Origin of the sequence: Chryseobacterium sp. G0201, from assembly GCF_003815655.1 — a bacterium.
In the GTDB taxonomy this organism is placed as follows: domain Bacteria; phylum Bacteroidota; class Bacteroidia; order Flavobacteriales; family Weeksellaceae; genus Chryseobacterium.
Map to the genome: position 1 here is coordinate 2,479,870 of NZ_CP033917.1, position 57,671 is coordinate 2,537,540.

The following is a 57,671-nucleotide window of genomic DNA, read 5'->3' on the forward strand; positions in this document are numbered from 1 at the left end:
TTGATATTGTTGCTAAATCTACAACAGGCGCTACGCCGGAAGGATTACTCGTACCAAGAGTAAGCAGACAAAAAGCACAGACTATGACCGGAGTAGAGACCTCAACATTAATTTATGTTAATGATATAGCAGGAACAGCGGCAGGAAGTGGTGTAAATATTAACGCTGTTGGTTATTACTATTTTAATGGAACTTTGTGGGTTAAAACTGATAACGACAACAATATTTATAACACAAACGGAAATCTTACAGGAAATCGTACTGTAAATCAAGTTGGTAATACATTAGCATTTACAAGTACAGCAACTACAGGAACGAGTCATTTCTCTGTAGACGGAACTACTTTGAATGTTGATGCGAGAAATAATAGAATAGGTATGGGTACAGCAGCTCCTGAAACAATTTTAGATATCAACGGAGCAGGAGCAGGATTTCAGCATACTAACGGAACTGTAAAGCTAAGATCTTTTCTAGGTACTGATTATGCTTCTTTTGGGACGGTTACCAATCAGCGTTTGTCATTTGTAGCAAACAATGCTTTCCGCATGACCATTGCTGCTGACGGAAAGGTCGGAATTGGTACGCAGACGCCAAACAACCTTTTAGATCTCGGTAGTAGTAACGGAAAAAAACTGGCAATTTGGAACAGTGCAGCTGGAGATGATTTCTACGGATTTGGAAATGCTGCTAATGTTTTACAACTTTTTGCAGGAGCTTCGGCTACCGGGAATGCATTGATGACATTGAATAAGAATGGAAACGTGGGTGTAGGAACTATAAGCCCTCAAACTAATTTCCATACAATTGGAACAAGAAGATTTGAAAATACCACTGCCGGTACAGTAGCGGTAGGATCTGTATTGACGGCAACTGATGCAAACGGTACCGCAGAATGGAAAACACCGGTGGCGGAAGCTGTAGTAGGAGCTTTAACCGGTGACGGAATAGATATTCCTTTTGCTGGCAACGGAGATTATAGATATACGGGGAGATACATAACGCTACCTCCAGGAAGATGGGCAGTTACAGTTACCCAGCTAGCTCAGACATTAGGAGCTTTGGATACAGATGATTGGATGTTTGTGAGAAGTACCTTTACAGATCAGAATGTGGCTGTAGGAGCAGTAGCAACAAGATCAGGAGATGTTAACGGAGGTCCGAGTTTGATGAGTTTCAGGGTTCAAGGACCTGCATCAGCTGCTGCTCTTCAGCAATTCGATGTATATCAGGGTGCTGTTTTTATTAATAATACTTCCGGTGCAAATAAAATATACAGATATATTGTAGGATCTACGGTAGTAGGAGGAGGGCCAAATTCAGCTACAGTTATTAAAAACTTTGGAGGTTCTTGGTCAGAAAGTAGTATCTATGCCACCGCAATTAAATAATAATCATAAAAACACTAGCTGAAAAAATAATTTTATTGTGTTTGTGTATAAAGATAGTAGAACGATACAATTTCTTCTGTTATCTTTTACCCATAAAAAACTAACTCCCTCAGGTAAATTTTATTTAGATGAAAAAAAAATAGATGAAGACGGTAAATGTAAAAAACACTAATGTTATGAAGTTGGTAAATGTAGAAAAAGCACAAGAATTCTTGTTAGATGAAAAAAATAAATGAAGACGGTGAATGCGGAAAAAAAATAGAGTCACTTTACATATTGTAGAGTGACTCATTTATATTGATGTGTTTTATGAAAATGAAGTTATTCCTGTAATACAAATTTTGCCAAAGGAGCCATTCTCGCTTTATTAAGACTCAATGTATTACCGCTTACAGAATAATTATCGGCAGCTAGTAAAGCTTTTGTGAATAATTGTTCCGTTTCCAGATCTTCGCAGGCTATCATGGTAGACATTCCTTGGTTGAATTTGATGCGCATCATTTCACGTTTGATCTCAAAAGTTCCTCCAACGCCGTTGCATCCGCCGTTTCCTTCGTATCTCATCTCTTTCATATTTAAAGAAAAATAAGGATTGCTTTTAGGATTTTTAAGAGCAATGGGTTTACCGTTTATTTCTGCAAGCCTCCATGTTTTTCCTGTAATATCATTTGAAGCTGATGGTGGAGTAGGAGGTACAGGTTTGCTCATACACGATGCCATAAGTATGATAAAAAATAGACTGGCTAGGGGATTATATAAAAATTTCATAGTTTTAATTTTAATAAGTGATAATTTTTTTAATAGGATGCCATTTTGGTGGAAGCAGGTTCTTTTTTATCCTTTGTATGATGGAAAAGTACCATGTCAACATTTTTTTTCAGAAAAGTAACATTCCCTCTGATATTAGAATATAAATATTCTGTATTTGATGCCGTGTATTCCGGAAGATCTTCGCTTTTTTTCAATTCATAAGTTTTACCATCCAGATGTACAGTTATTGTGTTTTTAGAATTGTTGATTGTAACTTCCATTTGATCTCCGTAATTATCTGTAAAAACATCTTTGGTAATGTCATCAGTATTGTCGTCAGAATCTACGGTTACGTTGTTGGTGAGGGTTTCGGATTCCTTGGCAGAGTGCCTACACGCTGTTACTGAGAAGGCAATGATGCCGAAAATGATGATATGTAATAATTTTTTCATAGTGATAAGTGATTAGGTGCGTCATGAATTCGGTGCTAATATTCTATAAATTTACAAATATTTTTGATATAATTATGTTAATTTTACATAAATTAATTAATTGTTTTTATTTTAAGGTGTTTTAAGGTCTTATAAATTATCAATATCATTTTCTGCATAAACCTAAAAAAGGGAGTTTTTTAATGACTCTCTTTTTTATTCTATGGTGCGGTGATCTGGTCGATTGTGAAGAATGCTTTTGTTGTATTACAGGTTCCTCCGGGGCAATTGGTAGCATTACCTACATTGGCAGGAGTAGAAGATCCCATCATAAAATACATTTTATAAAAAGACTTATCAGCTCCATTATTGGTTGTCCATGCATAGATTCTTTGCTCCGGCATACCACCTGCATATACTCCAGGATCTCCCCAGAATGGGTTGGTAGCAGCTGTCTGAATCCTTGGGGAAACTGTGGCATCAATAAGGCTAGAACTTGATGTGTTATTGTCTCCGGCCCAAGCTCCTATGGGCAATCTCAACTGATTTTGTTGAGATCCTCCTGCTCCCCCCCAAAGATAGTGACCGTTTGATATAACTTCTACTACTGATGTACTGTTGTTTCTGATTTGTAAATTAACATCTGCAAATGCAGTACTTGTTGGAATGAAACATCTTATTGAAAATTTTCCATCCGGTGTATTGATAGAAATGGCATATCCTGTTCTCCCATTGTCTGAGGTTGCAACCAAAGGTCCCATTACGGCAATACTTTCAATATTGGCAAGTGCGGTGATTCCGCCACCACTACCACCTGATGAGGTATTAAAAACTCGCCATTCGGTACCGTTCCAGAAATAATATCCCTGGTTCAGAATTGGGCCGGTGTTGTAAATAAGCAGACCTGTGGCATTTGGGTTAGCACTCAATTGCATTGTTGAGCTGGTTAAGCTGATTCTTGGTCCTAAAATCCCTCTATCCGCTGAATTTATATCCAAAATAGCAGAAGCATTCGGAGTTGTAGTTCCTATTCCTGTACTTCCTGTAGAGGTTACTATAAAGTCATTGGCCTGTTGGGTGCCTGATGGAGCGCCTGTTGCCGGATTGTCTTTTGCTCCATCCACATGTAGCGAATTTTGAGGATTCGAGGTGTTAATACCTATTTGTGCAAATGAGAGAACTGAAGTAAATAGCAATGCTGCTAAAGATAAATTGTTTTTCATAAATAAAGTATTTCATGGTTGTTATTGTTTTTTTTGAGATTTGATTCTATTTGATTCACGTAATTTTTTCAAATGTTAAAAAGAATTATTGTTTCCTTAAATCCTTAAAATTGGCCAAGAAAAAATCACGAAGTAGTTATTTATTTAAGTATTAAAGTTAAATAAAATATTGATATGGTATTAAATTATGATGAAAATATTAATGATAATTAATATTGTGTATTGAAAAATTAATTTAATTGGGTGAAGTTTGTTGATATTGATATTTCAGAAAGTCACAATTTTTAAATAATTAAAGGGCTACTTCAGTTCCAAATTTTCCATAAAAAACAGTGTTGATGGGTTTTCAGCTTATTTAAAGGAGAGTTAAATATTGTTAATATGTGTAATTATCATGGAATTAGTTAGAAATGTATTCAAACTAAGAATTACATTTGTGCCTTGAAAATGAGAAACTATATCGTATACTTTTTGACCAGCCTTTTTCTGCTATTCGTAGTGGAAAGCAAGATCAATGTCAAAACGTTGAAAAACGATTACAACACTCATACTTCTCATAATTTACCCAAAAGAGCAAACCGCTTAAATCAAACTTACGAAAAGCTTTCTGTACAACAGGCGCCGGACGATGCGAGTAATGCTTATTCCTTAGAACTTGCAGAAGATGACTTTCAGTTGTCGGATACGGTACAGTCTATTGTATTTTTTGCGAGTGTTTTCACACTGGTATATATTTTTGGGTTAAAAAGCTTCAAAAAATTAAAGCCTGCAATTCACGGCTATTTATCTGAATTTTCTTCAGTTAAAACATTCATTCTGATTCGTTCTATCAGAATCTAAAATTTTATTTTTCGATTTATTTTCTGCTTTTTTATTTTGAGCAGGAGATGTTCTGCGTTGTGCTGTAGGTAAGCTCACATCGCCAAAATACTCATTACCAAATTTTTATTTCTATTTAAAACATTAACGATTTATATAAACTCTAGTATTATGATGAAAAGAGTTGTCTCAAGCTTCGCGCTTGGCAGTCTTTTGTTGTTCGCAAGCTGCAATAGCAAAAAAGAAGAAAAAGAAGAAGCTACAATCTATCCGGTTACCAGCCCAATGAAAATGGATACGGTGATTAATAAAGAATTTGTAGCGCAGATCCAATCTGTAAAAAATATTGAAATTCGTGCACAGGAAAAAGGTTTTCTTGAGAAGATCTTTGTAGACGAAGGTCAGTTTGTACATCAGGGTCAGACGTTGTTCCGAATTATGCCTAAATTGTATCAGGCTGAGTTACTAAAGTCACAGGCTGAGGTAGCACAAGCTAGCATCGAATTGAAAAATGCAAGTACATTAGCCAACAACAACATTGTTTCTAAAAACGAAAAAGCAATGGCAAAAGCAAAACTCGATGCTGCCAACGCTGAAATGAAACTGGCTCAGATCCACTTGTCATTTACAGACATTAAAGCGCCATTCTCAGGGATTATCAACAGAATTCCTTTAAAGTTAGGAAGTTTGATAGATGAAGGTGATCTATTGACCTCACTTTCTGATAACAATGACATTTATACCTACTTTAATGTATCAGAACCTGAATATCTGAATTATCAGACTAATGTTAACGACAGAGGAAGTAATCAGGTAACATTAATTATGGCAAATGGAGAAGCTTTTCCTCAAAAAGGGGAGATCCAAACCATTGAAGGTGAATTTGATAATGAAACAGGGAATATCGCTTTCAGAGCAAAGTTTCCAAACACGAATAAACTGTTGAGAAACGGACAAACCGGAAAAATCCGAATGACTTTACCGCTTCAAAATGCTTTAATTATTCCACAAAAAGCAACCTACGAGATTCAGGATCAGAAATATGTTTTCGTGGTTGATAAAAATGGAGTTGTGAAGTCCAGAAATATCAAAGTAGCTTATGAACTTCCTGATTTATATGTTATTGCTTCCGGAATTTCTAGTGAAGATAAAATTCTTTTGGAAGGAGTTCAGAAAGTAAAAGATGATCAAAAAGTTCAGGTGAAGTTCCAGGATCCGAAAAAAGTTCTTCAATCATTGAAATTAAAAGCAGAGTAGGACTCTATAAATGAAATTATATGTTTAAGAAATTCATTCGCAGACCTGTTCTGTCTATCGTAATCTCATTGATTATCGTATTTATGGGAGTCCTGTCGCTGGTAAAACTTCCGGTGACACAGTTCCCTTCAATTTCTCCGCCTAAAGTAAATATTACCGCAGAATATCCGGGAGCCAACAACGAATTGTTGATCAAATCCGTAGTTATTCCTTTGGAAAGAGGTCTAAACGGTGTTCCGGGTATGAAGTATATGACTTCTGATGCGGGAAATGACGGAGAAGCTTCTATTCAGATCGTATTTGATTTGGGTACAGATCCAAACGTTGCGGCCGTTAACGTTCAAAATCGTGTGTCTTCGGTAGTAAATAAACTTCCGCCGCTAGTAGTACGTGAAGGGGTGAAAATTACCCGTGAAGAACCTAACATGTTGATGTACATTAACTTGTATAGTGATGATCCTAAAGCTGATCAGAAATTCCTTTTCAACTATGCCGACATCAACGTAATGTCTGAATTGAGAAGGGTAAGTGGAGTAGGATTTGCCGACATTTTGGGAACAAGAGAATATGCAATGCGTATTTGGCTAAAACCTGATAGATTGACGTCTTACAATATTTCATCCGATGAAGTAATGGAAGCACTGAATCAGCAGAGTTTGGAAGCGTCTCCCGGTAAAACAGGAGAAAGTTCGGGAAAACGCTCACAGTCATTTGAATATATTTTAAAATATCCGGGTCGTTTTAATAATGAAAAAGATTACGGAAATATTATCCTTAAAGCAAAACCGGGAGGAGAATTTGTAAGATTGAAAGATGTTGCTGATATAGAATTTGGTTCTTCCATGTATGATATTTATTCTACATTAAATGGTAAACCTTCTGCAGCAATCACGGTTAAGCAGTCTTATGGTTCTAACGCAAGTGACGTTATCAAAAATGTAAAAGCTTTGATGGCTGATCTTCAGAAAAATAACTTCCCGAAAGGAATGCATTACGATATCAGTTATGACGTTTCCAGATTCCTGGATGCATCGATTGAAAAGGTAATTCACACGTTGTTTGAAGCCTTTATCTTGGTGGCGATCGTGGTATTCCTTTTCTTGGGAGACTGGCGTTCTACCCTGATTCCGGCTATTGCGGTTCCCGTTTCATTGATCGGTACGTTTGCCGTAATGTCCGCCTTTGGAATTACCCTGAATATGATCTCACTTTTTGCCCTCGTAATGGCCATTGGGGTCGTCGTCGATGATGCGATTGTGGTTATTGAAGCTGTCCACGCCAAGATGGAAGAGAAAGGTCTTTCTCCATTGAAAGCTACGGAGGAAGCAATGCATGAGATCAGTGGGGCAATTATTGCGATCACTTTGGTAATGGCATCTGTGTTTATTCCGATTGCATTTATGTCTGGTCCGGTTGGGGTATTTTACCGTCAGTTCTCCATTACAATGGCTTCTGCAATTATCCTTTCTGGTGTTGTAGCATTAACGTTGACACCGGCTTTATGTGCTTTAATTCTGAAAAATAACCACGGAAAAGCTAAAAAGAGAACTCCAATCACTATTTTCTTAGATAAATTCAACAATTTATTTACGAAAGGTGCAGGGAGATATGAAAAAATGCTGAACAAAACAGTAACGAAAAAAATGGTAACACTTCCGTTATTATTAGCGTTCTGTTTATGTACATTCTTCTTAAGTAATTCACTTCCATCAGGGTTTATTCCTAGTGAAGATCAGGGGATGATTTATGCGATTATTCAGACTCCTCCGGGTTCTACGCTGGAAAGAACAAACCAGATTGCCAAAGAATTACTGAAAGAATCTGAAGATATTGATGGTGTACAATCTGTTTCTTCATTGGCTGGTTACGAGATTTTGACGGAAGGTACAGGTTCCAACTCAGGGACTTGTTTGATCAATCTTAAAAGCTGGGAAGATCGTAAAGAATCTGCCGCCGAGATTATAGAAAAGCTTGAAGAAAAAGCTAAAAATATTCCGGGAGCCAATATTGAATTCTTCCAACCGCCATCTATTCCGGGTTATGGTGCTGCAGGTGGTTTTGAGCTCCGTCTTTTGGATAAAGCCGGAAGTGGAGATTATCAGAAAATGGAAAAAGTAAGTAATGACTTTGTAAAGGAACTGAAAAAACGTCCTGAACTGGGTTCTGCATTTACATTCTATTCTGCGAGTTTCCCTCAATATATGTTGAAAATTGATAATGATCTGGCCGAGCAGAAAGGCGTTACGATTGAAAATGCGATGGATAACCTTTCTAATTTGATAGGTTCCAACTATGAAACCAGTTTCATCCGTTTCGACAGACCTTATAAAGTGATTGTTCAGGCAGGTCCGCAATATCGAGCGTTGCCAAGTGATTTATTAAAATTGTATGTTAAAAATGATAAAGACCAAATGGTTCCATATTCAGATTTCATGCATTTGGAAAAGGTTTATGGTTTGTCTGAGATCACGAGACATAACATGTACAATTCTTCTGAGGTAAGTGGTACTCCTGCGCCGGGTTACAGTTCAGGACAGGCGATTGCGGCCATTCAGGAGGTTGCCGATAAAACACTTCCGAGAGGTTTCGGTATCGACTGGGCGGGTATCTCAAAAGATGAGGTTAGCCGTGGAAATGAAGCGATTTATATATTCTTAGTGTGTTTAGGATTTGTTTATTTGATCCTTGCAGCTCAATATGAAAGTTTTATCCTTCCGTTGCCTGTAATTCTTTCGTTACCGACAGGTATTTTCGGAGCATTTTTATGCTTGAAATTATTAGGATTAGAAAACAACATTTATGCTCAGGTGGCGATGGTCATGTTGATCGGACTTTTAGGTAAAAATGCCGTATTGATCGTAGAATTTGCCGTCCAGAAGAAGGCCGAAGAAGGAATTCCGGTAGCGAAGGCCGCTATAGAAGGAGCTGCGATCCGTTTCCGTCCGATTTTGATGACTTCATTTGCATTTATTGCAGGTTTGATTCCGTTGGTGATGGCAACAGGTCCGGGTGCAACTGGGAACAGAACGATCGGTACAGCAGCAGCAGGCGGTATGTTGATCGGAACTATTTTCGGGTTAATGATTATCCCTGGATTGTATTACATCTTCGGAACGATTGCCGAGAAATCTAAACTGGCAAAATATGAAGAAGAAAATCCTTTAACCGAACAAACCGAACCTTACAAACACGATGGAAAACATGAAGACTTATAATAAATATATAGCAGCCATCACTTTATCACTTGTTTTGGCAAGTTGTAAAGCACCAATGGCGACCGTAATAAAAGATGAGGTTAAAGAAAATATACCTCAAAACTTCCAGCAGGAAGAGCAACAAGATGCCAATAATAATAGTGGAACAACTCCTTGGAGACAGTTTTTTACTGATCCTCATCTGGTTAGTCTAATTGAAACAGCTTTAAAAAACAATCAGGAGCTGATGATCACTTTGCAGGAAATTGAGATTGCAAAAAGTGGAGTTTTAGCTAAAAAAGGAAGATTAACACCAACAGTCTCTGCTGGAATAGGAGCCGGGGTAAGTAAAGCCGGACGTTATACTAGCGAAGGAGCCGGTGATGCAACAACGGAGATTGAGCCCGGAAAGGAAATTCCTGATCCGCTTGGGAATTTTGAAGGAGGTTTAACAGCCAACTGGGAAATTGACATCTGGAAAAAACTTAGAACAGAAAAAGAATCAGCGGTAGCACATTATCTGTCTACGGTTGAAGGAAAAAACTTTGTTCTTTCAAATTTAATTGAAGAAGTTGCTGATAATTATTATGACTTATTGGCGCTTGATAATCAGTTGGATATTATTCAGCAATATATAAAACTTCAGCAAAAAGCGTTGGAGATTTCTAAAATTCAGAAAGAAGCTGCGGCGGCGACTGAATTGGCTGTGAAAAAATTCGAAGCCGAATTAGCAAAATCCAAAGCTTCAGAATATACGATCCGCCAGAGTATTACGGAAAAAGAAAATCAGATCAATGCTCTTTTAGGACGTTATCCTCAACCGATCGTAAGAACGAAGGAAAGCTTTATGTCGACTATTCCGCAGACTGTTTATACGGGAATTCCGTCACAATTATTGGCGAACCGTCCGGATATAAAACAAGCTGAATTAGAATTAAAATCATCGAAACTTGATGTAGAAGCAGCAAGAAAAGAGTTTTATCCTTCATTGGAAATCTCTGCGACATTAGGATTGGAAGCTTTTAAACCTTCTTATTTAGTCAAGTTGCCGGAATCAATTGCTTCAAGTTTAGCTGGAGAATTAGCGGGTCCACTTATTAATAAAAGTGCTATTAAAGCTAATTTTCAAACGGCCGACGCAAGACAAATTCAGGCTTTATATGAGTATGATAAAACGATTCTGAATGCGTATTTGGATGTGGCCAATTTGATGTCGAAAGTGAAGAATATAGATCAGTATTATCAGTTGAAGTCTCAGGAAACAAAGGCTTTGGATGAGTCTATCGATATTGCTAATCAATTATTCCGAAATTCAAGAGCAGATTATCTGGAAGTTCTTCTGAACCAGAGAGATGCTTTAGATGCCAAAATGGAATTGGTTGAAGCAAAACAAAAACAGCTGAGTACAGTTGTTGATATTTATAAGAGCTTAGGCGGAGGCTGGAAGTAATTATAAATCCTTAATGTTTTAAAAAGAAAAGAGGCTGCCTGCAATAGACAGTCTCTTTTCGATTATAGTAGACTTGATTTGGTTAATAGGAAGTAAAAAGAGCCCGGTATAACCGGACCCTTCAAAATTTACCTGCAGGAAATGACCACAACTAAATTGAATATTTCAATGGATATTAGTTTTCTATATAAATGGTTATTAGTTTTTAAAAATAAGTTTTAAAACCATCCTTCCTTAAAGTAATTTTCCCGATAAGGAAGGCGGTAATTTTTACTGTACAATCATGAAATTATATTTGTTTTCTTCAAAACTTATTATCGTGTTTTTTTGTGTTTTTACCCTTCTAATGTTTTTTGTTTCTACAACTTTAATTTATTTTGAAGTTGTTCCCATTTAAAATCTGAGGCCGAAATTATCATCTTGAATCGATTAAAAAAAATACTTGTTGTCTTAATTTATAAATTCATACGTCCTAATTTATGAATTAGTAACCTTTAAGATGTTGATTAATAGGGTGTTGTTTTGTAAAATGAAAATAATGCGCAAGTTGGCATTAATTCATTAATCAATGAGAAAAACTACTCAATTTTGTGTACTTTTGATCGAAATTAGGACACTGAATGTTCATCGAGGTGACAAAAAAAATATTTTTCATACTTTTTATCGTTTTTTTTAAACTTCTTCTGTCTCAGGAAGGCTATAGCGATTATCAAAAATTGCGACAAAAATTCGAAAATATTGAGGAGAATGATGCAAGAGCTTTTCCGTTTCTTCAACCTTATATTTCTAAAGCCAAAAAAGAAAAGAACTATGAAGAATTAGTTCAGGGTTATAAAGATGGTGTATTTTATTCTCCTGAAAATAAGGATAAATTAAAATATGCAGACAGCACAGTCGCAGCTGCAAAATTGTCCAAAAATAATGATCTGATGATTATCGCCTATATTGAAAAAGGTGTAGTGTATTATTATCATTTCAAAAAATATCAACTTGCTCTTAACGAATACCTTGCAGCTTACGAATACTCAAAAAATACAAAAAATGAGTTTCTGAAATATCAAAATTTGTATCATATTGGCGTTGTCAAAAGTTACTTGGGATATTATCAGGATGCCTCAGAATTATTCAAAAATAGTCTGAAGTATTATGGCAGGGAAAAATCCAGATCCGATCTTGGTCCGAATGCTATTTATAATAGTAAAAAAGGGTATTTGAATTGTCTTCATCAGTTAATTATTTGTTACAGACATTTACAGCAATATAAAGAAGCAGATTCAGCCATACAAACCGGACTTTCCGAAGTAGGAAATAATCCTGAATACGCCCAGGAAAAAGGATATTTTCTTTTATCTAAAGGTATTTCTGAATATAGGAATAATCAATTTAAGTCGGCGTTATCAAACTTAAATCAATCACTTTCTCCAATTAAAAAAAGCCGTGATTTTTCGAGACTTTCGCTTGATTATTTTTACATTGGAAAAACGTATTATAGTTTAAAAAATACTAAAGAATCGATGAAATACTTTAAAAAAGTAGATTCTATTTTTAAAGAAAATCAGTTTATTCTTCCTGAATTAAGAGAAAATTATGAGATCCTAATTAATCAGAGTAAAAAGGAGAAAAACCAAACACAGCAATTATATTATACAACACAGCTTTTGAAGGCAGACAGCATTATGTCTAAGGATTTTACTTATTTATCACCAAAAATCCACAAAGATTATGACACAAAAACGTTGTTGGAAGAAAAAGAAAAATTGCAGAAAATCAATTATTTAGGGACGATTGTTATTATTGTTCTCGTTATCTGGGCAATCGGGATGGTTGTTTTATTGACAAGAAGACATAAAAAAGCAAAGGAAGTAAAGAAAAAATATGTTTTATTAGAAGAAAAATTTTCGGTACATCATACTGTAAATGTTCCCGAAAAAATAGTTTTTCCTGTTGAAGAAAGAAAATCTACCCTGAATGAAAGTAAAGTTGAAGAACTGCTTCAAAAATTAAAATTATTTGAAGATAAAAAAGAATTTACACAAAAAGGCCTCACTTTGAGTAAATTAGCCACTCAGTTGAATACCAATTCTAATTATCTTTCCCAGGTTATCAATGACTGTAAAGGAATGAATTTTAATAAATATCTTAGCGAGCTAAGAATCAATTATATCACCAATTTGTTATTCGAAAACAAAGAATATCTTAAATACAGCATCGAAACTCTGGCCAAAGAGTGCGGTATTGCTTCAAGACAGAATTTCTCTGATCTTTTCTTTGAGATCAACGGAATTCGCCCGACGGATTTTATTAAAAAGAGAAGGCAGGAGCTTTCGCAATAAAAGTAATTTCACGGATTTTAATCCGGCTTAGATTTATTTTTTTTATAATTTTCATGTTCTTGAATTTGGTTTTAGATGGATTTGTTTCTTATATTAGTTATAACATCAACCGCAAAACCAATCGCCATGAAAAAAATCCTTTTAGTAATTCTGGGAGCAATTATTCTATTAATTATAATTCTGCTCATTAAGACATTTACTTATCCTTTTAAGAAAAATAATACAGCAGCTACAAAAGAATGGAAAGTTGTAAAAAACGATTCTGCTGTTCAGAGATTTTCAAACGGAATAAAGATTGCAACTATTTCTACAGGAGAATTGGGTGATTTTGATTATTCAACCTTTGATACATTTAAAGAATATCTAAAAAAATCGTATCCTGAAATTTATCAAAACACAGAAAACTATGAAGTTAATAAGTACGGCTTAGTTTTTAAACTAAAAGGAAGTCAGCCTAGCTTGGAGCCCATTTTATTTATTTCTCATATGGATGTTGTTCCTCCGGGAGATGCGGATATTAAAAATAAAGAGGAGAATATCTTCAGACGGGATGATAAAGTTTTACCGCGCGTTACAAAAGTCGCTGAATACTGGGATTATGCGCCATTTTCAGGATCCGTTGCCAATGGTAGAATCTACGGAAGAGGTACGATCGATATGAAAGGAATGCTCTTTTCTTTAATGGAGTCTATGTCGAATATAATTAAAAGCAGACATATCCCGAAACGTGATATTTATCTTGCCTTTGGGTTTGATGAAGAGGTGGGCGGACAAAAAGGTGCTGCACAGATTGCAAATCATTTCAAAAAACAAGGACTGAAATTCGATGCTGTATATGATGAAGGTGGATTGGTTTTAGAAAAAGGAAGTGTAAAAGGGATTGACTCTGATGTTGCCGTAATAGGATGCGCAGAAAAAGGTTTCTTATCAGCAAAAATTAAAGTAAAAGGGTTGGGCGGACATTCTTCTATGCCTCCCACAGAAAGCGCCATCGGAAAAGCGGCTGTCATTATGCAAAGGTTGGAAGATGATCAGATGAAACCGATTATTACACCTTTAATCAAAGAATTTTTTGATAATATTGGTGGTTCGATGCCTTTTGCCAATAGATTGGCTATTTCAAATCAGTGGTTGTTGCAGCCTGTACTTTTATCACAGCTGACTAAAAGCAATACAACCAATGCTTTAGTACGTACAACCACAGCTCTAACAATGATGAAAGGCAGTGACGGAACGAATGTTCTTTCCCCTGAAGTGGAATTTGTTGTTAATTTCAGACTGCTTCCGGGAAATACCGTTAAAGATGTAAAAGATCATATTGCAAAAGCAACAAAAGGTTTTGATGTTGAGGTGGAAGAAATTGATAATACACGGGAAGCATCAGCCGTTTCACCGACAAATACTAAAGCTTTTAAATTAATAGAAGCCGGAATTAAAGAAATTTATCCAACTGCAATCGCTACGCCTTATCTTACGGTTGGTGGTACAGATGCCTATAAATATCAAATTGTAAGTAAAAATATTTACAGATTTATGCCGATTAAAATAAATAATTCTGAACAGCAGTCGATCCACAGCACCAATGAATATATCAGTATTGAAAACTATCTTAAAATGATCCATTATTTTGAATTTGTCATGAAAAACTATGATAAGTAATGGCTATAAGCAGTAAGCTTTAAGCTAGAAGCATATCAACAATAAGAATCATAAAATATTTTAATTAAAAAAATAACACGTCAAGTTTTGTCGCATTACCGCTATAGCTTTGTCATATCAAAATACAGAGCTATGGAAATACCGTTTTATTTAAGTTTTAATGAATTCGAAAACCGTTATTACGATAACCTTGAAAAGTGGTTTGAAGAATCCCGCAATGCAAGCGAAATAGATTATCTGAAAAGTCTTGCAGAATTGTACAGTTCTTATCTGTACTATAATTTTGCGAGCGACAGATTACAGTCGGATGCTTCTATTCAGATCAAAGACTGTTTTTTTCCGTACTATGAAAAAATAGGACTTTCATTCTGCACAAGCTGTGAAAACGGAAAACAAATAAAAAACGGGATGAATCATGTGTTCGAGTGGAAAACGATTACCATGATGGAGTATGCTCAACATATTTTAGATAAAATCAACAGATATTTTTTAAGTAATAACATTTCTCCAAAAACAGAAAATGTGCTGGATTATATCAATGATCACGAGATTATTACTTCTAAAGACGGAGCAGGGTATTGTGTAAATTATAATCAACATCAATCAACAATTCCTTTCCTGAAAGCGTATTTACCATGTTACGGACAAACCGTTAATATCGTTGTGTACAGAGATTTCATGTTTTCCATTGTTCAGATTGCTGATTTTATTGATCAGAAACTAAAGTCAGTTCAGGCTTTTGAACATAGTATTTACAACAAAGCAAGATCAGAAGCCAAATTCAGAGTGCAGATGAGTCATCAGTTTTTAACGATCTGCAATTAATTTTCACACCAAAACATTCATATATAGCTAAATTGTAGTTTGAAAAAAGTTAGTAGATTTTTCAAACAGAAATCCCAATCGTTTTGATTGGGATTTTTTATTTTCAGTGATAGTTAAAACAGATAAACTATTTCTTTTTATAAGGCAGGTTCCAGATGAGGTCAGCCGCCAGATAATGAACGCCGCCTTTTGTAATACTCTGGCTGTTTCTGATCAAATCATCTACATAACCAATATCCATCGTAAAAGGGGAATTAGGAATTGCGAACATATAATAAACACCAAGACGCATTTCTCTATATCCGAATTTAGTCCACTGAGGTTCCGGTTCATTAAGATAACTGATGGAAAATAGTCCTTCTGCACTTAAGGCCAATTTTTGATTGTTTTTTGATGACAAATTATAAGTAAGCTGGCTTTTAACGCGCGTCCTTAGCTGAAAGTTCTCTTCTACAGCATGAAAATCGGGATCAAAGAACTTCCTGAATTCCTGGCGAATGGTATTTTTAAGTTTAAATCTTTTTCCTAGGTTAAAAGTATAAGAATATCTTCCGTATAATCTGAATTCCTGTTCCAGACCTTCTTTTTCATAAGGTGCCGAACTCTCATACTCAGGTTGACGACGGTAACTCACGGCATAGCTGTACTGTTGATTTTTAGCAAAAGAATGATACACTTCATGATTAATAACAAAAATTGCCTGTTTTGAAAATAAATTATAATTATCCGGACTACTTTTTCTTCCCAAAGCTACATAGCTCAAAGACTGTTTTTTACCCAAGGAATCCAGTTGTCGCCTTACCCCAAAAGCTGACCAGAAAGCAGTGTTGGCTTCTCCTAAGCCCGGCGGGCTGATTTGTGCTTTTACAGAGCTTCCCATATAGGCAAATAAGAATAATCCAATAAGTATTTTATCAACTCGAAATATCATATAAAAACTTTTTAATAGTCTGTTTAGTACTTGTGAAAGCGTAAAATCCGACTGAATATGTGATACACAAAAATTATAATTTGTCATAGCGAAATTTAGATTCTTTATTTGTTAAATAATGATGAAAATGTTTTCAATACTGTTTAAAAACATGACAAATTAAATGAGAGATTTAGGAAGCTTTTAGGAATAAAAAACCTGCTGAACATATTCTAATTTCAAAAAAATAATATATTTTCAACAAAAAATTCCAATCGATTTGATTGGGATTTTTATTTTATTCAAACTGTTCTATTTAATATTTCTTGGAAAAATTTAACTTTGAAATATTTAATTCTATATTATCTACTATATTTTAGTTTTTTATTTTATGTTAAATCATTTATTCGAGAATTGTTCTTATCTTTCAAATCGAATTTAAAACTATTACATGAAAAAATTAACGAGAGAAAAATTAAAATCAACTTTTGCAGCAGGAGGTGTAGGCGGTAGTACTGGCGTAGGGTTAGAGCCGACAGATCCAACAGGACCAGCTTGTGGAGGATCTCATTGTCCCAATAACGATTACATTTGCTGCTATCATCAAACAGGAAGCTATTGTACCAGCAGATATTGCGACATCAAAGTCAACTAACAAAGATCCCTCATTTAGAGGGATTTTTTATTCTATATCTTAATCCCAAACTCAATTTTCCTTTCACGTTTAAAATAGGCTCATCATAAAGCACTCTTTGTTCACTTAATGAAACTACTTGGACTTAAATTGACTGTGTTGAATCTGAGATTTCTAAACTGTAATTTTTTCTGATCTTTTTCATGCAATAGTATAAGAATGGTGTCCTAACAAAGTAACAATTCTAATGTACATATGTAGTATATGATGAAGGATAGAAACGAAAAAAGACTCATAAATCATTGATTTACAAGTCTATTGCAGAGAGGAAGGGATTCGAACCCTCGATACAGTTACCCGTATACTACCTTTCCAGGGTAGCTCCTTCAACCACTCGGACACCTCTCTATTTGAGATTGCAAAAATAGACTAATTTATTGAACTGACAAATTATTAATCCAATTACTCAGTGATTTCTCCACACAAACTTTTAGCAAAATTATCTGCAAAAGTTCCGGTATAATTGGGATTGTCGATCAAATGCATTGCTTTTGTGATCGCACTTTCGGCAGTAATATCATTTCCGCTGATGGCTCCGATTCTTGAAAAAATATTACTGTTTTCATATTTTCCAAATGAGATTCCACCTGAAATACACTGACTTACCACTACGATTTCAGTTCCGTTATTTCTGATTTCCTGAAGTGTTTCCTGAGTTTTTTCACTGCTGAAAATCGTTCCTGAACCGAAAACCTGTAAAATAAGAACTTTCATTTTAGGAATTTCTTTAAAATGATGTAATTTCATTCCCGGAAAAATTCTCCAGAATAAAATATCTTCGGAAATGTGTTCGTCAACATGGAACTCCACATCAGGATCACAACGGTAAAGATTTTCTTTCACAATATTTAAATGAACTCCGGATTGGCCCAAAATAGGATAATTCGGGCTGGAATAGGCATCAAAATACTCAGCAGAATATTTCAATGTTCGGTTTCCTCTTAATAATTTATATTCAAAATAAATGGCGACTTCCTGAATGACGGCTTGATCATTTTCATACAAACTTGCATAATACAAACTCGTCAGAAGATTTTCTTTAGCATCTGTTCTCAGATCTCCAATGGGAAGTTGAGAGCCTGTAAAGATCACCGGTTTTTTCAAACCTTTTAACATGAAACTTAGTGCAGAAGCGGAGTAGGACATCGTATCTGTTCCGTGGAGAATCAGAAATCCGTCATATTCGTTATAGCTTTTAAGAATGTAATTGGCGATGATTTTCCATTCCTGAGGTCCCATATCCGATGAATCGAGCGGTTTTGCAAAAGGATGAACGAAAACTTCACATTCCATCAACTTCATTTCGGGCATTTTTTCGAAGATATTTCCAAAATCAAACGCACGAAGGCTTCCGGTTTCGTAATCTTTCTCCATACCGATGGTTCCTCCGGTATAGATGAGCAGGACTTTTCGTTTCATGTAGTACTTTTATTAGAATTTCACCGCTGTTTCAGGTTGGTTCCTCAAAATTACGTTAATTTGCAAAGATTTGAAAATGAATGGAAGATTTAGCGAAAACTTTTGAGTATTTAAAACAATTTTTAACAGATGAAAGACTGAGAAAGATCGATCATTTTTCTCCTGAAAGTTCTGATTTTGTGCTTCCTGTGATGGATGATGTGTACCAGTTCAGAAATGCGGCGGCGATTATAAGATCTGTGGAAGCTTGTGGTTTTCACAAAGTTGTGGCGATGGAGGAAGAAAATGTATTTGATCCGAATCTCACCGTAACAAAAGGTGCCGAAACCTGGGTTGAAGTTGAAAAAATGCCAAAAAATATTGATTCTTTACAAAAAATTAAAGATCGTGGATATAAAATTCTGGCTGTATCATTAGAAAAGAATGCAGTAATGCTTCCTGATTATCAAATTACAGAACCTATTGCCTTGGTTTTCGGAACTGAAATGGCAGGAGTTTCAGAAGAAGTAATTGATTTTGCGGATGAAACGCTGGCCATTCCGATGTATGGCTTTACAAGAAGTTTTAATGTATCGGTAGCAGCAGGAATTTGTATGTATGAATTAAAACAAAAACTGATTAATTCTAACCTCGATTACAAATTAAGCGATGAGAAATTATTGAAAATGAAGATCCGTTGGGCAGTAAATTCAATGCAAAGCGGACAGCAGATTTTTCAGAAGTATTTGAGAGATAACAATATTGAAATATAAGTAAAAAAGCACAGATTCATTCTGTGCTTTATGTTTATTTGAAAAATGTATTATTCTATATTACCCCAAAAACTCCAGTTGGATCCATTATAGAAACAAACTAGTTTTGCTACAGGATCATAGCACATCATCCCTGCTGATGGTGACTTTACGTTGGTTGCAGGATCAATGATTTTAGGTAGAATTAAAGCTTTATCGTTTGATTCTAACACCAATACGCCTTTAGCCGTTGAAGTCGGAGCTCCAATAATAACTCCTGCTGATCTGTCTTGTTCGGTTCCTATAAGTAGTGTTTTTGAAGTGCCTGTCTGGCCTGTAAGCTCGATCCAATCGGCACCGTTGTAATATTTTACTTTTGAAGAAGCGCCGTCAAAAACCAAAGTCCCTGCCGAAGTATCTGTCATGTTGATATTATTCGCTACCTGAGGTAGTATTATTCCTTTTGTTGTTCCTTCGGGGAAGTCTACTAAACCGCTACCGTCTACAGATTCTTTCTCTATACCTATTTGAGCGTTCGCAAGAGCAGATACAAAAAAAGATATAATAAATAGATTTACTTTTAAATTCATAATTAATTACATGTTTGGTTAATACAGCTCCATTGAGTTCCATCATATATTTTTAGACATACGTCATCCGTGTCGAATACGATCATTCCGTTTACAGGTGTTGCGATTGATACTTCCGGATCAGGAATTCTTGTTATTACAAGTCCTTTGTCATTAGATTCAAGTGCTAAAAATGCGTTATTCATGTCTGCAGGCCAGTTTGCCGTACTTTTAGAAGCTCTAGTTGAGACACCTATTTTAGTAATTTCAGGGGTTCCTGTTGCGCCGGGCTTGTAGCAAGGGCAGGCAAATGATTTTACAACATTTGAATAAATAAGACATCCTCCGGGTGGAGTTACAATGACATTGTATTCTGCTGCGGAATTATCTGTTATTGGAATTGAATAATTACTGTTGGTTCCTCCGGAAATAGGAGCTCCGTTTTTATACCATTGATAAGTACCTAAGCCGGGTGTTACAGATAAAGATAATGATGAACTTCCCGTAGTTCCTGTACAAGGTCTTGAACTAGGGCTGTTGGCTACCGCAATGGTGACGATAGGAGCCGTTCCAAATCCTGAATAATACCCTCCAAATCCTGCAGCACCACTTGCTCCTACTAATTCGGCCTGAATGGTTCCTGCTGAACTTACTCTTACGTTTTTAATGGTAGCTGTTCCTCCTGCAGCAGTGGCTATATTATATCTGTAGCTTCTCCAGTTTGGATTTCCCGGTACAGCTGTTCCTGCTGCTACAGTTGCTGCAAGAGCTGTTCCGCCTACCGTTACAACGGGGATGTTTGCTGTTCCGCTTGCGGCAAGTACTGCAAGCTCTGTATTGTCATATGAAGTTGTTCCAATCTGTTTAGCATCCGGAATCATGTTTACTGATGTCTGCCCGAAACATGAAAGAGGTGGGATAAACATAAAACTGTTCGTGTTAAGTGCAGAACTTCCGAATATTTTATGAAAAACATATACTGCTTTATTGGTTTTCAGGTACATATTTTTGTTGGTGAAAAAACTGGCCGGAACGATTTGATAATCTCCAATATTCGCTAATGTATAACTTGGATTTGCATTGGTATTCATGGTAATTGTTGTATTAGCTTCCGTCGCAACAACAATTACTCTTTCATAAGTTCCGCCATTTCCTTGCATTACTACATATTCGTTTCCTAATTGTTCTACGGGAACTAATTGGTCTACAGCAAAGTCGCGACTGTCTGAAAGTGTTCCGGTTTCAATACTTCCTTGTTGCATTAGACCTCCTACAGTAACGGCAATATTTTTATCTGCAGAAATTTTAGCACCCAGCCAGCCTCGGTCTTGTAAACTGAGTGCATTAAGTTTTACTTTGGCATAAAGTACAAAAGATTGCCCTTTTTGTAATGTTCTTGTAAAGGTAGTTCCTGTTAGTGGTGTCGCACTGGCTCCGTTAATAAATTGTGTCCCGGAATCAATATTAGATATAGTGATGACTGTATTATTTTCAGTAGCCATCATGGAGACCATGTTTCCAACTTCGGGAACATTCGTTGTAAATTCGTTGGGTGTTCCGCCCCAGAAGAAATTTTTCCCTAAAGCTACTTTTCCTTTTGTAAGTACAGATCCTGCTTGGGAACCGGATAATCCTCTATAATTGACGAAAAAATCATCAGTAGAAGTGAATAATAAACCTCCTACATTGGCGGGAATTATTGTTCCTGCTCTTGTGGTAGCTACTGTCATTGGCGATGATCCCGGTGGTAACACTACATTTGAAGCATTAATGACAGCTATTCTCACCGGAGTGGTATTGCTAAAGGTTACAACACCTGTAGTAACGTTAGCAGTTGTTGCTGCATTAATATTATAAACAGACAGTCTTGGAATAGTTGTTCCATCTGCCATTCTTACATTAACCGTGATATTTGCTGTAGACGGAGTCGAAAGATAGATATACTCTTCCGTTATGGTAGTGGTATCATATGCTCCAAAAATAATCGGTTGTAAATAATGGGTATTATCGAGTTGAGAAAAAAATAATTGGTATGCAAAAAATGCTAATAATAAATAAATACGCCTCACGATATTTTAGTTTTAGGCGCAAAAATATTAAAATTATACTACAATAATCAATTATATGTGATTAATTTTAAGTTAAGTAATTCCACGCTGCAACAAATATTCCTGCAGTTTCAGTTCTAAGTCTTTGGTTTCCAAGAGATACGGCTTTTATTTTACTATGCGATAAATAAGAAATTTCTTTATCAGAAAAATCTCCTTCAGGGCCAATTAAAAACGTAATATTTTCTAAATGTGGGATTTCCTTCAATCCAATCCTTTCTAAACTTTCATTACAGTGTGCTACAAAAGTAGTTTCTGGGTTACTATTTTTCAGAAAATCAGGAAGTTTAATTAAATCATTAATTACAGGAAAGTGGAATCGCAAACTCTGCTTTGAAGCTGCAATTGCTTGCTTTCTCAGTTTGTCAATATTGATATTTTTACGCTCTGTTTTTTCAGTTTGTAAAATGGTAATCTCAGAAATGCCCATTTCTACAGATTTTTCTATAAAAAACTCAATTCGATCGATGTTTTTCGTTGGCGCGATCGCAATGTGTAGTTTTGGATTAAAATCCGGAGTGTTGGTTTTAATTTCAGAAACTTCAATATTGGCTTTTTTACCTTCGATTACTAATGTTCCAGAAGCAACATTGCCTTTACCATCTGTCACATGAATTTCTTCACCATCTTTCATACGAAGAACTTTTACGATGTGCTGTTGTTCTTCGTCATTAATTATTGCTTTTCCGTTATTGATTTCGCCAAAAAAAAGTTTCATATAATAATATTTAAAATCTGCCTGAATTTTATTTATAAGTCATTATTAAAAGGTAATTTCATTATCGCTTAAAAATGCCACACCGGTTTTTATCGTAGTATAAATATCACCTTCACAATCTCTGTATGAACATGCGTAAATTTCTTCAATCCACTTATTATTCATAAAAATTAAATTCAAATATTCGTTTTTTCTTAAATTATTTTTGATAGATAGATAATCTCCTTCTTTAGGTTCGTAAGTAAAACTAAATACATTTTCTGAATTGATTTTCTCTACGATTTCTTCCTTTATATTCTGAACATATCCGATTTCTGAACTTATCATTATATAATCTTCGTCTTCAGATTTTTCTGTCACTTCATTTTTTCCTACAATGGTTTCTAAAACCCAGTAATATTTTGAGTTCTTTTTAGATTGTGTTCCAAGTATTTTTTCTTCTAACAATATTTTCATAAATCGTATTTTGCAGTTGCGGAAGTTCTAAGATCCGTAAATTCACCTCGCTCAAATTTTAATTGAGCAACCATAGCGATCATTGCCGCATTATCGGTCGTATATTCAAATTTTGGAATATAAATATTCCAGCCTAATTTCTCATGATTGTCCTGCATTGCTTTTCTCAACGCAGAATTAGCAGAAACTCCACCAGCAATGGCAACTTCTTTTATATCTAATTCTTTGGCTGCTTTTTCAAGTTTTGCCATCAAAATCTCAATGATTGTTTTCTGAACGGAAGCACAAAGATCAATTAAATTGTTTTTAATAAAATCAGGATCTTTTTTAACTTCTTTTTGTATAAAATATAAAACAGAAGTCTTAATTCCGCTGAAAGAATAATCGTAATTCTCTAATTTTGGTTTATTAAATTTAAAAGCATCAGGATTTCCTTCTTTAGCCAATCTGTCAATGATCGGACCTGCCGGATAATCCAAGTCAAAGATCTTCCCGATCTTATCAAATGCTTCTCCTGCAGCATCATCAATGGTTTTTCCGATAATTTCCATGTCAAAATAATCCTTTACCAAGACGATCATCGTATGTCCGCCACTTACCGTAAGGCATAAAAACGGAAACTTTGGCGGCATAGGATTTGCATCCTCGATGAAATGTGCTAAAATGTGTGCCTGCAGATGGTTTACCTCGATCAAAGGAACGTCCAAACTCATAGCTAATGACTTAGCAAAGGAAGTTCCTACGAGAAGAGAACCCAAAAGTCCGGGTCCGCGAGTAAATCCTATAGCAGAAATAGCATTTTGTTGTATATTTGCTTTAGTTAGAGATTTTTCAACAACGGGTATTATATTTTGCTGATGCGCGCGTGAAGCTAATTCAGGGACAACACCACCATATTCTTTGTGGATTTCCTGATTCGCGGCGATGTTTGACAGAATAGAATTTCCCTTGATGATAGCTGCTGATGTGTCGTCGCAAGACGATTCAATACCTAAAATTATAGAGTCGCTCATAATAATGGCAAAGTTAGAGAATAATAACGAGAATGAGAACAAAAAATCAGTAGCTGGAAACTTAGGTGATCAGGTACAGAAGACTGTTGAGGATGTAGAAGGAGTTGTAAAGGAAACGGTAAAAGAAGCATCTGAGCTGGCTTCAGATGCCATTCATCATCCTGTGCAGACTGCAGAAGAATTCGGGAAACAGGCTGTAAAAGATGTTACTAGCTATTCTTGGTGGGCAAAATTATTGCTGATTCTTTTCTGGCTGGTGTTGGGACTTATAACGTTAATCATTATCATTATCAATCTTCCTGCAACTAAACAATGGGCCGCAGATCAAGCTTTACAGATCGTAAATCAGGATTTTAAGGCAGATATGTCTACAGAAAGTGTGGAAGTTAATTTTTTTGGAAATGTTAAGATAAAAGGTTTAAAAATTAAAGATTATAAAGGTTTTGAGTTTATTACAGCTAAAGAATTTACGGCCAATTCAGATTGGTTTTCACTCGCAACAAATATTGGTAAACACAATTCTTTAAGCTTTAATTCTTTAACACTGAAAAATGCAAATATTCAGGTAATTACCTATAAAGGCGACAGTATTTCAAATTTTATTCGCTTTACGCAGCTTTTCGATAGCGGAAAAAAGAAAGATCCAAACAAACCTCCTTTTCAGCTGAATTCCAGATTGCAAATTATTGATTCTAAAGTTTCTATCATTAATAAAAACTCGCCAGGCGAGCCCGGAAAATGGTTAACGGCAACAAAATTCAATCTAAAAGCTCCAAATGTTAAAGTAAACGGAACTAATATTTCTGCTTTAATTAATAATATGTCCTTCGTCACAACAAGATGGGGGAAATCTCATTTTGTAGATACTTTTTCTACGGAACTTTCAATGTCGCAGGATTTTCTCTTGCTTAAAGATTTGACATTGAATACCGATCACACGCTTTTGCAGGGAGATATTAAATTTAATCTTCATAAAGGTTCTTGGGCAGATTTTGCCGACAAAGTTCGTTGGGACATGAATCTTAAGCAGGGAAGCCAGTTGAGCGGCTATGATATCAGCTATTTTGTAACGAATTGGGATAATTTTAAACCTTTCAATGTTTCCGGAAAAATGACGGGGCCGTTGAATAAATTTCACCTTGAAAATTTCCTGATCAGAAATCCTGACGTAAATATTGCCACTCAGACAATGAAGGTTAATAATTTACTGAAAGGTAATTTTTTAATCGAAACCAATAATCTTTCAACAGATTTTACATACAAAGACCTGAAAGCAATGATGCCTTCATTTATTTCTAAAAAAATGAAGAATTTCGCGGATGATTTCGGGAAACTAAAATACAACGGAGCCGCAAGGGTTACTCCGGAACAGGTTTACGTGCCTACCGGAAATTTAATGACCGGAATCGGGCAGGCAAAAATTACCAAGTTTTCTCTTACGGGATACAGTACGCCTGTTCCAAAATATTCTGGATATATTGAGGTGAATGATTTAAACACTTCGGTAATTACTAAAAATAAATCAGTTGGATTAATTTCAGGGAAATTTGATATCAATGGTCAGAGTTTCGATGTTAATACAATGCGTTTGACTACAAAATCGCAGATTACAAAGATCGAGATTATGAATAAAGAAATTAACAATCTTTATTTAGACGGTTTGTTGGATCACAAAAAATATAATGGATTAATCACAATTAATGATGAACAGGCGAAAGCAACTATAAAAGGGTTAATAGATTTCAGTACTCCAAAGATTTCTATGAATGTAGATGCTGATGTTGATCATTTAAACATGAATTATTTTACGGATAAACCGGGAAGCCAGATCGTGAGCGGAAAAGTTGTTGGTAAAATGGCAATGACTTCCATTAATGATCTGAACTTGGATGTTGAAGCCAGTAATATCAATTTTGCGACAGCGACTCAAAAATACGTTATTCCTAATGCTAAAATAAAAACCTTCCTGGAAGCGGGAGGTCGTGTGATCGATGTTGATGCTCCTGGAGCTGTAAACGGAAAGATTTCAGGGAAATATAATTTAGCTGATCTCGTAGGAATGGTTGAAAACGGAATCGGTAGAATATTAGTAGGTCCGCCACCAAGAAAATTATACAGAGGACAAAACTTTGCAGTGAATTTTGATGTTCAGCAAGGTTTGGTAAGTTACTTTATGCCTGATCTGAAACTTCCTCAAGGTGCTGTAGTTGAAGGGCAATATGACGGAAACTCTAATAATCTGATATTAAACCTTGATGCTGCTTCATTGAAATATATTATGACCAAAAAGGTTGAGATTACAGAGGCTGATAAGGCGTTAGCAGAAGCAAATCCTGACTATAAGATCAATGACAGAGATAATATAACCAGAGACAGCGCAATGGTCGACAGCGTCATGGTGAGAATTAATACGGCTAATCTTGACGAACAGATCTATGCTAAAATAAATAGGGTAGAATACAACAAAAATATACTAAAAGACGTCACGTTAAGCGGTAGAAATGAAAATAACAGCATTCTTCATTTAGCGACAAAATTTAAACACGGAAGTCCGGAAGATGAGCTTAGTGATCAATTGAAAGAATATGCAATAAATGTCAATCAGTCTACCAATGCTTCAGGAGATTTTGTTTTTAAATTTGAACCTACTGAAGTTAAATTCGGTAACGTTACCTGGGCAATCGACACGAGTCCGAAACTTGATCATTCTATCACCTATCGTAAAGCAACTTCCGATTTTGATATTAGAAATTTAAAGATTTATTCAGATAAAAGTTCACTGTTTATTAAGGAAGCTCAGTTTAAATCAGCCAAAGATTTTTATGTAGATGCTGATATTGAAGATTTTGCCATCGAAAAACTGCTGGAAATGCAGTCTGGCGGTAATTCAATGGATATCAAAGGTCTTGCTAACGGAAGTGTGAAGATCAAAATGGATAAAAGTACCCTTCAGCCTTTGGTTGATCTTACGGTTGATGATATTATGATGAACGGAAATGATATGGGCGACCTTACTATTTCAGCCACCAATGGATTTTCATTAAATGTTTATGATGTAGATGTAAAGGTAACATCGGCGGGTGTACTTGGCGGAAATAATTTAGATTTAACAGGTACGGTTAATAATAATACTTCTTCGCCAACCATTGATTTAACGGCTCAAATGCGTGAATTTGATGTGTCTTTTGCACAACAGTTCGTGCAGTCAGTTTTTGGAAATTTAAGAGGAAAAGCAACCGGAGATCTTAAAATCAACGGAAAATTAAATAACCTTGATTACAGTGGCGATATTGCAATGAAAGGTTTTGGATTAAAACTTTTATTCACGGGAGTAGATTATTCATTTGACGATACGGTGATTCCTTTATCTAAAGGGTTGGCGGTACTTAACAATATAAGTGTTCATGACGGAAGATCCAATTCACAGGGAACGATTTCCGGAGCAATTCAGTTTGAAACGCTTTCTTCAATGGGAGTCAACCTTGTAATGAGAGCAGATAATTTATTAATGCTGAACACCACACAAAAAGATTATGACCTTTTCTGGGGAAGAATTTACGGACAGGGTGATCTCTATGTTGACGGACCAGTTTCCGGACTGAGTATTTCAACACCAAATATGAAAGCATTGAACGGAAGTACATTTACTTTCAATTCAAGTTCTACATCAAATGTTGAAGAGTTTAAAATGTTGAGGTTCCTGAAAGAAGGAAAAGACGGATTGATCACTTTGGAAGACAAGAAAAAATCGGGAGCCAATATGAATATCGATTTTGATCTTGATGTTGATAAAGGAACAACGGTAAATGTATTAATTGGCGATGATGTAGGAAATATTACGGTAAAAGGTATTGCAGATAATTTAAGGTTCCAGATGAGCAGACAGGGAAGTATTGCGATGAATGGTACCTATAAAGTAGATAACGGAACATTCGTCTCTAAAGCGATTCTTAACAAAACCTTCCAGATTGCGAACGGAAGTAGTATTCGTTGGGATGGTGATGCCATGAAACCTGCTTTAGATATTAAAGCCAATTATGTGAGAATGGTTTCCAATGCGGGAGAATATTTGAATATGGGAGGTCTTCAGCCGATCAGTATCTTGCTTCAGGCCAATATCACGCAGTCTCTTATTGATCCTAAGATAGATCTGAATGTTTCAGCATTGGATGTTTCCAGTCAGATAAAAGAAACCTTGGCGGCAAAAATGAGCCAGGAAGGAGAGAAGGTTTTACAATTTGGTTCAATTCTATTGTTAAATAGTTTTAACGTTTCCAATACCGGTGGTGTAGATATAGATGTTGCCGGAGTTGCAGAATCTTCCGGATATAATTTGCTTTTAAAACAATTAGGCTCGGTTCTTAATGCGATGAGTAACGAGTTTCAGATTGACCTTAATTATGTGAAAGGAGACCAGAATTCAAATACAGGAGACAGGGCAAATGCCGGGGTAAGCTTTGCGCTTTCACCTAGAATTAAAGTAAAAACAGGTCTTGGAATTCCTTTAACAAAAACCGAAAGTACAGAAGCAAATTACCTTTCAGGTGAAGGATCTATTGAATATGATGTGTCTAAAAAGAATGACGGAAGCTTAATTTTGAGAGGATATTCTAAGCCGAGTAATATCGGAATGGGTGTTGGAGCAGGAACTAATGGTTCTGCTAATCAAGCTTATGGTGGGGGTATCGTATGGAGTAAAAGCTTCAATTCTTTGTTTAAAAAGAAGAAAAAAGATAAAAAACAGGCAGAAGTGAAAACAGAAATAAAAACAGATTCTTTAAAAACAGGGGGTAAATAATCAGAATGTTTTAATGATTTTTATCATACGTGTTAATTATTGTTAATATTTGATATAATTTTCAGGGTTAAATTATTTTTTCTAAATCTGCAAAGAATATATAGATTTTTTAAGGAAATTGTAATTTAACTAATATGAACTATCAACTGGACGAAATAGACAAGAAGATTCTTGACTTCTTAGTAGAAAACACAAGAATGCCTTTTACGGAAATTGCAAAGCAGATGGATGTTTCTGCGGGAACAATTCACGTAAGAGTGAAAAAAATGGAGGATGCAGGTATTATTTTGGGATCATCCCTTAATATCGATTATGGTAAATTAGACTATCATTTTACAGCTTTCATAGGAATTCTTTTAACAAAATCAAACCGTACTCAAGAGGTATTGAAAGAGCTTACAAGTATTCCTAACGTAATCGAAGCGAGCGTTATTTCAGGAAAATACAACATTTTCTGTAAAGTAAGAGCTAAGAATACGGATGATGCTAAAAGGATTATTTATCAAATAGATGATATCCAAGACGTAATGAGAACTGAAAGTATGATCTCAATGGAAGAATTCTTAAGTGATAAAAATAGATTGATCAACGCTATTTCTATTTAATCAAATTTTAAACGAATAACTATAAAAGAACTTATGAAATCTCTCATAAGTTCTTTATTTTTGTACTTATGGAAGAATACAGTTACTTTGACGAAGATCCGAAGAAAGGATGGGGCTTTATTGCGGCATTTGCCTCTTTGATGTTGTTTACGATAATGGGATTGGGAATTGATGTAGATGAATACCTGCAGCATGAGTTTCTCAATATCCCAAGATGGTATTTTTATGTTATTTTCTCAATCGATGCATTGATGGTAATAAGCTTAGTGCTGATGTTCTTTTATAAGAAAATTGGGATCTATATATTTCCTGTACTGTTGGTTTTGCACTTCTTTATGCACAACTATTATTTATCAACATTTTTGTATACAGACGTTACCAACCTTTTCCTTTTTACAGGATTTGGAATGCTGGCGATTATTCCGAAGTGGAAGTTTTTTAAGTAAAAAAATATTCTTTAAAAATTAACAAGACTGTGGAAAATCTTCAAAATTTAAATATTGAGTTAAAAAAATATCTGGAACAAATAAGTCCACAACTCATTGTTGATTTGACAGATTTGATTAATGGAAAGGATATAATTTATCTCAACAATAAAAACGAGACCGATACAAAAGCATTCTATTTTGAATATCAGTATGACTATTTAGATATCATATGTTGGTCAGTTGATCAATTTGGTGAAAGAATTACGGAAACAATCAAACTACCTTTAAAAAAGTTTGACAGAATAAAAGGAAGTAGTGATTGGAATGCTTTGATACCAAAACAAATTTGGGAAGTTGCTGCAGAATTTGAAGATAACTATGAAGAGGATGATCTGGATGATATTCTCGATGAATATAATACTGAAAAATACGAACTGTTTGAAAACTGGTTTTTAGAATGCTGGAAAAAGGCTTCAGAAAAGATTAATGTAAAAACTGACACCTATTTTTCTATCCACGATACTTATTTTAAAACTGACTTAAACTCAATGGAGACTATAAATACGGACGAAATAGCTAAACGTTATAAATAGCTAACGATATTAAATAAAAAATGCCTCAAAATTTTTGAGGCATTTTTCTATATCAAAAAATGATATTATTTCTCTAAAATTCTCTTCACAGCTTCTTTCACAGCGGTAGAATCGATTTTATATTTTTTCATTAATTCAGCAGGCGTTGCAGACTCTCCGAAAGTATCATTTACAGCAACAAATTCCTGTCTTGTAGGTCTTTTTCTTGCTAACATTCCCGCAACAGATTCACCTAAACCACCAAGATAGTTGTGCTCTTCTGCTGTAACAATTTTTCCGGTTTTTTCAACTGATTTTAAGATGATTTCTTCGTCCAAAGGTTTAATTGTATGGATGTTGATCACCTCACAAGAAATACCTTCTTTTTCAAGCTCGTCTGCAGCTACAAGAGATTCCCAAACCAAATGACCTGTTGCAACAATTGTTACATCAGTTCCTTCCTGAAGCATAATTCCTTTTCCAATCTCGAAAGGCATATCTTCCGGAATGAAAACCGGAACTACAGGTCTTCCGAATCTTAGGTAAACCGGTCCTTCGAAGTCAGCAATAGCTAAAGTTGCTGCTTTAGTTTGATTATAATCACAAGTGTTGATTACGGTCATTCCCGGAAGCATTTTCATCATTCCGATGTCTTCCAAAACCTGGTGAGTAGCTCCATCTTCACCCAAAGTAAGACCTGCATGAGAAGCACATATTTTTACATTTTTATCAGAGTATGCGATAGACTGACGGATCTGGTCATAAACTCTTGAAGTAGAGAAGTTAGCAAAAGTTCCCGTGAAAGGAATTTTTCCTGTGATGCTAAGTCCTGCAGCGATTCCCATCATATTTGCTTCTGCAATTCCTATCTGGAAGAATCTTTCCGGTGCTTTTTCAATGAATTTCTCCATTTTCAAAGAACCGATAAGGTCTGCACAAAGTGCTACTACATTAGGGTTTTTATCAGCAAGTTCAGCTAATCCGGCCCCAAATCCTGAACGTGTATCTTTTTTTTCTGTATATGTATATTTCATTTTATTAAAATTTTTGATAATTGATAAATTATAGTTGATAAAAGATAATGTTACACATCATTTATCAGTGATGATTCATCATTTATTATTAATAGTCTGCAGGAGCTTCTAAATATAATTGTTTGAATGCAGTATCCAATTGCTCGTCATTAGGAGCTTTTCCGTGCCAAGCGTGAGATCCCATCATATAATCTACACCGTAACCCATCTCTGTATGAAGAAGGATTACCACTGGTTTTCCTTTTCCTGTCTCAGTTTTTGCTCTCTCAAGGATAGCAATTACCGCTTCAAGATCGTTACCGTTTTTCTCTTCCAAAACAGTCCACCCGAAAGCTTCCAGTTTAGCATGAAGATTTCCTAAGCTTAATACATCATCTGTATCACCGTCGATTTGACGACCGTTGTAGTCAATTGTTGAAATAATGTTATCCACTTTTTTAGCAGAAGCATACATCAGGGCTTCCCAATTTTGACCTTCCTGCAATTCTCCATCTCCATGTAAAGTATATACTAAAGAACTGTCTCCGTCCAATTTTTTACCTTGAGCCACACCTAAAGCTACAGAAAGCCCTTGACCAAGAGATCCTGAAGCGATACGGATTCCCGGAAGACCCTCATGAGTAGTTGGGTGTCCTTGTAGTCTTGAATCTAATTTTCTGAAAGTTTTTAATTCTTCAACTGGAAAAAAATTAAATCTGGCTAAAGTAGAATAGAAAACCGGTGAAATGTGTCCGTTTGAAAGATAAAAATGATCTTCATTTTTCCCCTCCATTGTGAAAGGAAGGTTATAGTTCATTACCTTTCCGTAAAGTGCTGTGAAAAATTCTGTACAACCTAAACTTCCGCCAGGGTGTCCGGAATTTACATCATGAACCATTCTTAAAATGTCTCTTCTGATTTGTGTAGTAAGAGATTTCAACTCTTCGATACTTTTACTCATTATCTGATTTATTTGCACACAAATCTACAATTTTTTAGTGGCTTACGGAAATGTAAAAATCCGAGATTAATACTCGGATTTTGAATTATAATTTTTTATTTTATTAAATAACTAAAATAATTTACCATAGTCTTTGTCATTCTGACGAAGGAAGAATCTAAATTTTATTTGTAGAGATTCTTCACTTCACTATGTTTCGTTCAGAATGACAAAACCGAAGTATTATTTTAACTAATTAAATTTTCATACAGTTCTATCAATAGGCGCGGGCTTTAGCCCGTCCAGACAAAAAACACCACTTAATTGTCTTTAGCCGAAACTTAAATTTTATTTCTTTCTAATCAACCACAAACCAAAGAAAGTCAACAATCCATTAATGATCAACAACTCCAATCCGATTTTGAAATCTCCGAAAATAGTACCCTGATATTTATCGATAAAATAAGAGATAATCGGTGCTGCGATACAAACGTAAGGAACCAATTTATCCACAACTTTATATTTCGTGAAAATTCCGAAAGCAAAAAGTCCCAGAAGAGGTCCATAAGTGAATCCTGCCAATTTAAGAATTAAACCAATCATGGAATTATCATTAATAATTTTAAAGATAATAACCATAACCAAGAAAGAAGCAGCCACAAGCAAGTGAATGTTTTTTCTGAATTTTTCCTTCTTTTTAGTATCCCAAGGCTTGTCTTTCATTCCGACAATATCAATACAGATGGATGAGGTAAGAGCCGTCATAGCACCATCCGCACTTGGAAATAAAGCCGAAATTAAAGCAATGATAAATATAATTGATATAAATCCTGGCATATGATTTAAAGCCACTTCCGGGAAAATTTTATCCCCGAAAATATCTTTTCCGTTTAATAAAAATTCTTTTTTAGGAATTCCGTCTTTGATGATTTCTGTGATGTGACCACCTTCGCTTTGTCCAAAAAGATATAAAAGTCCACCCATATAAAGGAAGAGCGAAATCACACCCAATAAAATAAAACCAAGCGTTACCATATTCTTCTGAGAATCTTTCAGCTTTGTTACAGAAAGACTTTTCTGCATCATTTCCTGATCAATTCCGGTCATCGTGATGGTAATAAATGCTCCTGCAAGGATTTGTTTAATGAAAAATCCGGGAGAATTAAAATCAAATTCAAATATTTTTGTGTAGCCTTTATCGCTCATTGCTGTTAAGCTCTGTCCAACACTTAGATCTAAATGATTCAACATATAAACAGTACAGATAACCAATCCTAAAAGCATACAAGAAGTCTGTAAAGTATCCGTCCAAACAATAGTTTTCACACCTCCTTCATACGTATAAAGGATGATCATGATTAATATAATTAAAGTCGTCACAATAAAAGGAACACCTAAACTATCCAAAATAGTGACTTGTAAAATATTAACAACCAAATATAATCTCGCTGTTGCACCCACCAATCTCGAAACAATGAAGATCCATGCTCCCGATTTATAGGAAAGCTGCCCCATTCTTTGCTGAAGATAGCCATAAATGGAGGTTAATTTTAACCGATAATATAAAGGAAGTAAAACGTAGGCCACCACAATATATCCGATAAGGTAGCCTAAAGTGATCTGTAAATAAGAAAAACTGTCCTTCCCAACTGCACCCGGAACACTCACAAAAGTAACTCCTGAAAGTGAAGTTCCAATCATCCCAAATGCAACAAGCATCCAATTACTTTTACGGTTTCCGATGAAGAAACTCTCATTATCACTACCTTTTCCTGTTTTATACGCTACCCAAAGGAGTAGGGCGAAATAAATGATAATGATGGACAATAATATAAGTGGAGACATATTTTATTCGATTAAAATTTTACAAATATAGTTTTTTTATGGTGTGTTAAAAAAGAAAAAAACCTCTCAGTATCTATAACTGAAAGGTTGATTTATTTTCTGTGTTTAATTTAAAACTAATTAACTAAAACATCCTGAAGTTCTTCACTTTTCTGGAAACTTGCTTTTGCAAAAGGGCAAAGCGGAATGATCTTTTTTCCGTTTTTCCTTGCGAAGTCTACAGCGGCCAAAAGCATTTCTTTACCAACACCTTTTCCGTTGTGTTCTTCGCCTACTTCGGTGTGATCGATGATGAATCTTTCTTCACCCGCCCAAGTGTAAGTCATTTTTCCTGCTGAGATTCCGTCTATGAAAGCCTCAAAACTTCCGTGTTTTTCGTCGTTGGTTTGTTTTACCTCTATCATATTATGAAAATTTGGTTTGAATTTCTATGTCGTGAGTTAATATTTTGTGTACAGGGCATGCATCTGCGATCAAATGAAGCCTTTTCATCTGTTCTTCATCAAGATTTGTGCCTTCAAAGCTGATATTTCTTTTAAAAACGCGAAGTTTTGTCAAAGGAAAATTTTCCAGTTCTACTTCTACATTTATTTTTTCTACGTCCCATTCTTTTCGGTCGATATACATTTTTAATGTGGCCGCAGTACAGCTTGCCAAAGATGTAGCCAGGATTTCAAAAGGGTTAAAACCTTTATTCTGTCCGCCTTTATCAATTGGTTCGTCTGTGATCAGTTGGTTTTCACCAGCCGTTACTTCTGTATAATATTTTTCTTTTCCTAAAACTGCTTTTACGGTTACTGCCATTTTTTTATTTGTTGGATGTCTAACTTAGCTATAAAAATAGATTAAATTATTTTAGTTTTTAACCTGAATTTTAAAATTCTCAATCTTTTCTTTCAATTCTTTAAGCATTTCAGGATTGATGACACCGCTTTCCAGATCGAAGTTTTCGTAAAATTTAGACAGAGAAAAAGTCTCTTTTACGTCTGCTGCAAATTGTGGAAAAAATGTTTTTGCAGTATTCATTACATTTCCGCCGCCATAACCTCCCGGAGAAGTTGACATCAAAAGCATTGGCTTATTTTGAAAAACTTTTACATTAATTCTTGAAGCCCAGTCGAAAACATTTTTAAAAGCTGCACTGTAAGATCTGTTGTGCTCGGCAAGAGAACAAATGATCACATCGCATTCTTCAATTGCTTTTAAAAAATTATGTGCTTCATCCGGAAAACCTTTTTTCTCAAGATCAACAGAAAAAGTAGGCATCGTGAAATCATTAAGATCAATTAAATTAATTTCTTCGTCCTGAAAATCTTTCAAAACAAATTTCACCAATTCTCTGTTGATCGAAGTGGAAGATGTACTTCCTGCAAATGCTAATATTTTCATTATTTAATACTTTCTGTTATTTTTCTGGCGAATCTTCTTTTACTTTTTTCTGATAGTCAGCTTCTAATTTTTCAAGTTTTTGAAAATAGACTTCTTTATCTGCAAATAGTTTCGGATTATAAGCATCTCCCTCTTTTCGTTTTTTATGCAAGTCAAACTGGCTTGCATGAGAAGTTACCCAAATATCAAAATTCACATTTTTCATCGCTGTAAATGTATCACCATAATCTTTCTGAATCGTCTGATAAGTTTTTACTTCAGAGAATTTTTTGTCATCAATAATAATTGACGGTAAATTGGCAATTAAAACTTTATACGTCTGATTTTTGTCTTTGGTTTCGAATAAAAAGCTACATGATCCTTTTGTATGCCCCGGATGGTGAAGTAAAGTCAATGTAGTATTTCCGAGTTTTATTTTAGCATTATTTTTCAAAAGATAATCTGGGGTTACAGGTTTAAAAGTTACGCCGTATTTCCCCAATTCGTAATCAGATTTTCCGCCAGTTTTTAATTCTTCTGCATCTTTTTCATCTACATACAATTTGGCGCCTGTTTCTTTTTTGAAGTAGGCCATTGCTCCCATATGGTCAAAATGAGCCTGTGTCAAAGTCAGAATTTTGATGTCTTTATAGTTAAAACCAAGTTTTTTAATATTATTCTTGATCATTGAAAGTGATCCCGCTAATCCTGTGTTGATAAGAATATTTCCTTTATCGGTAACAATCAGATAAGATGCCAAATCGTAAGTTCCTACATAATACAAATTGCCTGCAATTCTGAACGGTTCATAAGGTTTTGACCATTCTTCAGGATTGTTTTTAGGCTCATTTACAGTTTGAGCGTTACTTACAAACGATATAACTATTAAAAATACAAGGATTATTCTATTCATTTATTTAAGATTTACAGGTAAATATTCTGAAATTTAATGTTTATTTTCTGTTTAAAATCGCTTTAGGAAGCGGAACAAATTCATGCTCATCACCCGGAACTAAAGGAAATGCATCGTGATTTTGGTCGTTCCAGTTCACTTTCGCCTGATCGATTAATTCTTTGTCTGAATTTACAAAATTCCAGAATATAAAACGTTCTTCATCGAAAGGTTCTCCGCCAAAAAGATAAACGGTTCCGTTTTCGCTCATATCAAACTCGCAAAGTTTGGTGTCTTTTGCGATCATTAACTGTTTTGAACCGTAAGAATTTCCGTCCGTAGTAACGGTTCCGTCCAAAACATACATCGCTGCTTCACCGTAAAGATCTTTTCCGATGCTTATTTTTTGAGCAGTTTTTGTTTTAATTTCAATAAAAAATAATTTGCTGTGAACAGGAACCGGAGATGTTCTCCCAAAAGCTTCTCCTGCAATTAATTTATATTGAATATCACCTTCCTCCCAAACCGGAATTTCATTCGCTTCGATATGATGAAAAGTCGGCTCGCTTTGCTCCAAATGTTTCGGAAGACCAACCCAAATTTGGAATCCGTGAAGTTTTTTATCGGTATGTCTTAAATATTCAGGAGTTCTTTCTGAGTGTACAACACCTTTTCCGGCGGTCATCCAGTTTACGGCTCCCGGTTTTATTTCAAGAGCGCTTCCGATGCTGTCTCTGTGGAAAATTGATCCTTCCAAAAGATAAGTTAAGGTTGAAAGTCCAATGTGCGGATGAGGCGGAACATCGAGATTTTGATAATCTTTCAATTCGGAAGGTCCCATGTGATCGATGAAAACAAATGGTCCGACTGCTCTTTTTTCACGGAAAGGCAATAATCTTCCCACCAAAAAGTTTCCTATATCTGCTGATTTTTCTTCTATAATAAGTCCGATGTTTGACATGATATGTAAAGTGGTTTTTAATGTTTTTATGTCATTGCGAGGAGCTTTGCGACGCGGCAATCTAAATATTTATGAAGATGAGATTGCTTCGGCACTTCGTTTCTCGCAATGACGAAATGAGTGTGTTATTTTTTAATAACACAGTTTATAAAGTTAGTAAAAAAAGAAATTACTGGAGTTTAACTGAAATTTAAATCTTATTTAATCCGCCAAATACCCAAATCTTCCCAAATTATAATCTTCAAAAGCCTGCATGATTTCCTCTTTTGAATTCATTACAAAAGGACCGTGTGGATAAATTGGTTCGTCTAGAGGCATTCCGCTTATGATTAATATAATTGAATCTTCAGATGCTTCAATAGTGAAATTTTCGCCTTCATTTTGGAATAATACCAAATTATCGGTCGGTGCTTTTTCTTCTCCGTTTACAATAATGCTTCCTTCAACAACTAAAGCTGCAGTATTAAAGTTTGCGGGAAAATTGAACTCAGCTTTTCCTCCTGATTTTAATTTTGCATTCATCATGTGAACCGGACTGTAAGTAAAGGTAGGACCTTTCTGACCGTTATATTCTCCGGCAATAACTTCTATAAATCCGTTGTCGCCAAGATCTACCTTTTTCATTTCTGAATTTTTGATAGCCTGGTATTTTGGACAGCTCATTTTATATACTGAGGGAAGATTTACCCAAAGCTGAACCATTTGGAAAATTCCGCCTGTTTTTGACCATTCTGTTTCGTGGTATTCTTTGTGAAGAACACCTTTTGCGGCAGTCATCCATTGTACATCGCCTTCACCGATAATTCCTCCGCCTCCTGCGCTGTCATGATGTTCAACGCTACCTTGATATGCTATGGTTACGGTTTCAAAACCTCTGTGAGGATGTACGCCGACACCTCTTGGTGTTTCTGTTCCGTTGAAATGAAATTTTGAGTTATAATCGAGCATAATGAAAGGATCCATTCTTTTCATATCCAATCCTTGTACACTCGGAATAAAATTATGCACCCTAAAACCGTCACCCACAAAATGTGCAGGTTTTGGAGATATTACCATTTGTCCTTTTTTAGTTGCCATAATAATTGTTGATTTATAGAGACAAAATTATTACAGTTAAAAATCAGATGCATTGATCTGTGATAAGTAGTTGGTCTGTTCTGAAATTAAGAAGTATAAAAGTGAGATTTTGAAATGTAATTTTTTTAGCATTAGGATAATCCTGTTAGGTTTTTATCTAAGTGTGGAAAGATTCGAGTTTAGATCCCTCCGGGAATACAAACTGGGTGTGATTTTGCAAAAAAAATTAAATAACGACAAATACCTTAGCTATAAAAAATATAAACTATAATTGATGAAATCTATAATTTTAATCTTCCTTGGATTTCATGTTTTTTCCATCAGAGACATGAAGTCTTCTGAAAACAAGACCGGAGATGATGGTTAAAATTCCGACGGTAAGAAATGTATATCGGAAAGCGTTATGAATTTCTCCTTCGATTAAATCTGTATTTTCATATAATTTTAAGACAATTAAACCAAATGCGATTCCGAAACCGATGGCAAGTTGTTGATTGACTGATATTAATGAATTTCCGCTGCTTGTCTGGAAGTTTCTCAGATCTGCAATAGAGATTGTATTCATCGAAGTGAATTGGATTGAATTGAAAAATCCTAAAACCGCAATAATCGGTACAAACCAATATAAAGAAGTGTGAATATTCGGAATGGCCAGTAAACAAATCAATGTTCCGATGATAAATGTGTTAACCATAAGTGTTTGTCTGTAACCGAATTTATCTAAAATTTTAATGACATACGATTTTCCAAACATCGCGGTTAAGGCCATGGGCGCAATAATCCAACCGGAAGTCACAGCTGATTGTTTATATGCGATCTGAATCATTAAGGGTAATAATAATGGGACAGAACTAATTCCTAATCGTGTTGCTAAATTCCCTACAACCCCTACGCGGAATGTTCTTACCTGGAAAAGGTTTAATGGGAAAATAGGATTTCCACCTCTTTTTGCATGTCTGTAGTAATAATATAAGAAAAGAAATCCCAAAATAAATACAACTAAAACAGGCGTAGTATTTTGAATATCTCCAAAAAGTTCTAACGAAATTGAAAGTAGGAGAGAAGCTGCTGCAAAGATTAAGAAGCCTTTAAGATCGAAATCCGGCGACTCAGATTTATAATTGGGCATGTATTTTATGCCTAAAATAATCCCTATCAATCCAAACGGAATATTAATTAAAAAAATCCAATGCCATGAAAAGTAATCTACCAGATAACCTCCAACTAAAGGACCTAAAACGGGACCAATTAATGCAGGAATAATGGCAAAATTCATTGCTTTTAAGAGTTCATTTTTATCAAAAGTTTTAATTAAAGCTAATTTTCCGACAGGAGTCATCAAGCTTCCTCCCACACCCTGAATTACCCGTGAGATCACCAATTGAGTAAGGTTCTGCGAAATAGCACAAAAAAACGAACCCAGACTGAAAAGTATTAGTGAAAAAATAAAGACTTTCTTCGTTCCAAAACGATCGGCCAAGAAACCGCTTGCCGGCATGAAAACCGCTAAAGTGAGAACGTAACTGATAATCGCGTTCTGCATATTAAGAGGAGATTCCTGCAAATCTTTTGCAATTGATGGTAATGACGTATTCAAAATGGTGGAATCCAGCATTTGCATGAAAATCGCAGTGGCAAGAATCAGGGGAAGTATTTTTTTAATAGACGTTTTGGGTGAGCTTACTTCAGACATTTGTTCAGGCTAGAATTTTATTTTTTTCTAGTAAATTATTGGGTTAAAAAATCTGTATCTGGTACAGTCTTTTTCTTAGATTAAGAAATCTATATAAAATTAAAAAAGTCTTGCGATATTTCACAAGACTTTTTGATTTATTTTCTAGGTTTTTCTACTCCTTTCCACTCGTCACCGGCTTTTCTGTACTGGCTTAGTTCGTAAGTTTTGAAATCCTTTGTTTTGTATTCGATGTTATCAGTATTCTGTTCAAAAGGCATGATGTAGTAAAAATCTACGTCAGTTTTGTCTGTTTTAGTTCCTTTTTTAACTGAAGGTACATATTTAGAGAATTTGTAGCTTGGAAGATATTGTTTCAATCTTGCATAGAAAGCTTTGTTTTCTTTTTCTTCAGGAATGATATCTACAATATTGAAATCATCTTTTTTCTTGTCGATCCAAAGATAATAGGTTTTCTCTTCCTGAGTCTTTTTGTTTAATGAGTTGAATGCAAATAATTCTTTTGGTACCAATTCCTTGATTTTTTCCGGATCTACTTTTGTGAAGTATTCTCCCTGAGACGGATCAACATATGTTTCAAGATTTAACATTAAGACATTATTATTCTCGAAATTTTTATTTTTAAAATATTGATTTAAAGATAACTCTGCTGTTGCTCTTAATTCTTTACCTCTTGCATCCAATTTTTTTGTTGGGTTTTGAGGATTTACTTTTTTCACAAACTCATACAGAACTTTAGGCTTTACATCCTTAAGGTGTGGGTATGTTTTTAATTGTTCAGCTTTTGCCAGCCAGTAGTATTGTTGATAATAGTCGTCCTTTTCATTATCCTTTACGCTCTTGTATGTTAAAGCAAGTTTTTTTGAGTTAAGATATTTACCAAATTTACCCTGACCAAAGGTAAAAGTTATAGATAATAAAGCAAAAAAGATAGTAATGTTTCTTCTCATTTTTATAAAATTGATTTTTCGTTTTCCAAATATAATTATTTATTAGATACTATTTTGGATTGTCAGTTAAATTATATCAATTTATTATCGGTTTTTCAAAAGAAAATCCTGTATGGCTACAGGATTGATAAAATTATTTTTTAGATGGCAGAATGCAGGGCTTAGGAATTAGGTTTTTAGCTTACTGTTTTAAACTTTATCTTCCCTAAACCCTAAACCCTAAACCCTAAACCCTTTTATTCATATGAAGTTTCATGCACTTTTATAGATCTTCCGCTCGGATCGTTCATTTTTTTGAAAGCTTCATCCCATTCTAAGGCAATCGGGGTGGAGCAGGCAACAGACGGTACAGACGGTACTGTAGCTGCCGAAGTTTCACTAGGGAAATGTTCTTCAAAAATTGTTCTATAACGGTATTCTTCTTTATTTTGAGGAGTGTTTAGCGGGAATCTGAATTTCGCATTCGTCATCATTTCGTCAGAAACTTCTTTTTCGGCAACTTCTTTCAACGTGTCGATCCATGAATAACCAACGCCGTCCGAGAACTGTTCTTTTTGTCTCCATGCAATAGATTCTGGAAGCAGATCTTCAAAGGCTTTTCTTAAAACCCATTTTTCAATTTTTCCTTCTGCAACGTTGATCATTTTATCTTTCGGATTAACGGCCATGGCAATATCCATGAATTCTTTGTCTAAGAAAGGTACACGGCCTTCAATTCCCCAACTCATCAATGCTTTGTTGGCTCTAAGGCAATCGTAAAGGTGAAGTTTTCCTAATTTTCTTACCGTTTCATCATGAAATTCTTTTGCGTTCGGAGCTTTGTGGAAATACAAATATCCACCGAATAATTCATCTGAACCTTCACCGGAAAGTACCATTTTTATCCCCATCGATTTAATGACTCTTGCTAAAAGATACATCGGCGTAGAAGCTCTGATGGTCGTCACATCATAAGTTTCTAAGTGATAAATGACATCACGGATCGCGTCCAGACCTTCCTGAACGGTGAAATTAACTTCGTGATGAACAGATCCGATATGTTCTGCCGCTTTTTTTGCCGCAATAAGATCGGGCGAGCCTACCAAACCAACAGCAAAACTGTGTAATCTAGGGTACCAAGCCTCCTGAGTATCGCCACTTTCAACTCTTTGTCTCGCAAATTTTGCAGTGATTGCAGAAATAACCGATGAATCCAAACCTCCTGAAAGAAGTACTCCGTAAGGAACATCGCTCATTAATTGTCTGTGAACGGCATCTTCAAGTCCTTTTCTAATTTTTGAAATATCCGTTTCGTTATCTTTTACATGGTCAAAACTTTCCCAGTCTCTTTTGTACCATTGTTGAAGCTCAGTCCCATCCGGGCTGAAAACAAAATGTCCGGGTAAAAATGTTTCAATAGTTTTGCAAACTCCTTCCAAAGCTTTTAGTTCAGAAGCTACATAATAGTTTCCGTTTTTGTCCCAACCTTGATATAATGGACAGATTCCCATATGATCACGGGCGATCAGATAAACATCATTTTCTATGTCATAAAGCGCAAAAGCGAAAATTCCATTTAGTTTTTCAATGAAATTTTTTCCGTATTTTCTATAAAGAGCTAAAATAACTTCGCAATCCGACTGCGTTTGAAATTCATAATCAGGAAATTCTGCCTTTAATTCTCTATGGTTATAAATCTCTCCGTTTACCGCTAAAACAACGTTTCCGTCTTTTGTAAATAAAGGTTGCCTTCCTGAAGTAGGATCTACAATAGCAAGTCTTTCGTGAGAGAAAACTACTTTTTCATTTTGAAATACGCCACTCCAATCCGGACCTCTGTGACGGATTTTTTTTGACATTTCTAAAACTTGAGGTCTTAATATTTCAGTTTTTTGTTTTGCATCAAACAAACATACGATTCCACACATTTTTTATCATTTATTTAAAGCAAAAATAGAATTGTAATTTAAAAATAACAACAAAAAATGCATAAATGTGAAAAAATTTAACTTATTGATTTGTTTAAAAGTAAAATATTAATTAAACCTATTGATTATGGTGATTTTGATTAATATTTTTCACATCTAAATATTAATTCATTATTACATACGAAATAAAAATGAAATATTTATTAATCTATGTTAATTAATTATACGAATTTTTGCCCTTACTTTGTGGCTCGAAATAATTTTTTTTCATCATTTGTGTTTTTACCTTCTTGCAATCCCATTGCAAGAAGGTTTTGTTTTATTGGGAACCTAGTAAAACTCCGGATACATTCCACGAGCTGAAACTTGTTCCTTCCGTTGGTCCTTGAGGAATTTTTACCTGAATGGTATGCTTTCCTGCTTTTAGATCTCCAAGAGGAATGAAGTTTGGATTGGTAATCGTTCCCGGGCACCAGTTTGATCTGCTTAAGTCTGATGATGAAAGTCCGTCCGGGAAATTTCCTGATGCAGGATTATACAAACGGTAAGATCCGCAGTCTGACCTCCATGGAACGAATGAAAATGTCATTTTCCCGTCTAGAAAGATAGAATTAGCTTTAGGAACGAATTCGTCTCCGTTTTCCCAGCCGCCGTGGCCCGTAGTTGTATATCTCAACTTCGCATTTTTCAGATCTTTTTGTAACGTAAATTCAACAAAAAGTCCTTTGTCGTTATTAAACATCGTAGAATAGTCCTGTCCGGCCATTTCCATAATGTTGAGTGTATTGAAAAGTGGAATCACCGTATTATTTTTATTCACCGTCTGATCACTTTTATGAATTGTTATTTCTAAGCTCACTTTGTGGCCACCTTTGTCGTAGTTACCGATAAATGTACCGATCCAAAGCTCTTTTTCGGAAAGAGAAGGTTTCAGTTCGGTAATATCCTGACGGTAAGGTGTGATCGTTTGCCAAGTTTTACCTTTTAATTCAAGATGATTAAATTTTTGAGTACCGAAAGCGGTGAAAAATCTCATCATTTCCGTTGCAGGATTATAATTTTCGGTTGAAGTTATTCCGTAATACTGTTTTCCATTACCATTGTCGTAAAGAGGGAGTGTTTTTGCACCTTTTTCTAATCCATCAAAAAAAGATTGTGATTTATCCTGCGGAATAAAGAAAACTGTTCCCGTTCTATCGTAAGCATCACCGTTAGATTGTTGCTTAAGTTCAGCAAAAATAAGTTCACCTTCTGAGATTTTAGGAAACTTAATTTTTTTAAGTATAATTGTTCCGTTGGCGAATCTTTTTATTTGTTCATCTGATTTTGATTGATCAGAAAAATTATTAGTTTCATTTTCAAAAACTTTTAACGTTGTGAATCTGCTTTTCCAAAGAAGATCTTTATAGCCTAATAAGTCTGTAGAATTTATAGAACCTTTTACTAAAGTTTCAATATCAGTTTTCTTAACTTTTTTAATTGAATTGGCTGTTATGACGGAATTTTTATTTCGCTCAACTTCCAACACCAATCCTAAATTTTGACCTAAAGTTGATGGTCCGCCTTTTATTTTTAAATCATTCGTATACCAAACTTCAATCGTGTTTGAATTGATTTTTGTAACTGCTTTTTTGCAATTGTAGCCAAGAATTTTTTTCGTTTTATTCGTAAATTCAAAAGTCTGTTTTCCTACAGATTCTGCATCAGAAGTTGAAATAATTTCGTTAGGTTTTAAAAATCCATAAGAAACAATCGTGTTTGATGGTTTTTCAATTTTCGTTATTTCAAAAGGATAATCGCTTTTTTGTTCTCTGATTTTGTTATTTAAAATGAAACTTTCCTTTTCATTAGCCCAAACTAATGTTGGAGTCTGGTCAGTCAATACTTTTCCGTTATACGAGCTTATGTATTGGATTTCATATGTCTGAGCAAACGTCAAACAAAATAAAAAGACAGAAAGAAAACTTAATAAAATTCTTTTGCGCATAATAAAATCGGTTTCTCACAAAGATAAAATTTAGTTAACATAATATCAACTTTGTGAATTTTGAAAATAGCTTTTGATGAATAGGTATGAAATATTTATATGATTGTTACGTTCAAACAAAAAATAATAACCGTGAAGCGATTTTTTCTGCTTTTTTTATTTCTATTTTCATCAAGCTTTATATCGGCACATAAGTCAAAAGTGAGAGTTGGAACTTTTGGAAATGTGAAAACATATTTTTCATCGAGTTTTAATTTTGGAGAAAAAACAATTGAATCTGAAGAGCTTAAAATTCAGATTATAGGAAGATTTTCAAAAGTAATTTCTGAAAGATTGGGATATTCTGATACGATTTTAATAGAGCGCAGAACTTATTATGCTCATAATCCAAATCAAAAATTTTTTATTTTAGAAAATAATAATTCACAATATAAAGTTGCAGTATTAGAAGATGGAGCAGTTCTTAAAAGTAATAATAAAGGTTTGTCAATCAGGATTATTGGTAATGAAGTTCAGGTTTTTGATGTTTTAAAATTAATTGAATATTCTATTCTAAATAGAAAGAAACTTAATAAAAAGTTGGTTCCTACAGATTATTATTTTGGTGAAAAAAGTAAATTGTCAATTTTAGTAAATACTGAAGATTTTATACAGAAAATAATAAAAAAAGAATCAAAGTTAGTTGATGAGATAATTAATAAAGAAGTTATTTTATTAGATAATGGTTCATTGCGAACTCAAATTTCATGGAAAAATAACGAGTTTATATTTGCAAAAAGTACAAAAGATTTAAAGGAAGATAATGTTTATAAAAACTATTATGTAATTTATAAAGTTCCGGATTTTAGATACTATATTACTTCTTTTGATTGTGATTATTTTCTAATTTTTAATAATAAAAATACATTTACTTATTTTGACGGAATAGAAGAAAATACTTCTCCGAAAATAAATGTTGAAAAGAAAGGTTGGTATGTATTCAATTTAGTAAGAGAAAGGCTAGGTAATAGAATTATTTTATATGATACGACTGAATATTTTTATCTGTATGATATCAACAAAAAACTACTCCAAAAAATAGAGTAGTTAATATATTTTAATAATGTTAAGCTAATTTTTAAGCAAGTCTCTCGATCAAAGCCATGTAGAATCCGTCGTAGCCTTCGCTAGGCATTACTTTTTCATCTTTAACCATTTTGAAATCCGGATTGTTTTTCAGGAATTCTTCAACCTGCAAGTTGTTCTCAGAAGGTAGAATAGAACATGTTGCGTAAACCATCTTTCCACCTTTTTTAAGGATTTTAGAGTAATCCTGAAGAATTTGCTGTTGCTCTTTTTTAATTCTATCGATGAAATCTTGGTCGATTTTCCACTTACTGTCAGGGTTTCTTTTCAAAACTCCCAGACCTGAACATGGTGCATCGATCAATAATCTGTCAGCTTTCTCATGAAGACGTTTGATTACTTTATTGTCAGCAATCATACGGGTTTCAATGTTGTGAGCTCCGGCTCTTTTTGCGCGACGTTTTAGCTCAGCTAATTTCCATTCATAGATATCTAAAGCGATGATTTGCCCTTTATTACCCATCAAAGCAGCTAGATGAAGTGTTTTTCCGCCTGCACCTGCACAGGCGTCCACAACTCTCTGACCTTCTTTTACATCAAGGAAATATCCGATTTTTTGTGAAGTAGCATCCTGAACTTCAAATAATCCGTCTTTAAATGCAGTTGTAAGAAAAACATTCTTTTTCTCTTCCAGCTGTACTGCATCAGGATAATTTTTTACGGTATAAGAAACAATATTATCAGATTCAAGATCAGAAATAAGCTCTCTTGGTGTAGTTTTTAAAGCATTTGCTCTTAAAACGGTAGGAGCGCGCTCGTTCAGAGCTTTCATTTCTTTTTCCCAAATTGGACCTAATTCTCTTTCTAAGGTTTCCACCAACCATTCAGGAATAGAATATTCTATTGCTTTGGTAGGAACAGTTCCTTTTTTAAGTTTTGTGGTGATATCGGCGATTTTTATTCCTTCAAATTCTTCAAATCTTTTATAATTTGTTTTGCTCCAAAGTAAATATGCGATAATTAGTTTGTAAATATTATCAGGTTTTACGCCTTCTCCCATATAATATTCCAGACGTTTTTTCCAACGGATGATATTATAGAAAATCTCAGAAACAACGGCTCTGTCCTGGCTTCCCCATTTTCTGTGAGCTTTTAAAAGTCTTTCGATTACTTTATCGGCGTATTTATTTTTCTCGAAAAATGTTTCTTGTAAAGCATCGTGAATTCCGATCGCTAAGTTTCTGTGAATAAGTTCCATAAATTGCTTCTCCTGTTTTGAATCTGCAAAAATACGAAAATTATAAATGTTATTAGTTATGATTTATAAGTTATGAATGATGAGTTTTTCACGACACAATAACTTCCATCTTCCATCTTCAAGCTTCTAGCCGATTAATTATAAAATTTTACCTTTGCAAAAATTAAAAAATATGAGTGATACTGTACTTTGCCCGAAATGTGGTTCCGAATTTACTTATCCAAGCGATAACATGACGGTTTGTTCTCAATGTTTCTATGAGTGGAATGCCGAAGAAGCAGCTTCTGAAGCTTCAAACGAAGGAAAAATCCTTGATGCTAACGGAAATGAGCTGCAAGACGGTGATTCTGTAGTTGTAGTTAAAGATCTTCCTGTAAAAGGAGCTCCAAAACCGGTAAAAGCAGGAACTAAAGTGAAAAATATTCGTTTAAGACCAGACAGCGACCATAATATTGATTGTAAAATTGATGGTTTCGGTTCTATGGCTTTGAAATCTGAATTTGTAAAGAAAGCGTAATTACGCTGTAAGCAATAGGCTTTAGGCAGTAAGCTTTTCCATGTTTGCTGCCTAAATTCCACAAAAAAAGGAAAGAATTGGACAGTGTTATCTTTCGAAGACTTGATTGCAGAATCTGCTAATGTCCGTCTAATGGATGAAAGAGAATTAACCAAAAATTTCCTTATGCTGTGGTACTACAAATCTAAGAAAAAGATTGATAGATTGTGATTTTTTTTATCCACAAATTAATAATAACTGTTAGTAAATGTGGTGATTATGGTTTTTTAGAAGCTGTTTCCAGCTATCCACTCATACTCCTCGTGCCAGCGCACCCCAACTCCAAAAGCCTTCCACACTCCAACGCTTACTGCGGGGTAACCGTTTCTATCTGGGCTAAGATATTGGGGATGGTGACTTCGAGAGTCTCAGCCACCAAGAACGTTTTCTCGTTCTTTTTAAGTATAACTTTACGATTAAAATAAGCATAAAGTTTGTCATTCCGTAGGAATCTAAACAAAGATTTTTACAATCCGATCTCTACAAAATTAGCCTAGATTCCTGCGGAATGACAAACTGTATGTATATTTAACATTACTCAAAAGAAATAGTAACCGGATTTTCCAGCTTTTTATCAGTGTAAACAACAAGCTCTTTATCCTTCATTTTCAGCTTATTCCAATAATGATTTCCTGCAAATCTGCTTTCTAAAACTTCCGCTTCAAAACCATTTTCTGAAACCGTAATTTCATGCGGATAATAAGAAAATTTAGAAATTTTTAAATCTGAAATCTCTTTTTCACTGAAAATATTCACTTCTCCAAAAAGCTTTGCAACATAGGAATTATAAGGATTTTTATATGTTTCTTCGGGACTTTCATTCTGAATTAATCTTCCATCCTGAAGAATAACGATCTGGTCAAGCCAAGGTATAATATCCTGTAATTCGTGAGTAGAAATGATTAAAGAAATAGTATGTTCTTTCACATATCTGAAAAGTTTTTCACGAAGTTCAATCTTTCTCGGAAAATCCAGATTACTGAAAGGTTCGTCTAAAATTAAAAGCTTCGGAAGTACCGATAATGCTCTTGCAATGGCAACTCTCTGCTGTTGTCCACCACTCAGATATTTAGGTAAAATATTGGCAAATTCTTCCAATCCAACCACTTCAAGAAGTTCGGTTACGGTTTCTTTTTTCTTTTTCAGATCGATATTAGAAATAAATTTTCCCACATTATCAGCTACGGTAGAATAGGGCATCAGGTCAAAATTCTGAGCTACAAATTTCATTTCAGCTTCACCCGGAACTAAGTTTCCCTTTGGTCCGAAAAGTTTGGTTCCGTTAAAAATAATATCGCCGCTTTCCCAGTCGAGAAGTCCGTAAATTAAGTTTAATAATGTAGATTTTCCACAACCGCTTTCCCCCGCCAATGCGATGATCTTACCCTCTTCAAACTTAATGTTGAGGTTCTGAAACAGCGGTTTATCTTTGGTGTGTGAGAAGTGTAAATTGTTTATTTCTAATAGCATATTACAAATGTAGCGATTTTAGGAAAAAATAAAATATTTTATTATATTTACAGTTACAATAAAAATATATCAAAAATGAGAAAAAAACTGTTTTCGTTAGCTATTCCTGCTCTTTTTAATGCGTTTTTAGTGGTTTCTTGTAATAAAGACAAACCTCTTACAAGCGAAAGTGATGAAGTTGCAACAACTAAAGACGGTAACCAATATACATTGGATACTTTAAACAGTAAAGTGGAGTGGAAAGGATATAAAGTTTTTAAATCTGAAAGTACAAGCCATTTCGGAACCATTAAGTTTGAAAGCGGTGATGTTACCGTAAAAGACGGAAAACTTGAAAGCGGAAAATTCGTTGCTGATATGAATTCTTTAACATCAGTTGATCTAAAAGACGATGCTGATCAGTTAGGAAAATTAAATGGTCATTTGAAAAGCGGAGATTTTTTCGAAGTAGAAAAATTCCCGACAGCTTCTTATGAAATTACAAAAGTTACTCCGGCTGCGGAAGGTGATTACAACACATTGCTAGACGGTAATTTAACAGTAAAAGGAATTACAAAACCAACTCAGTTTAAAGCCAATGTTTCCGTAAAAGATGGAGTAGTGAGCGTTGCAACTGAGCCTAAGGATATTAAAAGAGAAGATTTTGGCGTGAAATTCCAGGCTCCTGCTGAAAACGGAGTCATCAAGGATGAGGTAACTCTTCAGATCAACGTTAAAGCTTTAGAAAAAAAATAATTTTTTTATTTAAGTGAAATAAGTGATTGAAGTCTGCCTCCGAAAAGAGGCAGATTTTTTTTGGTTCAAATAAATTATTAAACTTAAAAACCGTATTTTTGCAAAACATTTTTGAAAGTGTAGAATAATGATAGAAAAGATAGAAGAACTACTTGTTGAAGTAAACGGCTTTAATGCTACATCTAGAGAGGAGATAGAGAACTTCCGAATTAAGTACAATGGTAAAAAAGGTGTTCTGAATGATTTTTTTGAAAAATTTAAAGAAGTACCGAACGATCAGAAGAAAGAATTTGGGCAGAAGATCAATACTCTAAAGCAGGCTGTTGCTGTAAAATTGGAAGATTTGAAAACGTCGTCTGAATCTTCTATTATCTTAGAAAAAGAAGATCTTACAAGACCTGCTTTTCCATTGGATTTGGGTTCAAGACACCCGATTAATTTGGTAAAAAACAGAATTATTGAGATTTTTAAATCTATCGGTTTTGCTGTTGCAGACGGACCAGAAATTGAAGACGACTGGCACAACTTTACAGCCCTGAATCTTCCTGAATATCATCCGGCAAGAGACATGCAGGATACTTTCTTTATTGAGCAAAACCCAGATCTTTTATTGAGAACACATACTTCTTCTGTACAAATTCGTTATATGGAAGAAAATCAGCCGCCGATCAGAATTTTATCTCCGGGAAGAGTATTCAGAAATGAAGCGATCTCTTCTCGTTCGCACTGTATTTTCCACCAGATCGAAGGATTGTATATTGACGAGAACGTAAGTTTTGCAGATATGAAACAAACGATCCAATTCTTTACAACTGAACTTTTTGGTAAGTCGAAGATCAGAATGAGACCTTCTTATTTCCCTTTCACCGAGCCGAGTGCTGAGATCGATGTATATTGGGGATTAAACTCTGAAATTGATTACAGAATTACAAAAGGAACAGGTTGGTTAGAAATTATGGGTTGCGGAATGGTAGATCCTGCCGTTCTTAAAAATGTAAATATAGATTCAGAAAAATATTCAGGTTACGCATTCGGAATGGGGATTGAAAGAATTACAATGCTTCTTTACCAAATGAGCGATATCAGAATGTTCTTCGAAAATGATATCCGAACGTTAGAACAATTTAAAACTTTATAATAAAAATCAAACCTCCGAAAATTTCGGAGGTTTTTTATAGAAAAATATCTATAATCACATCGATATATATCGATGCTATTTAAAATGATTATATACTAGGTGTTGGTATATTTGTACAAGCAAAATGAGAAAAAAAATTATTTTTTACACAAATGTACAAGAACAAAACCTCCGAAATTTTCGGAGGTTTTTGTTTTTTAATTACTGACCTTAGAAACAAAACGTAATTAAAAAACTATCTGTATATAATTATAACACTTGATACTTTGAAAATATTACATATAAAGAAAAATGCCTGTAAAAAATATTACAGACATTTTCAAATTAAAAAAACTAACTATATTTTATTTTGTGAATTTCAAGGGATATTTCACATTCTTATAATCATCAATACTGGCCTTTAAAGAACCTACAGCCAATTCTGCTTTCAATAACATCGGAACATGATTCGCATCATTGGAAACCCACATCGTCACGCCTTCTTTTTCTTTAAAAACTCTTCCACTTTTTACAGACGGAATGATTTTTAAACAATTGATCGTTCCGAATTTTGTCTTTAAATTTTCTGTTCCGGTTACTTTTAATTGAAAAGGAAACATTTCATCATCAATCCACACATTCATGTTGATCACTGTTCCTACTTTTAGCTCAGCCGGGCTTTTACTTCTTAAATAATAGAAACAAGAAAGCATATCCTGAACTCCTTTTACTGATTTTAGAACCTTAGAACCGTTAGCCGGAGTTTTTTTATCTGTTAGGATCAACGTATTGTTATCATGGTTAAAAACCGTCTCAAAATGCTGGGTATATCCACCTTCTTTTACATTTCTTACATAAAAACTAGGAAGCCCGGTTTGTGTATTGATAAAACTTTCATACAAATCTTCTACTTTGAAAAATGCTTTTACAGCGCCCGTTGTAGATCCTGTTCCTTTTACATAAAGATGCGGAACTGCTTGATAGGTAGTCGTTTTGGTTGTCAAGTTGGCAGTTCCGGCATTAAGAAAACCATAATGAATTCTCAAGGTTAAAGATTCGCCGTTTGCAATATTATCTATCTGAGCGCTGCCCAAACAGAAAACGAATAAAGTTAAAATAATAAATATTTTCTTCATACTAAGAGTTTTACAAAAACGTTGCCAAATTTAAAGTTTTTATTTTTTTAATGATATTTGATAAATCTCAGCTTTTTATTTAGACTGAATTAAATATGCTTAGCATTAAAATTAGTAAATTTGCAGCTATACTTATAATTAAATTATCTTATTATTATGATAACTACTGATATATTGATCATAGGAGCCGGACCAACTGGACTTTTTGCTGTTTTTGAAGCAGGTTTATTAAAAATGAAGTGTCACATCATCGATGCACTTCCTCAACCTGGAGGCCAATTGACTGAGCTTTATCCTAAAAAACCTATTTTCGATATTCCGGGATATCCTTCGGTGAATGCTGGTGAATTAATTGATAATTTAATGGAGCAGATCAAGCAGTTTCAACCTGGGTTTACGTTAGGTGAAACGGCAGTTTCTTATTCTAAAGTTGATGATGAGTGGTTTGAAGTTATTACCAACAAAGGAACGGTACATAGAGCGAAAGCGATTGCAATTGCAGGTGGTTTAGGTACTTTTGAGCCTAGAAAACCGACTTTTGAAAATGTAGCTGATTACGAAGAAAAAGGCCTTGAATATTTCGTTAAAGAACCTGAACATTTCAGAAATAAAAAAGTAGTCATTGCCGGAGGTGGTGATTCTGCGCTGGACTGGAGTATTTTCTTATCAAATGTTGCAAGTGAAGTTACATTGATCCACAGAAGAAACGAATTCAGAGGAGCTTTGGATTCTGTTGAAAAAGTACAGGATCTTAAGAATCAAGGAAAGATCAAATTGATCACTCCTGCTGAAGTTACAGGAATTAAGGGAGACGGAAAAGTGGAATCAATCACTGTTGTGAAAGATGGTGAAGAAGCTTATGACCTTGAAACGGATTATTTCATTCCATTATTCGGATTGACACCAAAATTGGGAGATATTTCTACTTGGGGACTGAATATTGAAAAAAATGCGATCGTTGTAAACAATGCATTAGATTATCAGACAAACATCGATGGAATCTACGCTATCGGAGATATCAATACATATCCTGGTAAATTGAAGTTGATTCTTTGTGGTTTCCACGAGGCAACGTTGATGTGTCAAAGTGTTTATAACAGATTAAATCCGGGTAAAAAATACGTTTTAAAATATACAACCGTAAGTGGAGTTGACGGGTTTGACGGAAGCCGTAAAGAAGCTGAGAAAGCTGTTGTGAAAAAAATAGATTAATAATAGTATTTAGTTGATGGTTTTTAGTGTTTAGAAATAAAAATATTTATAACTTTTTAGCCCCAAATACTAAACACCCAAAACTAAATACCAACAACTAAAAATGAACGATATTAATATAAAAATCACCGATAGAGACGGTGTAACTCACGATATTGTTGCTCCTACGGATATGTCTATGAACTTAATGGAAATCATCCGTTCATATGAATTAGCAGAAGAAGGAACAATCGGAGTTTGTGGAGGAATGGCGATGTGCGCATCATGTCAGGTATACGTGATCAGTGATCCGGGACTTGTAGAAATGGGCGATGAAGAAGATGCAATGCTTGCAGAAGCTTACCATGTGAAGGAGAATAGCAGATTGGGTTGCCAGCTGCATATTGTTGAAGAAATGGAAGGTCTTGAAGTGGAGATTGCTCCTTATCCTTAGAAAAATTTTAACTAAAAAATATAAACTCCTGAAGATTGTTCTTCGGGAGTTTTTTGTTTTATTGATTTCAAAAAATACTGTTATCTATAATCGGAAAAGTAAATTTTTCCAAAATCTTTAACAGTCTGAACATCTGTTTTATTTTCAATCTCTCCATTTTTATAGGATTCAAGCGTTCTCACTTTTTTGTGAAGAATGAAATTATTTGAAAGTTTATCATACTTAAAAGTAATTATTTCTGTCATCTTGGTTCCTTCAGGAACAAATTTGTAGGTCAGAATAAGAGAAAAACCATTTTTTCTAATTTTTACAGCTTTAAAAGGATCTGTGCTATCCTCACTACAATCAGAACATGGAACAATATGATAATTAGATGCATAAAATGAAGATGTCCCGTCTTTTTTTAACAAATCTATTCTTACAATTCTACATTTCATGTAATCATCATCTCCAATATAATTATTTTTACACTGAACTTCTTCAATTTCTACATTGTCGAGAATTTTGTCATTATTCAAGTCATTTTTTGTATAACGTTTGAAAATATGTCTTTGTTTTTGTGCTTTACAAAAGTTATTAAAAAAGAATAAAGAAAGTATTATAAGTGTAAATCTAATCATCATTTAAATCGATTATTATTATTATTATTATAAACTTCTTCCTTAGAAATCCATTTCCCAACACTTGGAGCTTTATAATTTTTCCTTTTTAGTATTATCACAACAATATATTCTAAATTCTAAGCTTTGAGCATTTAAACTAAGCATAGAAGTTGTATGAGAAATTATAAACAATAGTTTCTTCATGAAGTTATTTTGAACAAAAATATCCAAAATCAAACGACTTTGGATATCAATATAGCAATTGTATTATTTTATTTCTGAGGAATATTCGCTAAAATATCTTTAAGAAAACTCCAGAATTTCTGTGCAGAAGGGATATTTGCTCTTTCGTCAGGAGAGTGAGCTCCTCTGATCGTTGGTCCGAAACTCACCATTTCCATTTCAGGATAATTGGCTCCGATAATTCCACATTCTAAACCTGCATGACAAGCTACAACTTGTGGTTTCTCTTTAAATTTATCAGTATAGATTTTCTCCATCAACTGAACGATTTCAGAACCCGGTTTTGGTTTCCAACCTGGATAAGAACCACTGAATTCTGTATTCATTCCGGCTAATTCTGCTACAGATTTTAACTGTTCTGAAACAGAATCTTTAGAAGAATCAACCGATGATCTAGAAAGATTTAAAATTTTCAATCCTCCTTCTTTTAATTCAACTCTTGCCACATTGTTTGAAGATTCTACCAAATCTTTAACATCCGGACTCATTCTGTAAACACCGTTGTGAAGAGCTTTTAAAGTTAAAATGATTATCTTTGAATCTTCTTCTGAGATTGCTTTGTCTGAACTTGTTGAATTTTCAATATTAATATGAAGAGCAGGCTCAATAGTTGCAAATTCTTCTAAAATCTCTTTTTTAAGACCATTTGTAATTTCTTCAATAAATTCTTCAGCATTTCGCACAGAAATAATAGCAACGCCTTCTCTCGGAATAGCATTTCTTAATCCGCCTCCGTCGATAGAGATCAACTGAATATTTTCTTTTGCTAAAGCTTTGTAGAGTAATCTTCCTAAAATAACATTTGCATTTCCGAAACCTTTGTGGATGTCCATTCCGGAGTGACCGCCTTGCAAACCTTTCACTTCTATTCTTACAATTTGTCCGTTTGAAGCTTCTGTCTGATAGTTTTGAGAAATCGTAACATCAATTCCACCCGCGCAGCCGATATCAATTTCATCATCCTCTTCTGTATCAAGATTTAATAAAATTTCCCCTGTCAATTGTCCTGGTTTTAGACCGATTGCTCCTGTCATTCCAGTCTCTTCATCGATTGTGAAAAGCGCTTCCAAAGCCGGATGCGGAATGTCTGAACTTTCTAAGATCGACATAATTGTAGCCACTCCTAAACCGTTGTCAGCTCCTAAAGTTGTCCCTTTTGCCTTTACCCAATCTCCATCGATTTCCATTTTGATTCCTTCAGTTTCGAAATCAAAAGTAACATCATTGTTTTTCTGACAAACCATATCCAAATGCGATTGCAACACAATAGATTTACGGTTTTCCATTCCTGCAGTGGCTGGTTTTTTAATAATTACATTTCCTACTTCATCAACTGTGGTTTCCAATCCTAGATTTTCACCAAATTCTTTAATGAAAGCAATTACTTTTTCTTCTTTTTTTGAAGGTCTTGGAACAGCGTTTAGTTTGGAGAAATTCTTCCATACTATTTGCGGTTCTATATTAGATAATTCCATGAAATTTTATTTTTATCAAAATTACGAAATAAAAAATGCTTCCGTAAATCTGGAAGCATTTTTTATTTTTGCTAGAAGCTGTTTTTAACATCCACATTCACCATAAATTGGCATTGTTTCAACGGTACCATCAGGCTTTTCGATAGTCAATGTGCCTTGGAACAACAAAGCTTCTTCACCTTTTATTTTTTTGCCTTTTACAGAGATCTTGTAATCGTCAATTTCAATTTCTTTGCTCAGTTCTTCGTCAGATTCCATGTCGCTTGAAGAGATCAGATTCATTGCTAATCTTTTACCGTCAAGTTTCATATAGGCTGTTTTTCCTGCGTCATCAGCGTAAATATATTTTTCTGCTTCAAAATCTGCTTTGTTTCTGGCAAAATAGCATGAACATTCTTTAATTTCTTTAGGAAAAGCAATGGTTTCAACTAAAATTTTACCTGTAGAAGCTGTCGTTTTTGCAGAATCCTGAACAATATTCAGCGAATCTGTAGCCGTCGAATTCGAAACTGTTTCTTTGTCTTTTTTACAAGCGACCAATAAGAACGCTGAAAAGAAAATAATTAGGTATTTCATTGTTTGTGGTTTATATTATTTATCCTCTGGCTCTTTCAAGAAGAACCATCATTAATAATGAAAGAACAACTAAACTTTCGTCTTCGTCGTCAATATCGATCATTCTGTCAAGCTGAAATCTTCTTCCGAAGAATGAAGGCATTTTTTTAAGTTTAAAGTATTCTTTTCCGTCAATTCCTCTTACCGTGTAAGCCGGGTTAAGGAAATATCCTGTAAACATACCGATAATCGGGATCTCACTTACCATTCCGTCAAAGAATTTTGTCCATGCATTATCTTCTGTAACCGTGAATTTTGGCTGATCATTAGAGTCTAAAATATTATAAGTAGACTTCCAGATAGAACGCATTCCTTTTCTTGCTAATCTTCCATAATTTTTCTTGTCAATTAAGTCATTTAAAGAATAAGAAGCATTAAAATCAATCCATTTATTCGCCTGAATTCTGAAAAGTTCCTTTGATTTGCTCTCATCATTGAAAACGATCACATCTTCTTTCAATTTAAACATTTTCTGACGAACGTAAGCTACAGCGTTTCCGTTTTTGTCCGTAATATTGAAGTCGCTGGCTAATGTTGTGATCTTGAATTTAAAATCCAGTGGATAATTTAGGTTATTAAGTACCATTTAGTTTATATTTTTCTCAAATTAATATTAAGTTCCCAAAGATAAATTTTTTATTGGAATTATCTCTGGATTTAGCCCCCGTAAAACTACGGAAAATCATCTTTTTGTATTATTTTTGTAGTTATGGATTACCCGAGTAAAGTTTTGGCAAAAGCAGTGGATGAGATCTCTGGATTACCCGGGAT

The 57,671-nt window shown here is 34.6% G+C and carries 51 protein-coding genes and 1 tRNA gene (2 of these 52 only partly in view); 21 read left to right on the forward strand and 31 right to left on the reverse strand.

From position 1 onward, the window contains the following. Positions 1-1,388, forward strand: partial view of a hypothetical protein gene (locus tag EG348_RS11190; protein ID WP_123983200.1) — the 3' portion only. The gene continues 94 nt to the left of window position 1, outside the view; only the last 1,388 of its 1,482 coding nucleotides appear in the window; its start codon lies beyond the left edge, outside the window; the stop codon is at positions 1,386-1,388. Between the two features lie 321 nt (positions 1,389-1,709). On the opposite strand, the gene EG348_RS11195 is transcribed toward EG348_RS11190, so the two are convergent. From EG348_RS11195 to EG348_RS11205, 3 genes are all read right to left on the reverse strand, one after another. After that, entirely contained in the window at positions 1,710-2,156 is a 447-nt protein-coding gene (locus EG348_RS11195; protein ID WP_123983201.1) for an META domain-containing protein, read from the reverse strand. 29 nt (positions 2,157-2,185) lie between these two features. Further along, on the reverse strand, positions 2,186-2,590 hold the full coding sequence (locus tag EG348_RS11200; RefSeq protein ID WP_123983202.1) for a hypothetical protein: 405 nt from the start codon (positions 2,588-2,590) through the stop codon (positions 2,186-2,188). Positions 2,591-2,790: 200 nt separating this feature from the next. Continuing rightward, positions 2,791-3,792 carry a hypothetical protein gene (locus EG348_RS11205; protein ID WP_123983203.1) on the reverse strand — a complete coding sequence of 334 codons (1,002 nt, stop codon included), beginning with the start codon at positions 3,790-3,792 and terminating at the stop codon, positions 2,791-2,793. 447 nt (positions 3,793-4,239) lie between these two features. Between EG348_RS11205 and EG348_RS11210 the strand changes: the two genes are divergently transcribed. The 7 genes from EG348_RS11210 (at position 4,240) to EG348_RS11240 (ending at position 15,329) form a co-directional block, all read left to right on the forward strand. Then, entirely contained in the window at positions 4,240-4,632 is a 393-nt protein-coding gene (locus tag EG348_RS11210; protein WP_123983204.1) for a hypothetical protein, read from the forward strand. Between the two features lie 153 nt (positions 4,633-4,785). Beyond that, on the forward strand, positions 4,786-5,868 hold the full coding sequence (locus tag EG348_RS11215) for an efflux RND transporter periplasmic adaptor subunit (RefSeq protein WP_123985060.1): 1,083 nt from the start codon (positions 4,786-4,788) through the stop codon (positions 5,866-5,868). A gap of 20 nt (positions 5,869-5,888) precedes the next feature. Further along, positions 5,889-9,083, forward strand: coding sequence for an efflux RND transporter permease subunit (locus tag EG348_RS11220; RefSeq protein WP_123983205.1), 3,195 nt, complete (start codon positions 5,889-5,891; stop codon positions 9,081-9,083). Then, positions 9,070-10,512 (forward strand): TolC family protein, encoded by a 1,443-nt coding sequence (locus tag EG348_RS11225; protein ID WP_164463284.1) that lies wholly within the window; start codon positions 9,070-9,072, stop codon positions 10,510-10,512. The genes EG348_RS11220 and EG348_RS11225 overlap by 14 nt, the downstream gene beginning before the upstream one ends. A 632-nt stretch (positions 10,513-11,144) precedes the next feature. Next, complete coding sequence (locus EG348_RS11230) at positions 11,145-12,845, forward strand: helix-turn-helix domain-containing protein (protein WP_164463285.1); 1,701 nt, start codon at positions 11,145-11,147, stop codon at positions 12,843-12,845. Between the two features lie 126 nt (positions 12,846-12,971). Continuing rightward, positions 12,972-14,504 carry a M20/M25/M40 family metallo-hydrolase gene (locus tag EG348_RS11235; protein WP_123983208.1) on the forward strand — a complete coding sequence of 511 codons (1,533 nt, stop codon included), beginning with the start codon at positions 12,972-12,974 and terminating at the stop codon, positions 14,502-14,504. A 132-nt stretch (positions 14,505-14,636) separates the two neighbouring features. After that, entirely contained in the window at positions 14,637-15,329 is a 693-nt protein-coding gene (locus EG348_RS11240; protein WP_123983209.1) for a hypothetical protein, read from the forward strand. 127 nt (positions 15,330-15,456) lie between these two features. On the opposite strand, the gene EG348_RS11245 is transcribed toward EG348_RS11240, so the two are convergent. After that, positions 15,457-16,260, reverse strand: coding sequence for a DUF2490 domain-containing protein (locus tag EG348_RS11245; RefSeq protein ID WP_164463286.1), 804 nt, complete (start codon positions 16,258-16,260; stop codon positions 15,457-15,459). Positions 16,261-16,690: 430 nt separating this feature from the next. Here EG348_RS11245 and EG348_RS11250 point away from each other — a divergent pair, with 430 nt between their 5' ends. Further along, positions 16,691-16,894 (forward strand): hypothetical protein, encoded by a 204-nt coding sequence (locus EG348_RS11250; RefSeq protein WP_123983211.1) that lies wholly within the window; start codon positions 16,691-16,693, stop codon positions 16,892-16,894. Between the two features lie 300 nt (positions 16,895-17,194). Here the strand turns inward: EG348_RS11250 and EG348_RS11255 are convergent. Continuing rightward, positions 17,195-17,281: transfer RNA gene (locus EG348_RS11255), tRNA-Ser, on the reverse strand. Between the two features lie 54 nt (positions 17,282-17,335). Continuing rightward, the gene (locus tag EG348_RS11260) at positions 17,336-18,352 is read right to left on the reverse strand and encodes an asparaginase (RefSeq protein ID WP_123983212.1); all 1,017 of its coding nucleotides are present in this window, start codon (positions 18,350-18,352) and stop codon (positions 17,336-17,338) included. Positions 18,353-18,432: 80 nt separating this feature from the next. Here EG348_RS11260 and EG348_RS11265 point away from each other — a divergent pair, with 80 nt between their 5' ends. After that, positions 18,433-19,104: a TrmH family RNA methyltransferase gene (locus EG348_RS11265; protein WP_123983213.1), complete on the forward strand. Its 672-nt coding sequence runs from the start codon at positions 18,433-18,435 to the stop codon at positions 19,102-19,104. Between the two features lie 50 nt (positions 19,105-19,154). Here the strand turns inward: EG348_RS11265 and EG348_RS11270 are convergent, their stop codons facing one another. From EG348_RS11270 to tsaD, 5 genes are all read right to left on the reverse strand, one after another. Next, on the reverse strand, positions 19,155-19,673 hold the full coding sequence (locus EG348_RS11270) for a hypothetical protein (protein WP_123983214.1): 519 nt from the start codon (positions 19,671-19,673) through the stop codon (positions 19,155-19,157). A 2-nt stretch (positions 19,674-19,675) separates the two neighbouring features. Beyond that, complete coding sequence (locus tag EG348_RS11275; protein WP_123983215.1) at positions 19,676-21,721, reverse strand: IgGFc-binding protein; 2,046 nt, start codon at positions 21,719-21,721, stop codon at positions 19,676-19,678. Positions 21,722-21,788: 67 nt separating this feature from the next. Next, positions 21,789-22,478, reverse strand: a complete 690-nt coding sequence (locus EG348_RS11280) for an RsmE family RNA methyltransferase (protein ID WP_123983216.1) — start codon at positions 22,476-22,478, stop codon at positions 21,789-21,791. Between the two features lie 45 nt (positions 22,479-22,523). Next, a complete protein-coding gene (locus EG348_RS11285) occupies positions 22,524-22,934 on the reverse strand; it encodes a hypothetical protein (protein WP_123983217.1) in 411 nt (136 codons plus the stop codon). Beyond that, complete coding sequence (tsaD, locus tag EG348_RS11290) at positions 22,931-23,947, reverse strand: tRNA (adenosine(37)-N6)-threonylcarbamoyltransferase complex transferase subunit TsaD (RefSeq protein ID WP_123983218.1); 1,017 nt, start codon at positions 23,945-23,947, stop codon at positions 22,931-22,933. Before tsaD ends, EG348_RS11285 begins: the two co-directional genes overlap by 4 nt. A gap of 4 nt (positions 23,948-23,951) precedes the next feature. Here tsaD and EG348_RS11295 point away from each other — a divergent pair, with 4 nt between their 5' ends. From EG348_RS11295 to EG348_RS11310, 4 genes are all read left to right on the forward strand, one after another. After that, entirely contained in the window at positions 23,952-28,745 is a 4,794-nt protein-coding gene (locus EG348_RS11295) for a translocation/assembly module TamB (protein WP_123983219.1), read from the forward strand. A gap of 134 nt (positions 28,746-28,879) precedes the next feature. Then, the gene (locus EG348_RS11300; RefSeq protein ID WP_066751538.1) at positions 28,880-29,350 is read left to right on the forward strand and encodes an Lrp/AsnC family transcriptional regulator; all 471 of its coding nucleotides are present in this window, start codon (positions 28,880-28,882) and stop codon (positions 29,348-29,350) included. A 68-nt stretch (positions 29,351-29,418) separates the two neighbouring features. Beyond that, a complete protein-coding gene (locus tag EG348_RS11305) occupies positions 29,419-29,796 on the forward strand; it encodes a hypothetical protein (protein WP_123983220.1) in 378 nt (125 codons plus the stop codon). Positions 29,797-29,825: 29 nt separating this feature from the next. Then, the gene (locus tag EG348_RS11310; protein WP_123983221.1) at positions 29,826-30,371 is read left to right on the forward strand and encodes a hypothetical protein; all 546 of its coding nucleotides are present in this window, start codon (positions 29,826-29,828) and stop codon (positions 30,369-30,371) included. 65 nt (positions 30,372-30,436) lie between these two features. Here the strand turns inward: EG348_RS11310 and EG348_RS11315 are convergent, their stop codons facing one another. The 13 genes from EG348_RS11315 to EG348_RS11375 all read right to left on the reverse strand — a co-directional run bounded on the left by EG348_RS11315 (position 30,437) and on the right by EG348_RS11375 (position 44,983). Continuing rightward, entirely contained in the window at positions 30,437-31,384 is a 948-nt protein-coding gene (locus EG348_RS11315) for a transketolase family protein (protein ID WP_123983222.1), read from the reverse strand. Between the two features lie 88 nt (positions 31,385-31,472). Further along, entirely contained in the window at positions 31,473-32,324 is an 852-nt protein-coding gene (locus tag EG348_RS11320; RefSeq protein WP_123983223.1) for a transketolase, read from the reverse strand. A 327-nt stretch (positions 32,325-32,651) separates the two neighbouring features. Further along, complete coding sequence (locus EG348_RS11325) at positions 32,652-34,148, reverse strand: sodium:solute symporter (protein WP_123983224.1); 1,497 nt, start codon at positions 34,146-34,148, stop codon at positions 32,652-32,654. A gap of 116 nt (positions 34,149-34,264) precedes the next feature. Continuing rightward, entirely contained in the window at positions 34,265-34,552 is a 288-nt protein-coding gene (locus tag EG348_RS11330) for a GNAT family N-acetyltransferase (RefSeq protein ID WP_228414716.1), read from the reverse strand. 1 nt (position 34,553) lies between these two features. Then, positions 34,554-34,952: an OsmC family protein gene (locus EG348_RS11335; RefSeq protein WP_123983225.1), complete on the reverse strand. Its 399-nt coding sequence runs from the start codon at positions 34,950-34,952 to the stop codon at positions 34,554-34,556. Between the two features lie 51 nt (positions 34,953-35,003). Continuing rightward, on the reverse strand, positions 35,004-35,537 hold the full coding sequence (locus EG348_RS11340) for an NADPH-dependent FMN reductase (RefSeq protein WP_123983226.1): 534 nt from the start codon (positions 35,535-35,537) through the stop codon (positions 35,004-35,006). Positions 35,538-35,553: 16 nt separating this feature from the next. Further along, entirely contained in the window at positions 35,554-36,429 is an 876-nt protein-coding gene (bla, locus tag EG348_RS11345) for a subclass B3 metallo-beta-lactamase (protein ID WP_123983227.1), read from the reverse strand. A 40-nt stretch (positions 36,430-36,469) separates the two neighbouring features. Then, positions 36,470-37,369: a pirin family protein gene (locus tag EG348_RS11350; RefSeq protein WP_123983228.1), complete on the reverse strand. Its 900-nt coding sequence runs from the start codon at positions 37,367-37,369 to the stop codon at positions 36,470-36,472. Positions 37,370-37,570: 201 nt separating this feature from the next. Next, complete coding sequence (locus tag EG348_RS11355) at positions 37,571-38,446, reverse strand: pirin family protein (protein ID WP_123983229.1); 876 nt, start codon at positions 38,444-38,446, stop codon at positions 37,571-37,573. A 289-nt stretch (positions 38,447-38,735) separates the two neighbouring features. After that, positions 38,736-40,139 (reverse strand): MFS transporter, encoded by a 1,404-nt coding sequence (locus tag EG348_RS11360; protein WP_123983230.1) that lies wholly within the window; start codon positions 40,137-40,139, stop codon positions 38,736-38,738. Positions 40,140-40,276: 137 nt separating this feature from the next. Further along, positions 40,277-41,089: a hypothetical protein gene (locus EG348_RS11365; protein ID WP_123983231.1), complete on the reverse strand. Its 813-nt coding sequence runs from the start codon at positions 41,087-41,089 to the stop codon at positions 40,277-40,279. Positions 41,090-41,325: 236 nt separating this feature from the next. Further along, positions 41,326-42,996, reverse strand: coding sequence for an asparagine synthase B (asnB, locus tag EG348_RS11370; RefSeq protein WP_123983232.1), 1,671 nt, complete (start codon positions 42,994-42,996; stop codon positions 41,326-41,328). Between the two features lie 319 nt (positions 42,997-43,315). Continuing rightward, a complete protein-coding gene (locus EG348_RS11375; protein WP_123983233.1) occupies positions 43,316-44,983 on the reverse strand; it encodes a GLPGLI family protein in 1,668 nt (555 codons plus the stop codon). Between the two features lie 201 nt (positions 44,984-45,184). On the opposite strand from EG348_RS11375, the gene EG348_RS11380 reads away from it, so the two are divergent. Beyond that, entirely contained in the window at positions 45,185-46,069 is an 885-nt protein-coding gene (locus tag EG348_RS11380; protein ID WP_123983234.1) for a hypothetical protein, read from the forward strand. A 31-nt stretch (positions 46,070-46,100) separates the two neighbouring features. Here the strand turns inward: EG348_RS11380 and EG348_RS11385 are convergent, their stop codons facing one another. Beyond that, positions 46,101-47,306 (reverse strand): RsmB/NOP family class I SAM-dependent RNA methyltransferase, encoded by a 1,206-nt coding sequence (locus EG348_RS11385; RefSeq protein WP_072409544.1) that lies wholly within the window; start codon positions 47,304-47,306, stop codon positions 46,101-46,103. A 172-nt stretch (positions 47,307-47,478) separates the two neighbouring features. On the opposite strand from EG348_RS11385, the gene EG348_RS11390 reads away from it, so the two are divergent. Beyond that, positions 47,479-47,823 (forward strand): zinc ribbon domain-containing protein YjdM, encoded by a 345-nt coding sequence (locus tag EG348_RS11390; protein WP_072409546.1) that lies wholly within the window; start codon positions 47,479-47,481, stop codon positions 47,821-47,823. 573 nt (positions 47,824-48,396) lie between these two features. On the opposite strand, the gene EG348_RS11395 is transcribed toward EG348_RS11390, so the two are convergent. Continuing rightward, positions 48,397-49,332 (reverse strand): sulfate/molybdate ABC transporter ATP-binding protein, encoded by a 936-nt coding sequence (locus EG348_RS11395; protein WP_123983235.1) that lies wholly within the window; start codon positions 49,330-49,332, stop codon positions 48,397-48,399. Positions 49,333-49,407: 75 nt separating this feature from the next. Between EG348_RS11395 and EG348_RS11400 the strand changes: the two genes are divergently transcribed. Both EG348_RS11400 and pheS read left to right on the forward strand, forming a co-directional pair. Beyond that, complete coding sequence (locus tag EG348_RS11400; protein ID WP_123983236.1) at positions 49,408-50,067, forward strand: YceI family protein; 660 nt, start codon at positions 49,408-49,410, stop codon at positions 50,065-50,067. 127 nt (positions 50,068-50,194) lie between these two features. Then, entirely contained in the window at positions 50,195-51,205 is a 1,011-nt protein-coding gene (pheS, locus tag EG348_RS11405; protein ID WP_123983237.1) for a phenylalanine--tRNA ligase subunit alpha, read from the forward strand. Between the two features lie 344 nt (positions 51,206-51,549). On the opposite strand, the gene EG348_RS11410 is transcribed toward pheS, so the two are convergent. Continuing rightward, positions 51,550-52,320: a DUF3108 domain-containing protein gene (locus EG348_RS11410; protein ID WP_123983238.1), complete on the reverse strand. Its 771-nt coding sequence runs from the start codon at positions 52,318-52,320 to the stop codon at positions 51,550-51,552. 156 nt (positions 52,321-52,476) lie between these two features. On the opposite strand from EG348_RS11410, the gene EG348_RS11415 reads away from it, so the two are divergent. Both EG348_RS11415 and EG348_RS11420 read left to right on the forward strand, forming a co-directional pair. Then, on the forward strand, positions 52,477-53,532 hold the full coding sequence (locus EG348_RS11415) for an NAD(P)/FAD-dependent oxidoreductase (RefSeq protein ID WP_072409556.1): 1,056 nt from the start codon (positions 52,477-52,479) through the stop codon (positions 53,530-53,532). A 103-nt stretch (positions 53,533-53,635) separates the two neighbouring features. Continuing rightward, the gene (locus EG348_RS11420) at positions 53,636-53,965 is read left to right on the forward strand and encodes a 2Fe-2S iron-sulfur cluster-binding protein (RefSeq protein WP_072409557.1); all 330 of its coding nucleotides are present in this window, start codon (positions 53,636-53,638) and stop codon (positions 53,963-53,965) included. Between the two features lie 80 nt (positions 53,966-54,045). Here EG348_RS11420 and EG348_RS11425 read toward each other — a convergent pair whose 3' ends face one another. The 4 genes from EG348_RS11425 to EG348_RS11440 form a co-directional block, all read right to left on the reverse strand. Further along, complete coding sequence (locus tag EG348_RS11425) at positions 54,046-54,483, reverse strand: hypothetical protein (RefSeq protein WP_123983239.1); 438 nt, start codon at positions 54,481-54,483, stop codon at positions 54,046-54,048. Between the two features lie 356 nt (positions 54,484-54,839). Continuing rightward, entirely contained in the window at positions 54,840-56,285 is a 1,446-nt protein-coding gene (locus EG348_RS11430; RefSeq protein ID WP_123983240.1) for an aminoacyl-histidine dipeptidase, read from the reverse strand. Between the two features lie 84 nt (positions 56,286-56,369). Then, the gene (locus EG348_RS11435) at positions 56,370-56,861 is read right to left on the reverse strand and encodes a hypothetical protein (protein ID WP_123983241.1); all 492 of its coding nucleotides are present in this window, start codon (positions 56,859-56,861) and stop codon (positions 56,370-56,372) included. 19 nt (positions 56,862-56,880) lie between these two features. After that, positions 56,881-57,486 carry a hypothetical protein gene (locus EG348_RS11440; protein WP_123983242.1) on the reverse strand — a complete coding sequence of 202 codons (606 nt, stop codon included), beginning with the start codon at positions 57,484-57,486 and terminating at the stop codon, positions 56,881-56,883. A gap of 123 nt (positions 57,487-57,609) precedes the next feature. Between EG348_RS11440 and recR the strand changes: the two genes are divergently transcribed. Then, on the forward strand, positions 57,610-57,671 hold the beginning of the coding sequence (gene recR, locus EG348_RS11445) for a recombination mediator RecR (protein ID WP_123983243.1). The gene runs 550 nt beyond the window's last position; 62 of the gene's 612 nt are visible here — the first part of the coding sequence; the start codon lies at positions 57,610-57,612; its stop codon lies beyond the right edge, outside the window.

Bases quoted from the DNA above. Each gene is read 5' to 3' on its own strand.
- EG348_RS11195 (WP_123983201.1), bottom strand. From the start codon at position 2,156: ATGAAATTTTTATATAATCCCCTAGCCAGTCTATTTTTTATCATACTT.
- EG348_RS11200 (WP_123983202.1), bottom strand. From the start codon at position 2,590: ATGAAAAAATTATTACATATCATCATTTTCGGCATCATTGCCTTCTCA.
- EG348_RS11205 (WP_123983203.1), bottom strand. From the start codon at position 3,792: ATGAAAAACAATTTATCTTTAGCAGCATTGCTATTTACTTCAGTTCTC.
- EG348_RS11210 (WP_123983204.1), top strand. From the start codon at position 4,240: ATGAGAAACTATATCGTATACTTTTTGACCAGCCTTTTTCTGCTATTC.
- EG348_RS11215 (WP_123985060.1), top strand. From the start codon at position 4,786: ATGAAAAGAGTTGTCTCAAGCTTCGCGCTTGGCAGTCTTTTGTTGTTC.
- EG348_RS11220 (WP_123983205.1), top strand. From the start codon at position 5,889: ATGTTTAAGAAATTCATTCGCAGACCTGTTCTGTCTATCGTAATCTCA.
- EG348_RS11225 (WP_164463284.1), top strand. From the start codon at position 9,070: ATGAAGACTTATAATAAATATATAGCAGCCATCACTTTATCACTTGTT.
- EG348_RS11235 (WP_123983208.1), top strand. From the start codon at position 12,972: ATGAAAAAAATCCTTTTAGTAATTCTGGGAGCAATTATTCTATTAATT.
- EG348_RS11240 (WP_123983209.1), top strand. From the start codon at position 14,637: ATGGAAATACCGTTTTATTTAAGTTTTAATGAATTCGAAAACCGTTAT.
- EG348_RS11245 (WP_164463286.1), bottom strand. From the start codon at position 16,260: ATGATATTTCGAGTTGATAAAATACTTATTGGATTATTCTTATTTGCC.
- EG348_RS11250 (WP_123983211.1), top strand. From the start codon at position 16,691: ATGAAAAAATTAACGAGAGAAAAATTAAAATCAACTTTTGCAGCAGGA.
- EG348_RS11260 (WP_123983212.1), bottom strand. From the start codon at position 18,352: ATGAAACGAAAAGTCCTGCTCATCTATACCGGAGGAACCATCGGTATG.
- EG348_RS11265 (WP_123983213.1), top strand. From the start codon at position 18,433: ATGGAAGATTTAGCGAAAACTTTTGAGTATTTAAAACAATTTTTAACA.
- EG348_RS11270 (WP_123983214.1), bottom strand. From the start codon at position 19,673: ATGAATTTAAAAGTAAATCTATTTATTATATCTTTTTTTGTATCTGCT.
- EG348_RS11280 (WP_123983216.1), bottom strand. From the start codon at position 22,478: ATGAAACTTTTTTTTGGCGAAATCAATAACGGAAAAGCAATAATTAAT.
- EG348_RS11285 (WP_123983217.1), bottom strand. From the start codon at position 22,934: ATGAAAATATTGTTAGAAGAAAAAATACTTGGAACACAATCTAAAAAG.
- tsaD (WP_123983218.1), bottom strand. From the start codon at position 23,947: ATGAGCGACTCTATAATTTTAGGTATTGAATCGTCTTGCGACGACACA.
- EG348_RS11295 (WP_123983219.1), top strand. From the start codon at position 23,952: ATGGCAAAGTTAGAGAATAATAACGAGAATGAGAACAAAAAATCAGTA.
- EG348_RS11300 (WP_066751538.1), top strand. From the start codon at position 28,880: ATGAACTATCAACTGGACGAAATAGACAAGAAGATTCTTGACTTCTTA.
- EG348_RS11305 (WP_123983220.1), top strand. From the start codon at position 29,419: ATGGAAGAATACAGTTACTTTGACGAAGATCCGAAGAAAGGATGGGGC.
- EG348_RS11315 (WP_123983222.1), bottom strand. From the start codon at position 31,384: ATGAAATATACATATACAGAAAAAAAAGATACACGTTCAGGATTTGGG.
- EG348_RS11320 (WP_123983223.1), bottom strand. From the start codon at position 32,324: ATGAGTAAAAGTATCGAAGAGTTGAAATCTCTTACTACACAAATCAGA.
- EG348_RS11325 (WP_123983224.1), bottom strand. From the start codon at position 34,148: ATGTCTCCACTTATATTATTGTCCATCATTATCATTTATTTCGCCCTA.
- EG348_RS11330 (WP_228414716.1), bottom strand. From the start codon at position 34,552: ATGATAGAGGTAAAACAAACCAACGACGAAAAACACGGAAGTTTTGAG.
- EG348_RS11335 (WP_123983225.1), bottom strand. From the start codon at position 34,952: ATGGCAGTAACCGTAAAAGCAGTTTTAGGAAAAGAAAAATATTATACA.
- EG348_RS11340 (WP_123983226.1), bottom strand. From the start codon at position 35,537: ATGAAAATATTAGCATTTGCAGGAAGTACATCTTCCACTTCGATCAAC.
- bla (WP_123983227.1), bottom strand. From the start codon at position 36,429: ATGAATAGAATAATCCTTGTATTTTTAATAGTTATATCGTTTGTAAGT.
- EG348_RS11350 (WP_123983228.1), bottom strand. From the start codon at position 37,369: ATGTCAAACATCGGACTTATTATAGAAGAAAAATCAGCAGATATAGGA.
- EG348_RS11355 (WP_123983229.1), bottom strand. From the start codon at position 38,446: ATGGCAACTAAAAAAGGACAAATGGTAATATCTCCAAAACCTGCACAT.
- EG348_RS11360 (WP_123983230.1), bottom strand. From the start codon at position 40,139: ATGTCTGAAGTAAGCTCACCCAAAACGTCTATTAAAAAAATACTTCCC.
- EG348_RS11365 (WP_123983231.1), bottom strand. From the start codon at position 41,089: ATGAGAAGAAACATTACTATCTTTTTTGCTTTATTATCTATAACTTTT.
- asnB (WP_123983232.1), bottom strand. From the start codon at position 42,996: ATGTGTGGAATCGTATGTTTGTTTGATGCAAAACAAAAAACTGAAATA.
- EG348_RS11375 (WP_123983233.1), bottom strand. From the start codon at position 44,983: ATGCGCAAAAGAATTTTATTAAGTTTTCTTTCTGTCTTTTTATTTTGT.
- EG348_RS11385 (WP_072409544.1), bottom strand. From the start codon at position 47,306: ATGGAACTTATTCACAGAAACTTAGCGATCGGAATTCACGATGCTTTA.
- EG348_RS11390 (WP_072409546.1), top strand. From the start codon at position 47,479: ATGAGTGATACTGTACTTTGCCCGAAATGTGGTTCCGAATTTACTTAT.
- EG348_RS11395 (WP_123983235.1), bottom strand. From the start codon at position 49,332: ATGCTATTAGAAATAAACAATTTACACTTCTCACACACCAAAGATAAA.
- EG348_RS11400 (WP_123983236.1), top strand. From the start codon at position 49,408: ATGAGAAAAAAACTGTTTTCGTTAGCTATTCCTGCTCTTTTTAATGCG.
- pheS (WP_123983237.1), top strand. From the start codon at position 50,195: ATGATAGAAAAGATAGAAGAACTACTTGTTGAAGTAAACGGCTTTAAT.
- EG348_RS11410 (WP_123983238.1), bottom strand. From the start codon at position 52,320: ATGAAGAAAATATTTATTATTTTAACTTTATTCGTTTTCTGTTTGGGC.
- EG348_RS11415 (WP_072409556.1), top strand. From the start codon at position 52,477: ATGATAACTACTGATATATTGATCATAGGAGCCGGACCAACTGGACTT.
- EG348_RS11420 (WP_072409557.1), top strand. From the start codon at position 53,636: ATGAACGATATTAATATAAAAATCACCGATAGAGACGGTGTAACTCAC.
- EG348_RS11430 (WP_123983240.1), bottom strand. From the start codon at position 56,285: ATGGAATTATCTAATATAGAACCGCAAATAGTATGGAAGAATTTCTCC.
- EG348_RS11435 (WP_123983241.1), bottom strand. From the start codon at position 56,861: ATGAAATACCTAATTATTTTCTTTTCAGCGTTCTTATTGGTCGCTTGT.
- EG348_RS11440 (WP_123983242.1), bottom strand. From the start codon at position 57,486: ATGGTACTTAATAACCTAAATTATCCACTGGATTTTAAATTCAAGATC.